Annotated in this window: 50 protein-coding genes, 1 tRNA gene, 1 pseudogene and 1 riboswitch (1 of these 53 running past the window's edge); of the genes and pseudogenes, 47 read left to right on the top strand and 5 right to left on the bottom strand. The window is 34.8% G+C overall.

The genetic code is table 11. The features are described 5' to 3' along the window. Nucleotides 1-462: 462 nt before the first annotated feature. From tnpA to UGRO018_RS03615, 28 genes and pseudogenes are all read left to right on the top strand, one after another. Nucleotides 463-865, top strand: a pseudogene (gene tnpA / locus UGRO018_RS03480) (IS200/IS605 family transposase). Next, nucleotides 862-1,956 (top strand): IS200/IS605 family element RNA-guided endonuclease TnpB, encoded by a 1,095-nt coding sequence (tnpB, locus tag UGRO018_RS03485; protein ID WP_416325065.1) that lies wholly within the window; start codon nt 862-864, stop codon nt 1,954-1,956. Before tnpA ends, tnpB begins: the two are co-directional and overlap by 4 nt. A 597-nt stretch (nt 1,957-2,553) precedes the next feature. After that, nucleotides 2,554-3,060 (top strand): hypothetical protein, encoded by a 507-nt coding sequence (locus tag UGRO018_RS03490; RefSeq protein ID WP_416325066.1) that lies wholly within the window; start codon nt 2,554-2,556, stop codon nt 3,058-3,060. A gap of 242 nt (nt 3,061-3,302) precedes the next feature. Further along, a complete protein-coding gene (locus UGRO018_RS03495; protein ID WP_416325067.1) occupies nt 3,303-10,079 on the top strand; it encodes a discoidin domain-containing protein in 6,777 nt (2,258 codons plus the stop codon). Between the two features lie 95 nt (nt 10,080-10,174). Further along, the gene (locus UGRO018_RS03500; protein ID WP_416325068.1) at nt 10,175-16,279 is read left to right on the top strand and encodes a discoidin domain-containing protein; all 6,105 of its coding nucleotides are present in this window, start codon (nt 10,175-10,177) and stop codon (nt 16,277-16,279) included. Between the two features lie 136 nt (nt 16,280-16,415). Continuing rightward, entirely contained in the window at nt 16,416-16,577 is a 162-nt protein-coding gene (locus UGRO018_RS03505; RefSeq protein ID WP_416325069.1) for a hypothetical protein, read from the top strand. 178 nt (nt 16,578-16,755) lie between these two features. Continuing rightward, nucleotides 16,756-18,672 (top strand): BglG family transcription antiterminator, encoded by a 1,917-nt coding sequence (locus tag UGRO018_RS03510; protein ID WP_416325070.1) that lies wholly within the window; start codon nt 16,756-16,758, stop codon nt 18,670-18,672. Between the two features lie 11 nt (nt 18,673-18,683). Then, nucleotides 18,684-19,307 carry an RDD family protein gene (locus UGRO018_RS03515; protein ID WP_416325071.1) on the top strand — a complete coding sequence of 208 codons (624 nt, stop codon included), beginning with the start codon at nt 18,684-18,686 and terminating at the stop codon, nt 19,305-19,307. 136 nt (nt 19,308-19,443) lie between these two features. Continuing rightward, nucleotides 19,444-19,773, top strand: a complete 330-nt coding sequence (locus UGRO018_RS03520; RefSeq protein ID WP_416325072.1) for a PTS lactose/cellobiose transporter subunit IIA — start codon at nt 19,444-19,446, stop codon at nt 19,771-19,773. 87 nt (nt 19,774-19,860) lie between these two features. After that, the gene (locus UGRO018_RS03525; protein WP_416325073.1) at nt 19,861-20,184 is read left to right on the top strand and encodes a PTS sugar transporter subunit IIB; all 324 of its coding nucleotides are present in this window, start codon (nt 19,861-19,863) and stop codon (nt 20,182-20,184) included. 61 nt (nt 20,185-20,245) lie between these two features. Continuing rightward, nucleotides 20,246-21,655, top strand: a complete 1,410-nt coding sequence (locus tag UGRO018_RS03530; protein WP_416325074.1) for a PTS sugar transporter subunit IIC — start codon at nt 20,246-20,248, stop codon at nt 21,653-21,655. 35 nt (nt 21,656-21,690) lie between these two features. Next, the gene (locus tag UGRO018_RS03535; protein WP_416325075.1) at nt 21,691-22,212 is read left to right on the top strand and encodes a GrdB-related putative oxidoreductase; all 522 of its coding nucleotides are present in this window, start codon (nt 21,691-21,693) and stop codon (nt 22,210-22,212) included. A 168-nt stretch (nt 22,213-22,380) separates the two neighbouring features. After that, complete coding sequence (locus UGRO018_RS03540) at nt 22,381-23,820, top strand: murein hydrolase activator EnvC family protein (RefSeq protein ID WP_416325076.1); 1,440 nt, start codon at nt 22,381-22,383, stop codon at nt 23,818-23,820. 610 nt (nt 23,821-24,430) lie between these two features. Then, nucleotides 24,431-25,525, top strand: coding sequence for a DUF871 domain-containing protein (locus UGRO018_RS03545; protein ID WP_416325077.1), 1,095 nt, complete (start codon nt 24,431-24,433; stop codon nt 25,523-25,525). Between the two features lie 156 nt (nt 25,526-25,681). Next, nucleotides 25,682-25,861 carry a hypothetical protein gene (locus UGRO018_RS03550; protein WP_416325078.1) on the top strand — a complete coding sequence of 60 codons (180 nt, stop codon included), beginning with the start codon at nt 25,682-25,684 and terminating at the stop codon, nt 25,859-25,861. Between the two features lie 159 nt (nt 25,862-26,020). Further along, nucleotides 26,021-26,980: a N(4)-(beta-N-acetylglucosaminyl)-L-asparaginase gene (locus tag UGRO018_RS03555; protein WP_416325079.1), complete on the top strand. Its 960-nt coding sequence runs from the start codon at nt 26,021-26,023 to the stop codon at nt 26,978-26,980. Next, nucleotides 26,980-28,086 (top strand): Sapep family Mn(2+)-dependent dipeptidase, encoded by a 1,107-nt coding sequence (locus tag UGRO018_RS03560; RefSeq protein WP_416325080.1) that lies wholly within the window; start codon nt 26,980-26,982, stop codon nt 28,084-28,086. The genes UGRO018_RS03555 and UGRO018_RS03560 overlap by 1 nt, the downstream gene beginning before the upstream one ends. A gap of 13 nt (nt 28,087-28,099) precedes the next feature. Continuing rightward, nucleotides 28,100-28,840 (top strand): copper homeostasis protein CutC, encoded by a 741-nt coding sequence (locus UGRO018_RS03565; protein ID WP_416325081.1) that lies wholly within the window; start codon nt 28,100-28,102, stop codon nt 28,838-28,840. 136 nt (nt 28,841-28,976) lie between these two features. Continuing rightward, nucleotides 28,977-29,192 (top strand): hypothetical protein, encoded by a 216-nt coding sequence (locus UGRO018_RS03570; protein ID WP_416325082.1) that lies wholly within the window; start codon nt 28,977-28,979, stop codon nt 29,190-29,192. Further along, entirely contained in the window at nt 29,189-29,851 is a 663-nt protein-coding gene (locus UGRO018_RS03575; RefSeq protein ID WP_416325083.1) for a hypothetical protein, read from the top strand. Before UGRO018_RS03570 ends, UGRO018_RS03575 begins: the two co-directional genes overlap by 4 nt. A gap of 200 nt (nt 29,852-30,051) precedes the next feature. Then, nucleotides 30,052-30,882 carry a PRD domain-containing protein gene (locus tag UGRO018_RS03580; protein ID WP_416325084.1) on the top strand — a complete coding sequence of 277 codons (831 nt, stop codon included), beginning with the start codon at nt 30,052-30,054 and terminating at the stop codon, nt 30,880-30,882. A 63-nt stretch (nt 30,883-30,945) separates the two neighbouring features. Then, entirely contained in the window at nt 30,946-32,340 is a 1,395-nt protein-coding gene (locus UGRO018_RS03585; RefSeq protein WP_416325085.1) for a PTS transporter subunit EIIC, read from the top strand. A gap of 12 nt (nt 32,341-32,352) precedes the next feature. Next, nucleotides 32,353-33,801, top strand: coding sequence for a glycoside hydrolase family 1 protein (locus UGRO018_RS03590; RefSeq protein WP_416325086.1), 1,449 nt, complete (start codon nt 32,353-32,355; stop codon nt 33,799-33,801). 169 nt (nt 33,802-33,970) lie between these two features. After that, nucleotides 33,971-34,228 carry a hypothetical protein gene (locus UGRO018_RS03595; RefSeq protein WP_416325087.1) on the top strand — a complete coding sequence of 86 codons (258 nt, stop codon included), beginning with the start codon at nt 33,971-33,973 and terminating at the stop codon, nt 34,226-34,228. Nucleotides 34,229-34,373: 145 nt separating this feature from the next. After that, nucleotides 34,374-36,023, top strand: coding sequence for a glycoside hydrolase family 13 protein (locus UGRO018_RS03600; protein WP_416325088.1), 1,650 nt, complete (start codon nt 34,374-34,376; stop codon nt 36,021-36,023). Between the two features lie 19 nt (nt 36,024-36,042). After that, entirely contained in the window at nt 36,043-36,966 is a 924-nt protein-coding gene (locus tag UGRO018_RS03605; protein ID WP_416325089.1) for an AAA family ATPase, read from the top strand. Next, nucleotides 36,938-37,981 carry a DUF58 domain-containing protein gene (locus UGRO018_RS03610; RefSeq protein ID WP_416325090.1) on the top strand — a complete coding sequence of 348 codons (1,044 nt, stop codon included), beginning with the start codon at nt 36,938-36,940 and terminating at the stop codon, nt 37,979-37,981. Before UGRO018_RS03605 ends, UGRO018_RS03610 begins: the two co-directional genes overlap by 29 nt. Continuing rightward, nucleotides 37,959-40,067: a transglutaminase domain-containing protein gene (locus tag UGRO018_RS03615; RefSeq protein WP_416325091.1), complete on the top strand. Its 2,109-nt coding sequence runs from the start codon at nt 37,959-37,961 to the stop codon at nt 40,065-40,067. The genes UGRO018_RS03610 and UGRO018_RS03615 overlap by 23 nt, the downstream gene beginning before the upstream one ends. 45 nt (nt 40,068-40,112) lie before the next feature. Here UGRO018_RS03615 and UGRO018_RS03620 read toward each other — a convergent pair whose 3' ends face one another. Next, nucleotides 40,113-40,508 (bottom strand): thioesterase family protein, encoded by a 396-nt coding sequence (locus UGRO018_RS03620; RefSeq protein ID WP_416325092.1) that lies wholly within the window; start codon nt 40,506-40,508, stop codon nt 40,113-40,115. A gap of 114 nt (nt 40,509-40,622) precedes the next feature. Here UGRO018_RS03620 and UGRO018_RS03625 point away from each other — a divergent pair, with 114 nt between their 5' ends. The 9 genes from UGRO018_RS03625 (at nt 40,623) to UGRO018_RS03665 (ending at nt 47,108) form a co-directional block, all read left to right on the top strand. Then, entirely contained in the window at nt 40,623-41,285 is a 663-nt protein-coding gene (locus UGRO018_RS03625) for a manganese catalase family protein (RefSeq protein WP_416325093.1), read from the top strand. A gap of 137 nt (nt 41,286-41,422) precedes the next feature. Further along, nucleotides 41,423-42,445, top strand: a complete 1,023-nt coding sequence (locus UGRO018_RS03630) for a hypothetical protein (protein WP_416325094.1) — start codon at nt 41,423-41,425, stop codon at nt 42,443-42,445. A 73-nt stretch (nt 42,446-42,518) separates the two neighbouring features. Beyond that, complete coding sequence (gene deoC / locus UGRO018_RS03635; RefSeq protein WP_416325095.1) at nt 42,519-43,181, top strand: deoxyribose-phosphate aldolase; 663 nt, start codon at nt 42,519-42,521, stop codon at nt 43,179-43,181. Between the two features lie 100 nt (nt 43,182-43,281). Next, nucleotides 43,282-43,749 (top strand): hypothetical protein, encoded by a 468-nt coding sequence (locus tag UGRO018_RS03640; RefSeq protein WP_416325096.1) that lies wholly within the window; start codon nt 43,282-43,284, stop codon nt 43,747-43,749. Between the two features lie 124 nt (nt 43,750-43,873). Further along, on the top strand, nt 43,874-45,223 hold the full coding sequence (locus tag UGRO018_RS03645) for a hemolysin family protein (RefSeq protein ID WP_416325097.1): 1,350 nt from the start codon (nt 43,874-43,876) through the stop codon (nt 45,221-45,223). Nucleotides 45,224-45,379: 156 nt separating this feature from the next. Then, the gene (locus UGRO018_RS03650) at nt 45,380-45,706 is read left to right on the top strand and encodes a helix-turn-helix domain-containing protein (RefSeq protein WP_416325098.1); all 327 of its coding nucleotides are present in this window, start codon (nt 45,380-45,382) and stop codon (nt 45,704-45,706) included. 117 nt (nt 45,707-45,823) lie between these two features. After that, a complete protein-coding gene (locus tag UGRO018_RS03655; RefSeq protein WP_416325099.1) occupies nt 45,824-46,153 on the top strand; it encodes a helix-turn-helix domain-containing protein in 330 nt (109 codons plus the stop codon). A 179-nt stretch (nt 46,154-46,332) separates the two neighbouring features. Then, nucleotides 46,333-46,944: a hypothetical protein gene (locus UGRO018_RS03660; protein WP_416325100.1), complete on the top strand. Its 612-nt coding sequence runs from the start codon at nt 46,333-46,335 to the stop codon at nt 46,942-46,944. Nucleotides 46,945-46,955: 11 nt separating this feature from the next. Next, nucleotides 46,956-47,108: a hypothetical protein gene (locus tag UGRO018_RS03665; protein ID WP_416325101.1), complete on the top strand. Its 153-nt coding sequence runs from the start codon at nt 46,956-46,958 to the stop codon at nt 47,106-47,108. 64 nt (nt 47,109-47,172) lie between these two features. Here UGRO018_RS03665 and UGRO018_RS03670 read toward each other — a convergent pair whose 3' ends face one another. The 4 genes from UGRO018_RS03670 to UGRO018_RS03685 form a co-directional block, all read right to left on the bottom strand. Further along, the gene (locus UGRO018_RS03670; protein WP_416325102.1) at nt 47,173-47,502 is read right to left on the bottom strand and encodes a helix-turn-helix transcriptional regulator; all 330 of its coding nucleotides are present in this window, start codon (nt 47,500-47,502) and stop codon (nt 47,173-47,175) included. A 133-nt stretch (nt 47,503-47,635) separates the two neighbouring features. Further along, entirely contained in the window at nt 47,636-47,917 is a 282-nt protein-coding gene (locus UGRO018_RS03675) for a hypothetical protein (protein ID WP_416325103.1), read from the bottom strand. A 228-nt stretch (nt 47,918-48,145) separates the two neighbouring features. Continuing rightward, nucleotides 48,146-48,221 (bottom strand) — tRNA-Asn (locus UGRO018_RS03680). Nucleotides 48,222-48,308: 87 nt separating this feature from the next. Then, nucleotides 48,309-48,623 carry an ArsR/SmtB family transcription factor gene (locus UGRO018_RS03685; RefSeq protein ID WP_416325104.1) on the bottom strand — a complete coding sequence of 105 codons (315 nt, stop codon included), beginning with the start codon at nt 48,621-48,623 and terminating at the stop codon, nt 48,309-48,311. Nucleotides 48,624-48,748: 125 nt separating this feature from the next. Continuing rightward, nucleotides 48,749-48,929: riboswitch (cobalamin riboswitch) on the top strand. 119 nt (nt 48,930-49,048) lie between these two features. Between UGRO018_RS03685 and UGRO018_RS03690 the strand changes: the two genes are divergently transcribed. The 10 genes from UGRO018_RS03690 to UGRO018_RS03735 all read left to right on the top strand — a co-directional run. Further along, complete coding sequence (locus UGRO018_RS03690; RefSeq protein WP_416325105.1) at nt 49,049-50,254, top strand: prenyltransferase/squalene oxidase repeat-containing protein; 1,206 nt, start codon at nt 49,049-49,051, stop codon at nt 50,252-50,254. 18 nt (nt 50,255-50,272) lie between these two features. Continuing rightward, on the top strand, nt 50,273-50,968 hold the full coding sequence (locus UGRO018_RS03695) for a DUF4430 domain-containing protein (protein ID WP_416325106.1): 696 nt from the start codon (nt 50,273-50,275) through the stop codon (nt 50,966-50,968). Continuing rightward, on the top strand, nt 50,968-51,837 hold the full coding sequence (locus tag UGRO018_RS03700) for an energy-coupling factor transporter transmembrane component T family protein (RefSeq protein ID WP_416325107.1): 870 nt from the start codon (nt 50,968-50,970) through the stop codon (nt 51,835-51,837). Before UGRO018_RS03695 ends, UGRO018_RS03700 begins: the two co-directional genes overlap by 1 nt. Continuing rightward, nucleotides 51,804-53,366, top strand: coding sequence for an ABC transporter ATP-binding protein (locus UGRO018_RS03705; RefSeq protein WP_416325108.1), 1,563 nt, complete (start codon nt 51,804-51,806; stop codon nt 53,364-53,366). The genes UGRO018_RS03700 and UGRO018_RS03705 overlap by 34 nt, the downstream gene beginning before the upstream one ends. Beyond that, complete coding sequence (locus tag UGRO018_RS03710; protein ID WP_416325109.1) at nt 53,363-54,031, top strand: ECF transporter S component; 669 nt, start codon at nt 53,363-53,365, stop codon at nt 54,029-54,031. Before UGRO018_RS03705 ends, UGRO018_RS03710 begins: the two co-directional genes overlap by 4 nt. Nucleotides 54,032-54,113: 82 nt before the next feature. Beyond that, nucleotides 54,114-54,530 (top strand): GntR family transcriptional regulator, encoded by a 417-nt coding sequence (locus UGRO018_RS03715; protein WP_463667548.1) that lies wholly within the window; start codon nt 54,114-54,116, stop codon nt 54,528-54,530. Beyond that, complete coding sequence (locus UGRO018_RS03720; RefSeq protein WP_416325110.1) at nt 54,523-55,413, top strand: ABC transporter ATP-binding protein; 891 nt, start codon at nt 54,523-54,525, stop codon at nt 55,411-55,413. The genes UGRO018_RS03715 and UGRO018_RS03720 overlap by 8 nt, the downstream gene beginning before the upstream one ends. Next, the gene (locus tag UGRO018_RS03725) at nt 55,406-55,738 is read left to right on the top strand and encodes a hypothetical protein (RefSeq protein ID WP_416325111.1); all 333 of its coding nucleotides are present in this window, start codon (nt 55,406-55,408) and stop codon (nt 55,736-55,738) included. Before UGRO018_RS03720 ends, UGRO018_RS03725 begins: the two co-directional genes overlap by 8 nt. Before the next feature lie 9 nt (nt 55,739-55,747). After that, the gene (locus UGRO018_RS03730; RefSeq protein WP_416325112.1) at nt 55,748-56,866 is read left to right on the top strand and encodes a hypothetical protein; all 1,119 of its coding nucleotides are present in this window, start codon (nt 55,748-55,750) and stop codon (nt 56,864-56,866) included. 455 nt (nt 56,867-57,321) lie between these two features. Then, nucleotides 57,322-57,671, top strand: the start of a protein-coding gene (locus UGRO018_RS03735) for a discoidin domain-containing protein (protein ID WP_416325113.1). The gene runs 5,842 nt beyond the window's last position; only the first 350 of its 6,192 coding nucleotides appear in the window; it begins with the start codon at nt 57,322-57,324; the stop codon falls past the right edge of the window.

Below are 57,671 nucleotides of genomic sequence, written 5' to 3' on the forward strand. Positions count from 1 at the left end.
AATCACAGGAATTATGGAATGTGCAAAAAATATGATAAAGAAAAATCATATGGAAGTGAATGAAACATTAGAAATGCTTGGAGTAGATGAAACGCTCAGACCTAAGATTCTAGAAATCTTAAAAAAGGAAGGAATTAAGTAAGATTAGTTTGATAATCATTATTCTTGTACTAAGCTTTTTTGGAATGTGCAAGGTTTATACAAAGAAGAAAGATGCAAAGGATTTCTTGATAGAGAAATTGAAACCTACACAGAAAGTTTTAAAATTTTATGAAAAAAATAACATGATGTATTACATGCGATAGATGACAATTTCAAAAACCAGTAAGCGATATTTAACCTTTCTCAGCAAGAAGTTCCCCACTTCTAAAGTGGGAGATGAATTGTTTTCCACCCACTCTTGATATGCACCGAGCAATGTGTTATGATGTAATCAGTCGAAACAGGAAAGGATGATTATACGTGGAATTAGACAACAATGCACATTCAGTGTTTTTGCTGAATTATCATCTTGTACTTGTTGTGAAATATCGTCGAAAAGTATCCGATGACAGCGTTTCTGCACGTGCAAAAGAAATTTTTGAGTACATTGCACCGAATTACAACATTACATTACAGGAATGAAAATCATGATAAAGACCATATTCACATTCTTTTCAAGGCACAACCGAAATCGGAAATCAGCAAATTCATAAACGCCTATAAAAGTGCAAGTAGTAGACTTCTGAAAAAAGAGTTTCCACAAATTAAATCAAAGTTATGGAAAGAATATTTTTGGAGTCAGAGTTTTTGCTTACTTACAACAGGCAGTGCGCCTATTGAAGTAATCAAAAAATATATAGAAAGCCAAGGTGAAAAGCATTGAACAAAGCTTATAAATTCAGAATATATCCAAATGCAGCGCAACGTACAATGTTTGCCAAAACCTTTGGTTGCGTCAGATTTATCTACAATCGTATGTTATCCGATAAAATCAAATACTATGAGGAAACCAAGCAAAATCTGAAGAATACTCCTGCAAAGTATAAAAAAGAATTTGACTGGCTGAAAGAGGTTGACAGTTTAGCCCTTGCGAATGCTCAGATAAATTTACAGACATCGTACAACAACTTTTTCAGAAGTCCTAAAATAGGCTTTCCGAAATTCAAATCCAAGAAATCTAACCATAGGAGTTACACAACAAACTGTGTAAATGGCAATATTGTTATTGCTGAGGGATATATCAAACTTCCAAAAGTAGGCTTGGTTAAGTTGAAGCAACATAGAAATGTCCCATCAGATTATAAGTTGAAATCCGTGACGATAAGCCTTACTCCAAGCGGAAAGTATAATGCAAGTGTTCTATTTGAGTATGAAAACCAAGTACAACAAGCAGAAGCGACAACTTTCTTAGGACTTGACTTTTCTATGCACGAATTATACAAGGATAGTAACGGAAATGAACCAAGGTATCCAAGATATTATCGGCAAGCTGAAAAGAAGCTTGCAAGAGAACAACGTAAGTTATCAAAAATGCAAAAAGGTTCAAATAACCGTAACAAACAGCGTATCAAAGTAGCCGAGTTGCACGAAGAGATTGCAAATCAACGCAAGGATTTTCTGCATAAACAATCAAGGCAGATAACCAATGCAAACGATTGTGTATGTATAGAAAATCTTGATATGAAAACGATGTCGCAAGCCATGAATTTTGGAAAATCCGTATCCGATAATGGATGGGGAATGTTTGTTATGTTCCTGCAATACAAACTTGTTGAAAAAGGGAAACAGCTTGTCAAGGTGGATAAATACTTTGCAAGTTCTCAAATCTGTAATGTCTGTGGTTACAAAAATCCCGAAACGAAAAACCTTAGGATACGTGCGTGGGACTGTCCCGAATGCGGTACACATCACGACAGAGACATAAACGCTGCAATGAACATTAGAAACGAGGGTATGCGATTAGTTTCTGCATAACTCAAAACATAAAACCGTGGGACACACGGGGTTAGCTTGTATATGCTTACAGCAGTAGCTGTATCGAGCAAGAAGCTCTCACCTCTAAGCATTAGCGTAGGTGATGAGAGTATGTCACAAATACTATTATGTTAATTAATAATACCTATAATACTCATCAAATGACATGCTTATTTATAATGATTTAGCTTTTTAGAATAATTGTTACTTATTTTAGATAAGTTGTTTTTGTTTTGCTTTACTTTGTATAATTTAGAGTTACTAAAAAGTATAAAAATCATGACGAAAAATGCAAACCGAAAGGGTTTACATTAGCGACTATAGGGATTAAAATGACAATGTCAGAAGGGAAAGATGAAATTTCTGATGTAGTGAGAGGTTTATTGCTTTATTGAAACAGGACAGTTTAGTTGCCGCAAGTATCAAATCCTATACTAATCGAGATAAACTAGAAAAAGCTTAAAACCCTTCTTTTTCTAGCAAATTTCATCCAAAACACAAAAAAAAACTGATTTTTTACCCGAAATCAGCTGTTTAAAAAGGTATAGGTTTCTGAACATGTTTCAAAAAAAAGCAGAAGCAAAGTGAGGTGGAGAATTGAAAAAATCACGAAAAGTGTTCTTGACAGTTTTTTGCATATTCACTATTTGTGGCTGTAGCTCTAAAGCAGATACAAATGAAGAATTAACACCTGTTGTAAATAAAACAGCAACAGGTGAAATTATTCCATCCTATACAAGAGATATAACACCTGGGAAAAAGATAGAAATATCAGCTAGCAGGTTAATTGAAAAAATGGACTCTAAAGATGAATTTGTAGTTGTCTTTACACTTACTAACTGTAGCAAATGTCAACTTTTTAAAGAGATGTTTGAGAACTACAAAATGATTCATCATGTAGAATTATTTGATGTAGTTTTAGACAAAGAAGAAGATGCAACTGCAGCCACAGAAAAAATACAAAAGTATTTTACAGATTTTGAAGATACACCATCCATTTTTTATGTAAAGAATGGCATGGTGATACAAGGAAATAGTTCTTCTTTTAGTGAAGATGGCTTTGATGAATGGATACAGATTAATCAATTGGATAAAGCTGATTAATATGATTTGCGTTAGGTTAAAGTGATTTTCAATTATGTTCACAAAAAGGGCATTATATAGAAATTAGTAAGTTGGAATACTATACAGCTATATATTGAAAAATGTCAAGTATATTTGTGAATCTTATAACTAGATGACTTGGTTATAAGACTATGGTTTATTTATGACTATATGGTAATAAAAAAGGCGAAAGGTTTTAATAAGTGTTTTTTGATTTAAAGCAATAAGATGAGGAGGAACAAATGAATAATATATTAAAAAGAGTTGGTGTTGTTGGATTAGCAATGTCAATGACGTTTACTATGGCTTATTCAAATTCTGCATTTTTCATTTCTGCCAAAGCGGAAGAGGGTAGTGATCAAAACCTTGAAAATACGATAGGTGCAGTAAGCGGAGAAGCTCAAAAAACGAAAAATGTTGTTGATATCAAACTTGAAACTGGTACATTACGTGCAACCTTTTTAAAGGATAATGTATTTAGATTAAACTTTGAAAAAGATGGAAATGATTTCTTAGTAAATGCTAAGCCATATGTAAGCAGTAGCTATAATAAAGTTTTTATTCTTGATAAACACGATAGTGATTATGAAGGAGTAGAACCAAATGTTTCAGATGATGGAAAAACTATTACATTATCTACAAGTGCTTTAAGTTTAACAATAAATAAAGAAAATTCTTTGATGAAATTATCCAATAGTAATGGGAAAACCCTTTGGGAAGAAGCTAAACCTATTACGATTGAGAAAAAGAAAACTACGCAGACTCTAAAAACAGATCCTGATGAATATTTCTACGGAGGAGGTACTCAAAATGGTTACTTCTCCCATAAGAATACAAAACTTCAAATAAGAACTGGTGGCGGCTGGGAAGATGGTGGACGTAGTAACCCTGTTCCTTTCTATATGTCAACAAAGGGGTATGGTGTGATGCGTCATACCTTTACTCCAGGTGATTATGATTTTTCAGAAACTGCAACGTTCTCACATGAAGAAGAGCGCTTTGATGCTTACTATTATGTGGAACCAGCAACAGATTTAAAAGCGTTGTTAAATGATTTTACGGAAATGACAGGACGTCCTGTATTCTGGCCACGTTGGGGTCAATATATTGGACATGCAGATTGTTATAATTATAATGCTAATACAGGTGAGAGAGATTTAAATACTCATGGTACAACAGTTTTAAATAACTATGTTAAAAATCATGAAATTCCATTAGGATGGATGTTACCTCAAGATGGTTATGGATGTCATTATGGAAAGACTGGAACTGTAGATGGCAATATTGAAAATTTACAAAAATTTGTATCTTCAGCAAATGATTTGGGTGTTCAAGTTGGAATGTGGACACAAAGTGATTTGTATAATGAAAGTGAAAAGGTTTTACGTAATGTAGACAAAGAAGTTATGACTGCAGGAACACGTGGAATTAAAACTGACGTTGCTTGGGTAGGAAATGGATACGATATGCAGATGAACTCTGTATCTACTGGATATGAAGCTATTGCACAATCTGGTGATCGTCCATTTATCTTCTCATTATATGGTTGGGCTGGTTCCCAAAGATATAACGGTATTTGGACAGGCGATCAATCTGGTGGTCGTTGGGAATATATACGATTTATGATTCCTTCTTATATTGGATCAGGATTATCTGCACAACCTAATGTAGGCTCAGACATTGACTCTATTTATAAAGGTAATCGTGTTATCGCAACTCGTGATGTTGAATGGAAATCCTTTACACCAATGTTATACAACATGGGTGGATGGGATGGCTCAAAAGCCGATGATTTGGATGGAAAGACACCTTGGGAATATAGTTCACAAGATGGTGGAGAGTCTGAAGCAATCCAACGTTTATATTTAAAGACTAGATCTGAACTAACTCCATATAACTACACATTGGCTAAGGAAGCAAATACAAATGGTACACCATTACTTCGTGCTATGGTATTGGAATATCCTAATGATCCAGTTACATATGGTAAAGATACACAGTATCAATATATGTGGGGACCAAACTTATTGGTAGCACCTGTATATGAAGGACCTAGTAATAATACCGATGCAGGTAAACGTGATAATATTTACCTTCCTGATGAGAATCAGACATGGATTGATTTCTTTACTGGTGAACAATACAATGGTGGGCAGACATTATATAACTTTGATGCACCACTATGGAAACTGCCAGTATTTATAAAGAGTGGAGCAATTATTCCTTATACAGAAGATAATAACGCTTCTGGAGAGATTACAGATGCATTTGATCGTATCTTCGATGTTTATCCTGATGGTGATACTTCATTCACAATGTATGAAGATGATGGTAAATCAATTGATAGTGGATCTGCTAATACAACTATAACATCAAGTGCTCCTAAGATGACAAAGGGAAGCGCTGAAGATGGAACAGCTACAATAACGATTGATAAACGTTTGATTAATGGAAACTATGCTTCTGAAAATAAATCAACAGTGTTGAAAGTGAATACTCACAAGGAACCATCAAAGGTTACTTTGGAATTTAATGGAACAACACAGGAATTAACAAAAGTTACTAAAGCTGAGTATGAAAAAGCAGTTGCTGATGATGATTATTCCAAAAATATTTACTATTATGATACAGAAGTAAATCTTAATAAATATGAACAAGGAGAAAAAATCAATAATGGTAAGATCATTACCAGCCCTAAGCTATTTGTTAGAACAGTTAAAACAAATGTAAATGATACAAAAATGGTTTTAAAAGTTGAAGAATTTAACAATTCTAATAAAGCAAAAGCTGAAGGGGAACTCGCTACTATCCCTACATTCCAAAACGTAGACGATGCAGATATTACTCCCACAAGCATTACTTTAAAATGGGATGAAGTTGAAAAAGCAACATCTTATGATTTGCTTGTAAATGGAAAGAAAATTCTTTCTAATGTAACTTCTCCATGTATGATTAAAGATCTTCCTAATGCTACGAAATATGACTTTCAAATTCGCTCAGTTAACAAAGCTGGTGCTTCTGAATGGAGTACACCTGCAGTTTCTGTTACCACAAAAGATGATCCGTTCAAAATGGTGCCAGAAACTATAACAGCTAACTGGAATGGTACGAGTGGAAATTATGAAGGCACAGTTTCTAGCGCAGTAGATAAAGATTTGAAAACACAGTGGCATTCTAATTCAGGTTCTGTAGGAACCCAAGCAGTTCTTGATATGAAATATGTTTATGATATAGAAAGCATCATGTATGTACCACGTCAGGATTTAGGTAATGGTACACCAAATACTCTTGATGTGGAAGTTAGTAAAGATGGCATCCATTGGCTTACTTTAAAAACTAATTATAAAACAACATGGAAAGAACAAGATTCCATAAATTTCATGAAAGGTGACAATATCACTTTTGATAAGAGTGTATATGCAAGGTATATTCGTCTTACAAATAAAGGCTCAGCTGGCGATTTCTTTACTGCAATTGAATTGATGCCAATGATAAAGGAAGGAACTGTTCCTACAACTCCTGGTGCATCTAACGTACGTTTACATACGGATGAATTATCTGCACAGGATTTAGTGCCATTAAAGAATTATAATGGTTTTGAGGATCCAGATACTAACTTTGTAGAACAGGTATCTAGAGCTGACATGAATTTTGATGGTGTTATTGATGCATTTGATATTTCTTATGTTGCATCTCAATTAGATGGGGGAATCCTACCTGAAGAAAAAGATGAAATTCAAGGTAACATTGTATTGAAGAGCGATGTAAAAACAGTGAAAAAGGGTGATCAATTCACATTGACACTTGAAGGCGTTGGATTTACTGATGTAAATGCAATCTCTGCTAAGATTCCATTTGATTCCTCTAAATTCAAACTTGTTGGAAATGTCGAGGCTGCTTATGCTACATATAACATGGAAAACTATTCTGTTATAAGAACCCATGATGATAAATCTGAAAATCTGTACATAGCCTTTGCAAACATTGGTAATAAAGATAGAATCAATGGTAATAAGCTATTAGCAACAATCACAGTAGAAGCTTTGGCAGATGGCAATAATGAATTTGCATTAGAATCTGCAAACGTTATAAATTCTAATATGACTATAAAGGATGCTATGCTAACAGAAGCAGGAGATGATGTTACTAAACCATCTACTACAGGAAAAGTGCAGATTTCTAATAAAGTTATCAAAGCAACGACAAAACAATCAGAAAAATATCAACCTGGTGCAGGCGTAGATAAAATGATTGATGGAGATACAACTAAATTAGCTGAACTTCTTTGGAATGAAAAAGCAGAGTTACCATTAGATGCTACCTTTACATTTGATACACCACAGGACATTAATTTAATGACTGTTTATCAACGCTCAGGTGGAGGTAATGGTGAAATTAAAGAATTTGAAGCCACTGTAGTGTATGAAGATGATAGTACTGCCAATCTTGGGAAAATCACCATGGTTAAAGCAAAAACTGCAGAGTATAAAAACGTAGATATTGTTGCGGATAAAAAAGTGAAATCAGTTACTTTGAATTTTACAGATTCTCATAGTGGAAAGAAAATGCTTTCAGTTGGAGAGGTCACTTTCTCAAACAGCCAACCAGTTAATCCTGCCTCTATAGAATTTGACAAAGATTCCTATAAAGTGAATGAAACAGGAAGAATTGCTGTTACTGCAGCTGTAAAACCAGATAATGTAAATAATGGTAACTACACAATTGCTAGTGCAAATGAGGAAATCGCTAAAGTAACAAAAGTTGCAAATGGTGATGATAATTACTACTATATCGTTGAAGGTATTAAAGAAGGCACTACTAGTTTAATTGCTACGTCTACAGCAGATGATAAAATTACAAAAGAAGTAAATATTACTGTTATAAAGAACGAAGTTGATCGTAGTGTATTATCTGAATTAATTGATAATTGTGATGCATTGATTAAAGAAGTTTATACTGAAGAAACATGGACAAGCTTTAGCGCAGAATTAGAAAATGCTAAAACTGTAGTTACTACAGCTAAAACATTATCTGAAATTGAGGCAGAAGCAATTAAATTGTCTATTGCTAAAAACGCTCTTGTAGAAATCCCTACAGATCCAAACAAGATTATTGTAAATGGTGTTGCAGAAGTAAATGCTCTATATAGTGAATCCAATGAAGGTAAGAACATGTTTGATGGTGATGTTAATACCTATTGGGAATCTCCATATAGTGGAGATTCTGCAAAATTGCCTCAAGAAGTTATCGTAAAACTGGAAGATACTTATATTTTGAATCAGATTGATTTGATTTCACATACTGCTAAAAATGGAGGTGTGACAAAATATGAAGTTTCTACTAGTACAAACGGAACTGATTGGACACCAGCCGTCAATGGTAGAGTAAATCCTAGTGTTTATGAGCAAAACCAAAATTATACAAAAGAAATTAAGTTTAAACCAGTTGTAGCAAGTTATGTAAAAGTAGTAGTAACAGGTGCAGTTGGTAGAATACCAGAAGAAAATGATGTATATGCACGTGTTGCAGAAATGACAGTTTATGGTACAACTGTTCATAGTGTTTCTCTTGATAAAGAAGAAATTAAAGCTGAAGAAACTGTTCAAGCAAAAGCAGATACTTTACCAATTAATTTAGATGTTGTTTGGTCAAGTTCAGATGAAACTGTGGCTACAGTTGATGCTAATGGCGTAGTTACAGGTGTTAAGAATGGGACTGCAGAGATTATTGCTACATATGGCGATATTCAAGCTTCTACAACTATCAAGGTTAATAAATTCATGACATTCACACCTGTATTGGAAGATGCTAATAAGTGGATGGATGAACATAAAGACGATGCTTTAAGTTACACACCTTCTACATGGGAAGCTTTTACAAAAGCATTAGAAGATGCTAATAAAGTTACTGAAAGCAATACACAAAAAGAGATTGATAGTGCTGAAGCTACTTTAGTACAAGCAAAATCTGATCTTACAGAATTCGTTGAATTAGAAGATTTAAAAGCTGCAATTGTTGAGGCAAAAGCAATGACAAATGGAGAAAATGGTCCAGAAGTTGATGCTACTTATACAAAAGAAAGCTTTGCTAAATTCCAAGAATCTATCGTTGCTGCAGAAACTGCTGTAGTAACACCAACTGAAATTGGTGTAGCAAATGCTAATAAAGCATTGATTGATGCAAAAAATGCTTTAGTTAAAATTGATGAACTAAGAAATGCTGTTAAAGAAATTATAGCAGTAGATGATGGTTACACATTGGCTAGCAAAACTGCTTATGAAACAGTAAGTAGTAATGCAAAAGCTATCTTGGTAAAAGATGATAGTACAAAAGATGAAGTTACAAAAGCTATCAATGATTTAGTTTCTGCTAAAGAAAATCTAGTTTCAATTGTTGATTTGAAAGATGAAATCAATAAAGCGAAAGATTATGTAGAAGCAAACAAAGACAAATTTACTCCAGCTTATGCAGAAAAATTAAATGCAGCAATAGAAACAGCTGAAACTATTCTAGTAAAAGAAACTGCTAGCAAAAATGAAGTTGAACAACAAGTTGCAATCTTAAAAACATTGATGAATAGCACAGTGTTTAAAGCAGATAAAACAGCATTGGCTGAAGCTATCAAAGATGCTGAAAAAGCATTGGAAGATGCCGATATTTATACTGCAAGTAGTGTTGATGCAGCCAAATCTGCTTTAGAATCTGCTAACAAAGTAATGAAAGATGATAATGCAACTCAAGAAAATGTAGCTGCTACAACAGATACATTGAAAGCTGCAATTAAGGGATTAACTGAAATTACTTCAGATCCTACACCAGAACCAGGCACACCTGGAGGTACAACAACACCTGGTGGAACAACTCCAGGAAACACAACAACACCAAATGGAAACAATGGTGCTGACACAGGAGATACAACAAATGCAACAGCATTGGCAGGAACTATGTTACTTGCTGGTGCAGGAGTAGTAGCATTACTTCTGAAGAAGAAAAAAGAAACTGACAACAGTGCGAAATAACGCATAATGACGTATTAATATGGGCTGACATAGAAATCTATGTCAACCCATGTTTTGAAAAAAAAGAGAGTTAATTATTTAGAAAGGAGTACACTATGAAACTTACTAAGTTTTTAAGTGGAAGTTTATCAATCGCAGTAGCATTGACAGCAATCATGCCATCTATTCAGGTAAAAGCAGCAGGATCAGTTCATGCAAATGCAAATGATGATACAATCAGTTTGGGTAATGATTATATCAGTAGAGAATACACAATAAAAGACAGTCATGTGTTAACATCTTTATTAGAAAATAAAAGAGCAAACACAACGTTAGCACCACAAGCAGGATCAGAAGATTTTATTATCAATCTATTAGCTGATGCTGATACACCAGATACAAAACCTGAAATAGAAAACAAACAGGAATATGTATATACAGGACTTGATAGTAAACTTGCCATGGATTCATGGAATGCTACTTTAAAAAATAGTAACGGAGATGCATTTGATGATGCCAACGTGAAAAAACTATTTGATAATGATACAAATACTAATGTAGACAATTATCAAATTAGTGGGATGCCATTTACTTTAGAAATTGACTTTGGAGAAAAGAAAACAATTTCTAGCATGTCAGTAAACAAACGTCCAGGTTATCCTGACGAACTATATGGTATTAATGGTACCATGGGTGGTTATGAAATATGGGTAAAAGCAGATGATAGTGCTGAGTACACTAAAGTTAAAGAAGGAGCTTTCTCTGCAGAAGACTATAATCTTCACAAAGAAGGAACGTTATTTAATGTAGGCGATATGGTTTATGTTAACCTTGATCAGCCTGTTGAAGCACAACAAGTCAAAGTGGTACAGACATCTGTTGCTTTTGGAGCTGCAGAGGAATTTTCATCATCTGAGGTTAATTTCTATACAGATAAAATAGAAAAAGCTTTAAAGATTGTTGAGCCTAAAACAGCACTTGAGCGTAGTGCTTGGAATGTTTCTATTCAAAACAAGGATGGGGCTAAATTTGATGAAACAAATACTGCAAAAGTAATTGACGGTGATTTAAACACATATCCTGATGAATATACAAAACCAGGTAATCCAATTACTGTAGAAATTGATTTAGGATCCGTTCAAACAGTAAGTTCTTTATCTATCGATAAACGCCCAGGTTATCCTGATAAAAATCTTGGTACAAATGGTACCATGGGTGAATTTGAAGTATATGTAAGTAATGATAAAGTGGATTGGACAATTGCAGGAGCTGGTAACTTTACAGAAGAAGCATACAATCTTCATCAAGTAGACAACCTATATAATGTAGGCGATCGTGTTTATTTAAACCTTTTGAAAGCTTACGATACACAATATGTTCGTTTAGTTCAAAAATCATGTTCTATAGGATCTACTGCAGAATTTACAAGTGCAGAATTGAATCTATATTCTGATGCTTATCAAGGTTATGATTGGAGCGAAGAAGTGCATGGTCAAGCAATTTCTTCAGCAATCCAATCAAGTAAGTTGATTTATAAAGATACTGTAATTTCTGATACTGAAGCAGGTGGAAAAAAAGTAGTGATTTCTTATGAACCAGTAGAAAAAGCAGGTGTTACCTATACGATTGATCAGGTAGCTGTATTGGAATCAGAAGATCACTATATGCACTCTTTCATTGAAATTAAAGCAAGTGACAATGCTAAAGCTCAAATCGATTATATCGATCAAGATCATTTTGTTTTACCAGCAGATGCAAAAGATGTATGGAGTCATCCAGAAGATAGCAAGATTTCATCTATGTGGATTAAACAGCATGAATTAATGCTTGGACAACCTATTTATGCTAATGGCTTCTTCATGGGTTCAGAATTCCCTGCTACAGACACCATTGTTAAAAACAATGAAACTCAGATTCGTTATTACTCTGGAAAAACATTTGAAAAAATGGCAGCTGATGGACAATTAACAACAGATGGAAAATTTGTTTCTTGGCAAAATGTTATTGGCGCTGCTCGTGATACATCAGAATCAGTTGTACAAACAGATTTCTTTGATTATATTGAAGATATCGCAACACCAACTGATTTCCGTAAACAGTATAACTCTTGGTATGACAACATGATGTCTATCACAGATGAAAGTATTGCTAGTTCTTTCAATGGAGCAGAAGCAGGCTTATCAGCTGAAGGCGTAGAACCTCTTGAATCTTATGTTGTTGATGATGGATGGAATAACTACTATGATGGAAAATATACAGGAGCTAGTACAGATGCAGGAAGTGGAACACCAAATCAGACAGGATTCTGGGAGTTTAACAGCAAATTCCCTAATGAACTATATACTTCTAGTGCATTATCTGATAAATTCCAATCATCCTTTGGTTTATGGGTAGGTCCACAAGGTGGATACAATTATTTTGGTACATTTGCCAAATTCCTTGAGGAAAGTGGAACAGGTTATGCTCAAAAAGATTATTGGGAAAATGTGTGTGTTGGATCTAAAAAATATGTAAATAATCTTCAGACAATGTTCGTTGATTATCAAAAACGTTTTAATATTGATTATTGGAAATGGGATGGTTTTGCTGTTAGACCATGTACAAATGCATCACACGATCATATGACTGGTGGAGAGAACAATATGTACTATACCAGTGATCTTTGGGAAAAATGGACAGATTTATTTGATACTGTTCGTGCTGAAAGAGCAAAAGAAGGTAAAGGTCTATGGATCAACGCTACATGTTATGTTAACTTAAGTCCATGGTTATTACAGTGGGTTAACACAATTTGGGTACAAGATTCAGGTGATACAGGAGTGTTAGGCACTGGAGAACGTCACGAACAGAAGATCTATTACCGTGATCAAGTATATTATCAGCTTTACAAACAGAATCAGATTCAGTTCCCAATGAAAAACATCTATAACCATGATCCAATTTATGGTGTATCTGATGGAAGTAATGCTACTACGGATGTATTCAGAGAATACTTGATGGCAAATGCAGTACGTGGTACCGCATTCTGGGAATTATATTATTCACCATCTTTGATGGATGAAGCAAAATGGAAAGTAAGTGCTGATGTGCTTGACTTTGCGCAAAGTAATCATGAAATTTTAAAGAACGCTAAATTATTTGGTAATCAGCCAAGTGAAGGTGTGTATGGATATTCTAGTTGGAATGGTACACAAGGTATTGTTTCCTTTACCAATCCATTAGATACTCAACAAGAGTATTCTTTAACAATCGATAGTGAAGTTGGAGCTGTTTCAGATTTAAGTAATTCATCTGTTGTTCAGGTAGAACCATATACAACAGGAATGATGGCTGATAAAGTATCTTATGGTGATAGCTTTAACGTTACACTTGCTCCACATGAAACTAAAATTTTCCAATTTGGAAAAGTAGATAGTGATGCTCCTGAAGTTGTTTCTGCTAAAGTAACAGGTGATAAAGAAGTAAGTGTTAAATTCTCTGAACGTGTTTCTAATGAGGCAGAATACAGTGTAAATGGTAAAGCAGCAACTGCTGAATTAAAAGAAGATTATAGAACTGTTGTATTAACTGCAGATTCAGCATTTGATAAAGATGCTAAAGTAACGATTACATCTGATGAAGTTAAGGATATCTATGGTAACCGTGTTTCAGTTAATGAAACTACAACTGCTTATGAAGATGGTGTAGTTGCATCTGTTGAAGGAGACAAAATGGATCCTACTACAGGTGAATACTATACTGAAATAACTGGTGAAAAAGAAATTTCTAAAGTAGGTATTAGTGGTACAAACGATTTTGGTATTAGCTTTAATATCAAAACAACAGATACTAATAAAGCGGTATTAACTCAAGGTAATGATATCAAAGTATCTATTGATGAAGATGGCTATTTGGTAGCTAAGATTGGTTCTCAAAGCGTAACTTCAAAAGAAACAGTTACAACAGTAAAAGAAAAAGCACATGGCTTATTCAATACAGATGCATATGTTCCAACAACTACTGAAAATACAGATCAAGGTAAAGTTGCTGATGGTGAAATGCATTCTATTGTAATTACTCGTGAAGCTAATGGAATGATTAAACTATATGAGAATGGTGCGTTAAGAACTTCTGCATACGATGATGGCAAAAAAGATGATATCAAAGATGCAAAAATTGTATTAGGTTCTAATAGTTTTAATGCAATACTTGGCGATGTTCAGGTTGTTAATGAAGCTATTGATTATGATGTAGCAAAAGCTAATGCGGATAAAGTCGGTACCGTGGATGAAATGAGAGCATTGGATCGTGAAGGCTGGACTGCAACTGCTTGTAGTGAAATGGAAGCCACAACAGGTGATGCTAATGCTATGGCAGCAATTGATGGTGATTTGAACTCTTGGTGGCATTCTAATTATCTTGGAGAAGATAAGCATGAAGGAAGCAATCACTGGATTGCAATTGATTTTGGTAAAGAAAAAACATTCTCTGCCTTTGAATTAACAGGACGTGGTGGATCAAATGGTGATGTTTCTCAATATAACCTATACGCTAAACAGAATGGTGAATGGGTAAAAATTGTAGATAATGGAGAATTTAGTGCTTCTTCTGTAGTCAATACAGTCACATTTGATGAAATTACTGCAACTGGTGTAAAATTAGAGTATGTTAAATCTAATGGTAATTTTGCTGCAGCAAAAGAAATTAATGTTTTAGCTAAAGCAAGCCTAGTAAATCACGAAGCTGTTGTAAAAGTAGCAGAAGATGTGAAAAAAGTAGAAGAAGGAACTTATAGTAAAGCTTCTTATAAAGCTTACTTAAGCGCATTTAATAAACTTCAAGATTTAGTTGAAGCTACAAAAGATGCAGATACTACAAATTTCGTATTACAAAATATTTTAAATGAAATCGAATCAGCACAAGCTTCTCTTGTTGATACAGCTCCTTTACAGGTTGCAATTGATAAGTTAAAAGAGGAAGTAAAGAAAACCGATATTTATTCAGCTGATTCTATTGATGAAGCAAATAAGTTGATTGCTAGCGTTGAAGGACTTGTTGAAGATGGAAGTAAAACTGAAATTGAGGAAGCTTTAGCTGAACTTAATGATTTCAAACTTACTGTAAAAGGTGATGTTACATCATTAAAAGCACTTATTGTAGATTGTGAATCTAAGAATGCATCGGATTATACAGAAAAAACATGGAATGATTTAAAAGATGTTTTAACAGAAGCTTCAAAAATAGTAGATGATAAGAATGTAACTGATGCAATGATTGAAACAGCGATTGCAAGTATCAATGAAAGCAAAGATGCTTTGGCAGCTGTTAAACCAATTGATGATGCTGTAAAAGCATATGAAGCTAAACTAAGTGATGATAGCTTTACACCTGCTTCTATTACTGCAGCAAAAGAAGTCTTCAATAAATTGGCGATTGCTGATGTGAAAAAGAATGGTACAAAAGATGATGTTGCATCTATTGTAAATGAAATTAATAGTATTGCATTTACTGAAAAAGCAAATAAAGATGCATTAAATGCTACGATTGCTGATGCACAGAAGAAAATAGACTCTGAAAATTATACAGAGGCTAGTAAAGCAGAATTGTCAGAAGCTATCAAAGCAGTTGCTAATCTTGTAAAAGATGATAACGCAACTCAAAAAGATGTTGATCAAGCAGTAGCTGATTTGAATAAAGTTACCTTGGTTGATATTACTGATTTGAAAGCAGAAATGGAAAAATTCAATACCAAGATGGGTAGTGATGCATTGCTTCCAGATAGCCAAAAAGTAGCACAGAAAGTATATGATAATGCCAAAGCATTACAGAAAGATGGTAATGCTCAAGACATTCAAAAAGCCATAGATGCGATGAAGAATTTCAAATTCGAGTATAAGAGTGATAAGTCTACGCTTGAAACTACAATCAATGCAGGATCTTCTTTGAAGAAAGATGATTATACAAAGGAAAGCTGGGATACTTACCAGAAAGCTTTGGATAATGCAAATAAAGTATTAAAGAATGAGAATGCTACTTCAGATGAAGTTGTTAAAGCATTAGATCAATTACTAAGTGCTCGTGGTGATTTGAAAAAAGTAGAACCAGTACAGAAACCAAGCAATACAACGAAACCTGATACTGGCGATCATACCAACACAGGCATTCTGTTTGGTGGATTATTGATGGGTGGAGCTGCGCTTGCTATCCTTTTGAAAAAAAGAAAAGATGCAGCTGTAAAATAAAGAAACTCATGGGGTCTTAAGATTTTGAAGAAAAGAAAAAAGAAGTAGTACACTAGTAGAAATCAAAAGATCCTGTGTGTTTCACTTAAGGTTATAGAATAGTGAAATAATACACAAAAAGAAGGGATGAAGGATTATGATATGGTTGATATTCGCTGTTGTTGCATTGATTTGCTTGATATTAGCAATCTTTCTTGTTCGATATTACCATCTTTCTCAATTAAAAAAAAGAAAGAAATTATCTAAATCAGGAATGTACTCCTTAATTCAAGAAGATCAGATAGATATAGAGGATTAAACTGATTCGACATCCATTCATTTATGCAGATAGATATAGAAATATATGTATCTGCTTTTTTTGTTTTCTACAGGGAAAAAACGGGGGTTTTATGTAAATTTCCTAGCTGTTAGGAAATTTTATCTTTTCAAAGTATACTATAATCGTTTATAATGAAAGAAGTGGAGGTGTGAAAACTATGGCATTAAACAAAAGGCAGGAAAAAATCATTGCGATGATGAATGATATGAATGATTGGATCACTGGAAAAGAATTAAGTAAGCTATTAAATGTAAGTGATCGTACCATTCGTTCAGATATTGATGTGATCAATCGAACTTATGAAAATGAATTGATTGAAAGTAATTTAAGATATGGATATCATTTAAATCAAGACGTTTTTCGTACGTTGGATATTGAAATCGAAGAAAGCATTCCACAAACACCACAGGAAAGATGCGTCTATATCATCCAAGAATTGTTATTTCAAAGAACAGAATTGAATATTATAGATTTACAGAATCTTGTCTATGTGAGTGGATATTCCATCGATAATGATATCAAGCGCATTAAGAAAATGGTGGAGCCTTATGAAGACCTGAAGTTGGTTCGTTCCAAGAGCTGTATTCATTTAGAGGGAAGCGAATCCAGTAAACGTAAGCTTTACAAAGAATTGCTTGCGGCAGAAACTAAGGGAAATTTCTTGAATATGAATAAATTAGCATCCTTATATAAAGATTTTAATCTTTTAGAAGTGAAAGCGTTGTTGGATGAAACCATTCGTAAATATGATTTTCATATCAGAGAAATGGCGATGCCGATCCTCATGATGCATGTTGGAGTATCGATGGAACGTATCATACATCATAATTTTATTGAAACAGATCGTAAAAATCCAGAGCTAGCGAAAAGTGTGGAATATCAAATCGCAAAGGAGTTTTTCCACAAAGTAGCGGGTAGGATTCGTATTGAAGTTGTAGAAGATGAAATCGTATTGTTGGCACTTTTATTGCTTGGAAAGCGAAGTAGTGAATATACGGGAGATAAAATAAAAATAGAGGATAAGGATTATAATGTAAAAGATTTGGTAAAACAATTACTGGATGATATTTATCAAACGTTCGATATTGATTTCCGTAAGGATGTTGATTTACAAGTAGGTTTACAGATGCATATGCAATCTATGATCGAACGACAATTAAAACAAGTAGAAGTAGATAATGTTTATCTACAAGAAATCAAAAAGAAATATCCTTTGGTTTTTGAAATGGGAGTACGTGCAGGAAAGTTTTTGGAAGAGAAAACCAATTTGGATATCAATGAAAATGAGTTAGGATTTATTGCATTACATTTAGGTAGTGCATATGATCGAAGCAGCGCCTCAGGAAAATATCGTGTCTTAATGATCTATCCGGATGATCAAGCATTAAGTAAATTATGTGCGCAAAAAGTAGAAACAAGATTTGGGGAACGAATGGAAATCGTAGAGCATATGAGCTTATTTGAAGAAGCTGCCGTCAATGATATCCAACCGGATATGATATTGACAACATTGCCTTTATTACATAGCCTGGATATCTTAACCGTACAGATTACTTTATTTGTGAACTATGAAGATGAAAGTCGTATTTTTCAAGCATTGAATCAATTAGATAAGGTGAAGAGCAGAAAAGAGTTTCAAGAGATGATCGTACATTTGATCAAACCTCAATTTTTCTATACGGATTTGGATGTGATGACACCCGAGGAAATGATATCTTATATGTGTGATCAATTGATCAAAGAGGGTTATGCACCTGATGGTTTTAAGGCAAGCGTATTACAGCGAGAAAGTATGTCTTCTACATCTTTTACCTATGGCTTTGCGATACCGCATACCTTTAATGTCATGGCGAATCAGTCTTGTTTATCTGTAGCAATCTTGAAAAATCCGATTACATGGGGTGATTTTGAAGTACAACTGGTAATACTTCTTGCGATCAAAAATGAAGACAGAAAGCTATTACGAGTCTTCTTTGATTGGTTAAGCAGTGTGGTATCTAATTCCAGTAAATTTGCCAGTCTGTTGGAAACAACGAATCATAAAGAATTTATCTATCAGATCTTACAATCCTAAGGAGGAAAATTATGAACCCATTTATGAAATTATATTTGATGTTAGATCAAAGCCAGTGTACTGTTACATCAGGAAAACGATTCTTTGCGTATGTCATTGATTGGTTTTTAGGAAGCTTATGTACCATGCTACCCATGTGCTTGATGTGGATGATGATGACCCATGATCTAGAAACCATGTCCAGTGTGAATGTGTTTATCCTTGCGTCAAAGTTTGGTTATACACAAGCGTATCTTGGAGGGGCATTGAGCATCGTATTTGCTTTGTTTTATTATGTGATCGTACCTTGGAAAATTTATCCGGGTCAAACTGTGGGAAAGAGAACCATGGGCTTTAAAGTTGTGAAATTGGATGGAAGCGATGTAGATTTAAAAACATTGATCATTCGTGAAATATTGGGTATTATGATCATTGAGGGTGCATTGTATAATGTGTCTGGTATCATACATTCCATGATTTCTTTAATGTTAAATCTTTATTTGGTTCAATGGTTATTGTATATTGGATTGGCAATTAGTGTAGTGAGTGCTTTTCTTGCATTAAAAATGAGCAGTCAAAGAATGATCCATGATTATCTGGCAAAAACGAAAGTCATTGAATATACAGATCAAAATGCTGTAGATCAAAGAATTTAAATATAGATGTCTATTCCTTATGTGAATAGGCATTTTTTACATTTAGTATCTTTTTTCCTAGTTCTAGGTAACGAATTGTAAGTTTCAAAACATTTGACAAGCTATAATAAGCATGTAAATGAAAAGGAGGCGACTTATGGAAGGATTAGAATTGACTTGTTTTCAGATCATTTCATCCGTAGGTATGGCAAGAAGTAGCTATATTGAAGCAATTTCAGAAGCAAGAAACGGTAATTTTGAAAGAGCGAGAGAAATGATCAAGGAAGGTGAGGAGATGTTCGTTCAAGGACATAGTGCCCACGCACAATTGATTCAACAGGAAGCAGGTGGAAATCCTGTGTCACCAACTCTGTTGCTGTTGCATGCAGAAGATCAGTTAATGAGCGCAGAGGGATTTAAGATCATTGCAGAAGAAATGATTGCTAATTATAAGAAAATAGCAGAATTGGAAGCAAAGATCAAATAACATTTCCTAAAATTAGGAAAACGCTTCATGAAAACTTATGCTGAAAGCGGTTATAATTTGCGAGGATAATAGGAAGGAGATGCTGTTATGAAAAAAGTTTATTTATTTTGTAGTGCCGGCATGTCAACCAGTATGCTTGCAAGCAGTATGCAGGATGCCGCAGATGCACATTTTCTCCCCATCGAAGTTCAAGCATTCGCTTTGAATCAGATGGAGGATATTCTGACATTTGATCAGCCCGATTGTATTTTGTTAGGACCACAAGCAAAATTTATGTATCAGGAAACCTTAAACCGTTTTGGTGATCGTGATATTCCGATTGCAGTTATTGATGATGTTGCTTATGGTATGATGAATGGAGAAAAGGTTTTAAAAACAGCTATCAAATTAATTAAAAAACTTCCTGCATAAAAAAACATGATGCTTGAGGGAGCAAATCATGTGATTCCAATAGAAAAGAGGAGAAAAGAACATGTTACAAAAACTAGAAAAAGTTTTAATGCCACTTGCGGAAGCAATTGGTAGAAACAAGTATCTGATCGCAATTCGTGATGGTTTCCTTGTTTCAACACCTTTATTGATCGTAGGTTCTATCTTTTTGCTGATTGCTAACTTCCCGATCCCTGCATGGACAGATTGGATTGAAAGTTTTATGATTGGTGGACAATCATTCGCTGCTTTGTTAGGAAAACAATCTGATGCAACATTCACGATCATGGCAATCTTTGCTACGATGGGTATTGGTTATTCTTTCGCTAAAGAAATGAAAACAACACCAATCTTCGGTGCTGCTGTATCATTAATGGCTTGGTTCATTTTAATGCCTTATTCCTTAACTGGATCCATCAAGGCTTTATTTGATGCAAGCGGTGCAGCTATGGATGTAGCTGAAGGCGTTAAGGGTACTGTTACTGGTATTGATCTTGGCTGGTTAGGTGCCAAAGGTATCTTCATGGGTATCATTTGTGCATTGGTCGGTGTTCATATTTATGCATGGGTAGAACGTAAAGGTTGGATTATTAAGATGCCAGCAGGTGTTCCACCTACAGTTGTTCAATCATTTGCTGCCTTGATTCCAGCAGGTATCGTTATGACTACATTCTTCATCTTCAATATGATCTTTGTTGCATGTGGTACGGATGCGTTTACCTTTATCTTCACTTTCTTACAGACTCCATTACTTGGTCTGGGTGATACATTAGGCGCTATGATCATCGCTTATATCTTCTTACACTTATTCTGGTTCTTCGGTGTCAATGGTGGTTCTGTTGTTGGTGCAGTATTTAATCCAATTCTTCAGACTCTTGCATTGGACAACTTGAATTTGTTTAAAGAAGTAGGACAAGCAGGATTCACAGTTGGTAATGGTGCTCACATTATTTCTCAACAGTTCCAAGATTTGTTCGCAACTTTTGGAGGATGTGGATCTACATTATCTTTATTGATCGCAATGTTGTTATTCTGTAAATCAAAACGTATTACAGAATTAGGTAAATTGGCTTTGGTGCCAGGAATCTTTGGTATCAATGAGCCAATCGTATTTGGTTTACCAATTGTATTAAACCCTACCATCGTCATTCCATTCATTTTGGTACCAACCATCAACATTGTATTATCATATTTTGCCATGAATATGGGATTGTTCCCACCATGTAATGGTGTTAATATTCCATGGACCACTCCGGTTATTATCTCAGGTTTCTTAGCTACCAACTGGGTAGGTGCTGTATTCCAAGGTCTATTATTGATCTTAGGTGTATTCATCTATATGCCATTCATCAAAACAATGGACAAACAATATCTAGAAGATGAAGCAAATGCAGTAGCAGAAGCAGAAGAAGATGATTTGAGTTTAGATGACTTAAGTTTCGATGATCTTTAAGATGTGATATAATAGTTGAAAGAGGTGAAGCGCAAATGAAAGTAATTATGATTTATGATCAGATTCAAGCTGGCGCAGGAACAAAGGATGACAAAATGGTTCCTCTTGCGGCAAAGAAAGAAGCTGTAGGACCGGCTGTTATGATGGAACCATTCCTAAAACAAGTAGATGGCAAGGTATTAGCTTGTCTATATTGTGGAAATGGTTATTATCTGGAAAACAAAGAAGAAGTAACTAGAAAACTTGTGGCTATGGTCAATAAGCTACAGCCTGATGTTGTTATGTGTGGACCGGCTTTCAACTATGTTGATTATGCAGGCATGGCAGCTCATGTTGCTACTGAAATCAATGCCAAAACAAATGTTCCTGCATTCGCAGCAATGTCTGTGGAAAATGAAGCTACCATTGCAGAATTTAAGGATAAAGTCATGATCGTTAAAACACCGAAAAAAGGTGGAACCGGTTTGAATGATGCATTGAAAAATATGTGTACCTTAGCAAAAGCGATGAGCGAAAAACAGGATACATCAGAATTAAAAGAAACCATTTGTTTCTAATAAAACGTAAGTTTATGCAGCACGAAAAAAATTGTGCTGCTTTTTTTCATATATATATTTACAGAAAATGTAATGAATAAGGCTGTTTCTCTTGAAGATGATTATAAAAAGTATATAATGATATATAGGTTATAGACAGAAATAGGCGCAAAGTGGAGGGAAAAGAAAATGAATTTGTACATAGCTGATAATGGGAGAAAAAGGAAGATTCTTTCTTTATTAATTTTAATGATTACCATAATGTTTTGTTTGTATCATAATGATGAAATCAAGGCAAATGATTTTAGTGATGTAGATGAATGGATGGAAAAGTGTTCACTTCCTCAAGATGATGAACAAAGTGCACAAGCTTGTAAATCATTTAAGCAGTATTATGAAGGATTACAAAAAGATACAGAAAACAAAATCAGTGACTTAGTTAAACAAAGTGATGAAGTTAAAAACAATATAGATGCTCTTTCCAAAATGGTAAATGAACAAAGTGAAATGATCAAAGATATTAATAATAAAATTGAGGAAAATAATAAAAATTTAAGTGCAATGAAAGCGCAAGGTGTAAAACTTGAATTAGATATCAATATGAAAACGAAGGATATTGAAAAAAGAAATCAACAAATAATGGAAAGAATGTTAAATGATCAAGCTAGTATTACAACCAATGAAAATATAGAAATATTAATGGGATCAACAGATTTACTTGATTTGATCAGACGTACTGAGGGGATCCAAAAAATTACTCAATACGATAAAGAAGAGATAAAAAAGTTTGAGAAAGAAAAGGCAAAATTAGATTTATTAAAATCTGAATTGGATAGATTAAAACAAGTTGAAATCGATAAAAAAGCAGAAAATGAAAAAGCAAAAAAGGATGCGGAAAAGCTTCAAAAGGAAAGAGAAAAGCTTTTAAATGTTTATCGTGGACAAGAATCTGAATTAAATGAGAAAATGCGTAGTGCAAAGGCAGATATGAGTCAAATTCAGAATAATATGATCCATATCAATACCTCAGTTGCGGGTAAATTAGACTATAACAAAAGTGAGAATAATACATCTATGATGAGCCCGATATCTCCTGTGGCTTATTCAACTGGTACTTGGCATTATCCTGAATCTTTTGGCGGAGGTGCACATTTAGGGGCTGATTTTGCTGTTGGTGTAGGAACCCCTATTGTTGCTCCTGCTGATGGAATCATATTGTATGCAGCAAACCCTTTCGGTACCTATGATGGATATTTATATCATTGGATAGGATGGCCATTAGGTGGCGGGAACACGCTTATGTTTCTAACTCAAGTAAATGGGACGACATATGCAGTAAGCTTTGCTCATATGGCGCATGAAAATTTTTATGTACATGCAGGTGATCAGGTGAAAAAAGGACAGCAGTTAGGATGTACTGGAGCTTCTGGTAATGTTACAGGTCCTCATGCACATGTGGAATTATTCAATTTAGGTTCTATGAGCATGGAAGAGGCGATTACATATTTTAATCAAGGCGCAGACTTTGCATGGGGTTGTGGTTGGAGCAATACGACCGGATTAAGTAATATTTGTTCAGTTAGTGGAAGAACGCCATGTAGGGAAAGACCAGAGGATTTTTGGAATTAACGATACTTGAAAGAATGATGATTTCATTCTTTTTTATTACTTTGCATAGCATCATTTGAAAATGAATGTAAAAGAGGATGATCCATATGAATATGATTCTATTTTTTCATAATAAATATTAGATAAATTAAGATGAGTTTTACTTTTTTCTGTCGCAATCATAAATTGATTCCAGGATCAAAAATGAAAGGAAATTTGAAGAATTTGGCCAAAAAATATAAGTTTTTTTAATAATTGATACAAATGCAAAGTTTTGTGCTATCATATCTACCATAAAATTTCGAAAGGGGGTTTTGTGGTGATGGTCATAGTATTTCATAGTGATTAAAGAGTAATGATAGTACTCTGTTTTGATCAGAAAATCGGATTGGTGTTTGATGAATGAGAGTGAAAAGAAAAAAATGAGTATCGATGATGCTCTAAATTTTCTAGATGTAGAAGAAAGTATGAGACCTCAGATATTAAAGTTACTTGGAGAAGAAGATAATTAGATAAAGCACTCATTCAAATTGCTTTTTGTTTCCTAGGGATTAGGAAATATCGTACAAGAAAACGTGAAAAAGAATTGTTTATAATATAAATGGAAATGTATATACGAGGAGGATACAATATGCATAGATTAGGAATCAGTATTTACCCAGAACATTCTACACAGGAAAAAGATTTTGCTTATATGGAACTAGCAGCGAAATATGGTTTTACTCGTATTTTTACCTGCCTTTTATCAGTAGATAAAGAAAAAGAAGAAGTTGTCAAAGAGTTTAAAACATTTATGGATAAAGCGCATGAACTTGGTTTTATAGTGAGTGTCGATACGAATCCACAAGTATTTGAACATTTAGGAGCATCACCAAGAGATATTTCTGTATTTCATGAAATCGGTGTTGATATCATTCGTTTAGATGGACATTTTGATGATTTTATGGATGCTTTATTAACTCATAATCCATATCAAATTAAGATTGAATTTAATGGAAGCAGTGATGCTAGTGTTGATCACTTGTTACGTCATGGTGCAGATAAACATAATATGACGATTTGTCATAATTTTTATCCAGAACGCTATAGTGGGTTAGGGTGGAATGTGTTTATGAACTTTAATCAAAAATGGACAAGTCTTGGGTTACCAATAGCTGCCTTTGTTTCCAGTAATAATACCAATACTTTTGGACCTTGGCCGGTATATAAGGGACTTCCAACAGTAGAATTACATCGTGGTAAACCAATCGATCTTCAAGTAAGACACTTTCTTTCTTGTGAAGTAATTGATGATATTCTTATTGGTAATGCTTATGCGACAGAGGAAGAGTTGAATGCTATGGCAGAAGTTGATTTCACAAAGACTACCATTCGCATCGATACAGTCGAAGGATTATCTGAGCTAGAAGAAAAAATCTTGTTTGATATGCCTCATGCGGGAAGAAGCGATGCCAGTGATTATTATATTAGAAGTAGCTTGCCACGCTTTTTATGCAAAGGAAAAAGCATTCCAGCTAGAGAATATAAGGAACCTATGTTTCATAGAGGGGATGTTGTGATGGTAAATGACCATCTCAAACATTATTTAGGAGAAGTGGAAATTATACTACAGGATATAGAAAATGATGGGGAAAGAAATCTGGTTGGTCGTATTCCTACAGATGAAATGATGATTTTAGAACAGATGGAGCTTCACCCTGATCATATCTTTGGTTTTTTGAAATAGAAGAAAAAACAGCATGAGAAATCGTGCTGTTTTACAATATAAATGGATAAGCAAATATAAGAATGATTGTTTTATTCCCTTGTTCTATATATAATATATATAGGATACATATTATATATGTCGTCATATTCATTCATGTATGAGGAAGGAGAACTTATGAAAAAATTAAAGAAGTTAGGGGAATTAATGTTTGGACCGAGTTTTATTAGTATGGTAATTGCTTATGGTTTTACCTGTATGTATGGTGCAAATTCTCGTTATTTAAATCAACTTATCATGATATGCTTTGTATTGACCATTGTTAGTGCATTCCTTGCGTTAAAAGATGTAGAATGAGAAAGTCCTTTGGGCTTTCTTTTCTTCCATATAAGTGCAAGCATATCTACTCATTTCCTAGTCTTAGGAAATGGTTTTCAACAGGCAGAATTCAAAAAGCGTTATAATGTAAATGTAAGGTCAGGATAAGGTCCTGAATAAGAAAGGTAGGTAGATAGTATGTGGGGTATGATCGCAACTTGGAGAATGGCTTTGGAAGGAGTAAGCAAAGGGTGTGAATTGTTGAAAGAGAATGGTGATGCAGGTGATGCCATCGAAACAGCAATCAAAGAAGTGGAGGATTTCCCATTTTATAAATCTGTAGGATATGGTGGACTTCCAAATGAAGAAATGGAAGTAGAGCTAGATGCAGCTTATATGGATGGTACTACATTTGACCTTGGTGCAGTTGCTGCAGTAAAGGATTTTGCAAATCCTATCAGCATCGCACGCCGTTTAAGTAAAGAAAAGGTAAACAATTTACTAGTAGGTGAAGGTGCAGAAAAATTTGCGCATAAAGAAGGTTTTGAACGTAAAAATATGTTAACCGACAGAGCTAAGATCCATTACAAAAATCGTGTAAAAGAAGTTACTGAACAAGAAATCAAACCATATAGTGGACATGATACAGTAGGTATGGTATGTTTAGACCAAAAACAGCATATGACAGCCGCAACAAGCACATCTGGTTTATTCATGAAGAAAAAAGGTAGAGTAGGAGATTCTCCTATCAGTGGATCTGGTTTCTATGTGGATAGTGAAGTAGGTGGAGCTAGTGCTACAGGTTTAGGTGAAGATCTGATGAAGGGTTGTATCTCTTATGAAATCGTTCGTCTAATGAAAGAGGGAATGCATCCTCAAGAAGCTTGTGAAACAGCAGTAAACAAATTAGACAAAGAATTGATTCGTCGTCGTGGAAAAGCAGGAGATTTATCTTTAATTGCATTAAACAACAAGGGTGAATGGGGATGTGCAACAAATATTGAAGGTTTCTCTATTGCTGTATGTACAGAAAAAGAAGAACCAACGGTATATTTGGTAACACGTGATGCAGAAGGAAAGAACCATTTTGAAGTTGCAAGTAAAGAATGGATGGATAATTATATGGCAACACGTACTGCACCATTGGTGGAAAAATAATGGAAAAACAAATCATTGCCCAAGTAGAATCTAATAAAGATGCTATGATAGAAGATATTTTGAAGGTCGTTCGTATTGATAGTGTGGAATCAGTTAGCTTACCCGGCAAGCCATTTGGTGAAGGAGTGGCTGCAGCTTTGGATATGGCGTTATCAATTGCGAAGGAATTAGGCTTTCAAACCAAAAATATCGATGGATATATGGGATATGCACAATATGGGGAAGGGGAAGACTATATTGGTATCATTGGACATCTAGATGTCGTACCTGTCGGGGATGGTTGGAATCAACCACCTTTCAGCGGTTATGTTGATGAGAACGGCCGCATCTTTTCAAGAGGAATCCTTGACAATAAAGGCCCTGTCATGAGCTGCTTATATGCGTTATATGCAATCAAGCAGTTAAAAATCAAATTATCAAAACCAGTTAGAATTCTGTTTGGCACAAATGAAGAAACAGGATTCAAAGATTTAGAATATTATTTAACAAAAGAAAAGCCTCCGATCATGGGATGGACACCGGATTGTAAATATCCTGTTGTTTATGGAGAACGAGGAAGAGCAACCGTAATGATTCATACAAACCAAGCTCATACATGTGAATTCTTTGATTTCGTGAATACTTATTTCCTTCAAAGTAAAGATAATGGAGATCGTTTGGGTATCAACTATGAGGATAAAGAATTTGGTGTCATGCAGATGAGAGGTTATCGTTTGCATAAAGAAGAAGACCGTGTTTGTTTTGATGTTACATTAAGTTATCCGGCAGTGACTACGATAGATGAAATCGTAGCACAGATACAAAGGAAAGCTGGAAATTTAGAGGTTAGCTTATCAAGTAACCTAAACCCTGTACGTTTTGAAAAGGATTGTTTTATGGTAAAATGTTTACAGGATGCTTATGAAGAGGTCACTGGAATGGATGGAACACCAGTTACCACAACCGGTGGAACCTATGCGAAAATGATGCCGAATATAGTTCCATTTGGACCAAGCTTCCCAGGACAAAAGGGGATCGGACATAATCCGAATGAATGGATGGATATCGAAGATTTGATGACGAATGCAAAAATATATGCATTGGGCATCTATAAGCTTGCGAAATAGTGAGGTAAGGTACATGGAAAAAATGATAGAAATTTGCTGTGGTAGCTACTATGATGCGTTACAAGCATATCTTGGAGGCGCAAAACGTGTAGAATTGAATAGTGCATTACATTTAGGGGGCTTGACTCCTAGTGTAGGTGCATTGAGATTAACGAAACAGCATACTGATCTAAAAGTAATTACGATGGTAAGACCAAGAGGTGCAGGCTTTTGTTACAACAAAGAAGATTTTGAGGCAATGGTATTGGATACTCAATTGATGATGGAAAACGGTGCGGATGGTATCGCTTTTGGATGTTTGGATGAAAAAGGAAACATTCATGTTGAACAGACGAAAACTATCATTGATATCATAAAAAAAGCAGGTGGTGAAGTCGTGTTCCACCGTGCATTTGATTGTACAAGTGATCCTTTTAAAGCAATGGATCTATTGATTGAATTAGGAGTAGATCGTGTATTGACAAGTGGATTAAAACCAAAGGCAATGCAAGGAAAAGATTTGATCAAGGAACTGCAACAAACCTATGGAGATCGTATTGAGTTATTGGCCGGAAGTGGTATGAATGCCGGTAATGCCAAAGAAATGATGGATTATGCAGGTATTCATCAGGTGCATTCTTCTTGTAAGGATTGGTTAGCTGATCCTACGACATCACTTGGTGAAGTTAGCTATTCTTATGGAGAAGGCGAACACATCAATGATTATGATGTGGTAAGTAAAGAACTTGTTGAGAAGCTTGTAAAGAGCATATAAAAAAATCGCATGATATATGGTTATCAAACCGATATCATGCTTTTTATTCGATCCTATGCGAAATTTTTTATTTTTTCATGGGAATATGATATACTCTTATCGGTATGTAAAAGAAGGGAGTCAGAATCAAAGGTATATGAGTTTATTTAAGAAAAAGGAAAAAGCAACGCAAGGGAGATATGGAGAGAAAATAGTTGTAAAGAATGGAAAAGATGATTGGAGAAGTTATCCTAAGCCAGGTAGTCTGTTTCATATAGAAATCACAAGGGATGATACTACGAAGGTACAGGAAAAAGATGACTCCATAGAAGAGCTTCAATGTAATCGAAATGAAAGTATGGTGATACGATGAAATATGTAAATGCAAATGAATTATTGATGTTTTTAAAACCACCGATTACAAGATTATCTGTATTTGTAGCTGAAACAGTGGATGCCGCTTTGATGATGTGTGCAGAAGCTTTTCCTAGATTGGAAGAGGAATATCAAACAACGATTGATTTTCCGACGTTTAAGTTTCAATTATTGAAAACGATGAGTGAATTTATAGAAACGTGTAGAATACAAAATGAGGAAAGCTTAAAAAACCCTAGAGGACACATTGATCCACAACGTTATGTGAATGCTCATATCAATGTGTCGATATGGCCAAAACATCTTCAAAAAACAAATGGGGAAAACTTTTTTGTGATTGCCTATTGTACAGCGTATGGGGATATCTTATTCCGTTATCTTTTGGATAGTGGATTAAAACAAGAGATTGCACAGCAACTAGCATCTCAATCTTTATTAAGCTTGGCAAAATGGATTGACGCAAACTGTATCAAAAAATGTAATTATGAATGTATTCGCAGAAATGAATCCAATGGTTATTGTGCGCTATGTACCTTTATGATCCAGCCACTTCCTTGTCCTAAGAAAAAAGAAATTTCTTATGAGCGATGTGGATTAAGCGTAGAAGAAATTAATTGTAGAAGAGAAGAAACAGTAATTGATAAGGTCATGAACTGATCTTCTTTTTTTTAGAAATTTTAAAAATACCATTGACAAGTGAAATGGCTTACATTATAATGAAAATACATTTAAGGTTTGTTACTCAAAGGTTCTTTGAGGCTTGTCCTAAAATCATGTACGAAAATTCGTTGTGGTTTTGGTTTGCCCAAAGAACCTTTTATCTGTTTATCAGATAAAGAAGAAAGGATGGCTGTAATATGAAGGTAATCAAAAATATTAATAACAATGTATCCCTTTGTAGAGACAGCAAAGGCAGGGAGGTCATTGCATTTGGAAAGGGAATTGGTTTTATCAAACCACCTTATGATGTACCATTAAGCAAAATTGATCGAACCTTTTACAATATAAGTGATTTGAATTATGAGGGAATTAAAGATATCCCGATTCCTATATTGCATGCGGCCATTCGTATTATTGATGAAGCTGAAAGAAGCTTAAATGTTACACTTATGTCTTCAGCAGCGCTTGCATTGGCAGATCATATTAATTTTGCGATTCAGCGTTTGAATGATCATATTTTATTGGAAATGCCATTGAGAGAAGATATTAAGCAATTGTATCCTGAAGAGATGAAGGCAGCATATCAAGCACTTACTATCATTAAGGAAGAGACAGGAGTTACTTTAGATCATAATGAAGCAGGAACGATTGCATTGCATTTTATCAATAATCAAATAACTAGTAATGATCAAAGTCAAAAGATAGGGAAACAGATGATTGAAGAAAGTGTTGCTTTGATTGAAAAAGAGTTTGCGATCAGCATCAACAAAGATAGCTTTCATTATTCTCGTTTTATCACCCATGTGGATTATTTATTGAGAAGATCATTGAAAAATACACAGATCGAAAGCGTAAATCAATCTATGTTTCAATCGTTAAAAGAACAATATCCCATCACATATCGTTGTGCTGTACATATCAAAGATTTATTCAAAAAAAAGTTAGATATCGATTTGAGTGAAGAAGAACAATTATATTTAATGCTTCATATCAATCGTTTGTGTAGTCGAGAAAAGGTAACGCAATAAGGGAATTCGTATCTTAGGTGGCCAATAGGATACTATCCATATAGAAATTAGGAGGAAATAAAAATGGCAAAGAATTATGAAGTTCTTGCGAAGCAAATATTAGAACATGTCGGTGGTAGCGACAATGTTGTCAATGCGATGCATTGCTATACTAGATTAAGAATTAATTTTAAGGATGTAGGTTTAGTGGAATTAGAGGAATTAGAAAAACTAAACGTCATAGGTGCACAGTTTGCAGGGGAACAATTGCAAATCATCATCGGCAATGAAGTAAATGAAGTTTACGAGGCTTTTATTCAATTGACTGGATCAAAAAGAGAGGATGCAATTGAGGAAAAGCTTGATAAAAATTTACCAAAAAAGAAACGTACGTTCAAAAGTATCGGTGCATCTATTGTAGATGGCATCGTCGGTTGTATGGTACCGATCCTACCTATGTTGGTTGCTTCCGGTATCTTAAAAGCAGTTGTATTGATTTTACAGCAATTAGGAATTGTTGGTGCGGATTCAGCAACTTGTACGACATTATCTTTTGTAGCGGATGCGGCATTCTATTTTATGCCTGTCATTCTTGGTGTGTTTGCGGCTAAGAAATTCGGTGCGAACATAGCTTTAGGGGCAATGTTGGGAGCTGCTTTGATTCATCCATCTTTTGTGACGATGGTAAATGAGGGAGTTTCTCAGAGTGTGTTTGGTATTCCAATTTATTCCGCAAGCTATAACAGTACAGTGGTTCCTATTATTTTATCTGTTTGGATCATGAGCTATGTGGAAAAATTCATCTCAAAGCATTCTCCTAAAAATCTGCGTTCATTGATAGAACCGGTACTTACGATATTGATCATGACACCAATGACCCTATGTTTATTAGCACCTCTTGGCGCTATGTTCTCAACCGGTTTTGCGAATGTCTTGACTTCTTTCTATAACACCTTTGGCTTTATCGCTGTAGCGGTATTCTGTGCTATCATCCCATGGGTCGTCATGGTTGGTATGCATGTAGGAACAGTGCCTATTTCAATTGCAACAATTGCGGCAACCGGTATGGATAAACTAATGATGCCTGCATTTTTGATTTCAAACTTTACACAAGGAGCAGCTTGTTTGGCAGTAGGAATCAAAACAAAATCTATTGATTTAAAATCATTTGCTTTCTCTAGTGCGTTCTCTAATATTGTGCCTGGTATCTCAGAACCTGGTATGTATGGAATAACATTACGATATAAAACACCGATGTGGGGTGCCATGATCGGCGCTGGTATCGGAGGTATGTATTTTGGCATTATGGGTGTAGGAGCACTATCCTTTCTTCCCCCTAATATCTTTGCTTTAGCAGGTTATGTGGGTTCAGGAGCAACAGCAAACAATTTACTCAACACGATCATAGGAATAGGCTTAGGTATGGTCGTATCATTCATCGCAACGATGATATTATATAAACCAAAGGATGAAAAATAGGAGGACATGACAATGACAGAATTTCCAAAAGGTTTTTTATGGGGTGGTGCTACTTCAGCATCTCAATATGAAGGTGGGTATCAAGAAGGTGGCAGAGGTTTGTCACACATGGATTATATCCGAAGAGTGAAAAAAGCAGATGATGAAAAGGTTTTCCCAATCAATGTGACAGAAGCAATGTTTGAAGACCACAAGCAACATGAAAGTGAATACAATTTTGCGTTTCGTAGAGGATCAGATTTCTATCATCACTATAAAGAAGACATTGCATTACTTGGCGAAATGGGATTTAAAACATTCCGTATGAGTATTTGTTGGAGCAGACTGTTTCCTACAGGTACAGAGAAAACACCATGTGAAGAAGGCGTTGCCTTTTATCATAACGTATTTCAAGAATGTAAAAAATATGGAATCGCTCCATTGGTGACAATGATTCATTATGATATTCCCGTTTATCTAACTGAAACATTAAATGGATGGGAAAGTCCGAAGATGATTGATTATTTCTTAAACTATACAAAATTTTTGATCGATGAATATCAAGATGAAGTTGCATATTGGATCACATTTAATGAAATCAATATGATTATGAATTCCTCTTATCTTGGTGGAGGATTGTTCGTGGAAAGATCAAAATTGCCAAAAGAAACATGTATTCATCAGGCATTACATCATCAGCTGATTGCCAGTGCTCTCACTGTAAAGTATTTCCGTGAACATGCGAAGTCAGGTATGATAGGTAATATGATTGCACGTTTACAGAATTATCCACTAACATGTAATGCCGCTGATGTGTTGGCAACTCAGCAACAAAATCAATTCAATTATTTTCCAACGGATATTCAGGTGAAGGGTGCATATCCGACATCTATCTTGAATTATTATCGCAGAAATCATATTGAGATTGCATGGTATCCTAATTATGAAACAATCTTAAAAGAGGGTGTTGTTGATTTTGCTTCTATCAGTTATTATCATACCTCTGTTATCAGTGCGGAACCAGAAAAAGCAGAACCAATCGGTGCGTTTGTCCGTAATCTGAAAAATCCTTATAATAAATATAGTGATTGGGGTTGGGGAATTGATCCTACAGGGTTAAGAATTACATTGAATGATATGCAAGATCGATATGGTGTTCCTATCTTTATCGTTGAAAATGGATTAGGGGCACATGATGAATTAACGAAAGAAGGAAAGGTTCATGACGATTATCGCATTGCATATTTGAAAGCACATATCGAAACGATCAAAGATGCGATTGAAGATGGCTGTAATGTAATGGGGTATACTCCTTGGGGATGTATCGATCTTGTTAGTTGTGGAGATTGCCAGATGACCAAACGTTATGGTTTTGTTTACGTAGATGCAGATGATGAAGGAAACGGAACTTATCAACGTTATCGTAAAGACAGCTTTTATTGGTATCAAAAAGTGATCGAAAGTAATGGCAGAGAATTATAATCAATATAGATGGCACTAAAGTGAGAGAAAATAGTCAAAAATAACGGTCATGTTCAAACTGATAAAACATTTACATAAGGGAAGAGAATAACCCAAATAGGCTTTTTATTTTCACATACCTTATACTGAGATATGAAAAAGTTATCTCAGAAAGATGAGGAAAACGAATATGTGTAATCAATGTAACGAATGTAATCATGTTTATTTAAACAACAGATCAAGAAGAGGCAATAGCTGTGGTTGTGGTTGTGGCAACAACTGGGATTATGATAATAACTGGAACAATGATTTTAACGGTGTCTATGATGATCGAGCATTTGCGGAAGCAAATCGTATCTTAAGACGAGTTGATTGTCGTCGTGAAAAAGAAAACCGTTGTGCACGTCAGTTTGTATGCTGCATGAGAAATATCAACAACTGGGATTAAACGTAAGAACTAGGCGCAGAACATGCGCCTTTTTCTTTGCGGATATCCCATGATTTATTAAGAAAAAATTTAGGAGCGATTGTAGTCATTATCGATAAGAACATGATACAATAGATATAACTAATCAAAATAAGGAGGGACGATCATGAAAAAGTGGTGGCAAAAAGAAGTTGTATATCAAATTTACCCTAAAAGTTTTTATGATGCAAATCATGATGGGATCGGTGATATCAAAGGAATTATTTCTAAATTAGATTATTTGAAAGAATTGGGAGTCAGTATGTTATGGATTTGTCCTATTTATGCATCTCCTATGGATGATAATGGATATGACATTAGTGACTATTATGCCATTCATCCTCAGTTTGGAACGATGGAAGATGTAGAAGAGCTGTTGTTACAGGCAAACCATAGAGGTATTAAGATCATGATGGATCTTGTGATCAATCATACGAGCGATGAACATGCATGGTTTCAACAGGCATTAGCAGACCCTAATAGCAAGTATCGTGATTATTATATTTTCAAGAAAGGCAAACAAGGGCATGCACCAACGAATTGGAGAAGTGTATTCGGTGGAAGTGTTTGGGAAAAGGTTCCAGGGGAAGAATCCATGTATTATCTTCATTCCTTTCAGAAAAAACAACCGGATCTAAATTGGGAAAATCCGAAGATGAGAGCAGAGCTTTACGAAATGATACGATGGTGGTTATCAAAAGGAATTGCCGGTTTTCGAGTAGATGCAATCAATTTTATTAAGAAGAATCAAGCATATCCCGATGGCTTCGCAGATGGTGGTGATGGATTATGCAGTTGTTTGGATTTCTGTCGTAATCAGCCCGGTATAGAGGTGTTTTTTAAAGAATTAAGGGAACAATGCTTTGATCGATTCGATTGTATGAGTGTCGCAGAGGCATGTGGTGTCGCATATGATCAGCTTGCGCCTTTTATTGATGAGACACAAGGGTGTTTTTCTATGATGTTTGACTTTAGCTATTGTGATTTTGATATCGGGGATCATGAGGAATGGTTTATCCGAAAGGATTGGACAGTGTCACAATATCGTTCCATGTTATTTCATAGTCAACAGAAAATCAATGAGGTTGGAATTGTTGCGAGTTTCTTAGAAAATCACGATCAACCAAGAAGTGTCAATAAATTGATCGTAAGAGTCGAAGATAGAAATTATTACAGTAAAACGATGTTGGGAATGATGTATTTCTTTCTAAAAGGTGTACCATTCCTTTATCAAGGTCAAGAAATCGGTATGGATAATGCACTTCGTACCAGTATAGAAGAATTTGATGATTGCAGTAGTCATAATCAATATGAACGAGCGATACAAGAGGGTTTCAATGAAGCACAAGCACTAGACTTTGTGAATCAAAGAAGTCGAGACAATGCAAGAACCCCAATGCAATGGGATGATGGGATGTATGCGGGATTTTCTAGTGTGGAACCATGGTTGAAGCTGAATGAGCATTATCGAGAGATCAATGTGAAAAAGGATCAAGCGGAAAAAAATAGCATCTTTCGGTTTTATCAGAAGATGATCTCACTTAGACAAAAGAGTGAAGTATCAGATATTTTGACGTATGGTACTTTTATCCCGATAGAAAGTGAAGAAGAATTGATCGTATATCAACGCTGTTATGAAGGGAAAACGGTGATCGTTATTTGTAATTTTTCAAATCAGATCCATCCATGTGATTGGAAAGGGTGTATACTGTTAGATAATTATGAATCGTATAAGGTAACTTCTTTACAGCCATATGAATGTCGTATGATCAAATAAAGAAAGGGAAGAGGAAACAATGAAAAAAACAGAAATGATTCTACAAGAGGTTCAAAAAGCTGTTGTAGGAAAAGAAGAGATACTGAAAAAAGTTTTGATGGTCATGTTGGCAAAGGGACATATCCTATTAGAAGATATACCCGGTGTCGGGAAAACGACCATTGCAGTTGCTTTTTCTAAGGCAATGTCCTTACATACCAGAAGAATTCAATTTACCGTAGATGTCTTACCAAGCGATGTAGTCGGATTTACTTCATTGGATCATGAAACAGGAAAGCTACGTCTACATGAAGGAGCTATCTTCTGTAATATTTTTTTGGCAGATGAAATCAATCGTACTTCAAGTAAGACACAGGCTGCATTGTTAGAAGTCATGGAAGAAGGCAATATTACTGTGGATGGTTTTACACAGAAAGCGTTGGCTCCTTTTTGTGTCATAGCGACGCAAAATCCATTTGGTTCTGCAGGTACTCAGCTTTTGCCTGAAAGTCAGATGGATCGTTTTATGGTTCGTATGAGCATTGGTTATCCAAGTCCACAGGATGAAATAGATATTTTAAAAAGAAAGAGTGATCATGATCCTATGCAGGATGTGATGGCAGTTGTGAGCGTAGATGATATTTTGATGATGCAAAAGGAAGTTGAAAAGGTATATGTACACGATGCTTTGTTGGATTATATGGTATCTTTGGTAAATGCAACCAGGAATCATCCACAGATCTTACAAGGAGCAAGTCCCAGAGCGAGCATCTCTTTATTACAGCTTGCCAAAGCAAACGCCTATGTTCACGATCGTGACTATGTGATTCCTCGTGATATCCAAAGCATATTATTTGATGTACTCGGACATAGGATCATCATGCAAAATGACAATGATCGCAGCCATGTAGAAGCTGTTTTAACACAAATACGAAATGAAACACCGGTTCCTAAAGGGGAATAAATCAGGGGTATTGCTTGCCAGGATCCGATATGGCTGCATCTGGATTGCGGTTTGCATCTTTTATTTATTTTATCAAAGCTATTTGACCTTTTATTTGTTTGTATTAACGACATGTCTTCCATGGCTAAGTTTAGGAATGATGAAAGCACAAAGAAAAAAATTACGATTAACGCTGAGTTTTTCTGCGAAAGATACGACAAAGGGAAAGAAAGAAGCCATAGTGATTCAGACGATGGGAGGGTTCTTTCCGATAGCAATCATGAAATTGGAATGTCAGATAGAAAATTTATTTTATGAAGAAAAGGAAGTTTATCAGTTTGCATGTTTATCAGGTAAACATGTGCAACAAAAGGAAATGGTGGATTGTAAGGTATGTGGAAGATTACAAGCCATGATTTCTTCCTATGAACTTATTGATTTATTGGGATTGTGGAAAAAGCGCTATCCATGTAAAGCTGATGCACAAATGCTTGTGATGCCTCCTTATATGCAATCCTCAACGATTGAAGAACTTGGAAAACATGGGATGGAAAAGGAAAAAGAAATCGCTAGAAGAACTGGTTTTCAATCAGATGATAGCTATGAAATCAAAGAGTATCAAGAGGGTGATTCCTTAAAACGTATCCATCATAAAATGACATATAAGTTACAGAAGCCGATGGTTCGCCAATATGCCAATTTAGAACAAGCACAAATTGTTCTACAGCTTGATATGCGAGGAAATCAAGAAATAGTAGAACGTACATTGACCACGTTTCATACCACTGCTCGCATCTTTTTAACACAAGGCTTACAATTGAAATGCGCTTATTTCTTTCAGCATCAACCTCATACCGTGGAAATGACGCAGCTTTCCACCATTCGTCAAGTATTATCTGATATTCTGAGTGTACCAAGGGATGAAAGCATCATAGAAAAGAAGGTTGATGATATTCAATATCGTATTCATGGATATGAATTGATGAAGTTACAAGATAAGGAGGGACCATACAATGGAAAAACGTCTTCCTTATGATCATTTTTTGATTTTTTTAGGTACCTTTAGTGTCTTTGCATGTTTCATGGCAGCTTTTCCCACAGCTTTCTCTTTTCCTTTATTCTTGTTATTGGCAATGCCTTTGTATTGTTTCATACAATGGATCGTTATGAAGCGTAATGGGACCTTGTTGCTTGTATTCTTTGCGATGTTTTTTATCATCCTGTTTCTGTTTCGTTCTTCCCTTATTGATGGATTTCAATATCTTTATAATCAAATGGTAGAGGTTTACACAAACAATGATCATTATGTCTTCAATGTGTATGAGCTAACGGAAGATGGAAACCATTTATTTTATGCGACATTTTGTATATTGGCTGTATTTATATGCTATGTGCTTGTATTAAGTGTAACCATTCAAAATCATGCATGGTATGGATTAGATTTTATCTTAAGCCTTTCATTGTTTGTACCGACGATCATGTATCGTATCCCACAACTTTTTTTGCTTGATGCAATGCTGTTCAGCTTTTGGATATTGCTGTTTATTTCAGGAACACTCATAAAACATGATGTATTATCTAAGATGAATAAACAAAGCTTTCAAAGAATGACAGGGCTTGTTTTTGCGATAAGCTTTGCGCTTCTTTGTATATTTCCACAGTTTCTATATAAAGAGAATCAATGGGTAGAACATGCACGATTACAAGTACAAAAGCTATATCAAAATATCACACACCATATGATAGCGCAAATGGAAGGTGAAGTTGATTTAAGAAATGCACAAGATCGATATTATTTAAATATCGAACAAATGAAGGTAAAAGCATCTTCTATCAAAGAATACTATATCAAGACCTTTACAGGGGCGGTTTATGAGGATCAAAAATGGAAAATGCTAGGGAACAATTATTATGAGGGTCAGGAAATTGATTGGGAAAACAGCTTTCTTTGGTATAAGAACACACATGAAATCAATCATAATGCCTCAAGAGAAACAATGGAAATAGAGGATGAACGATCAGATGATCGTTATGCATTGCTTCCTTATGATTTGGCACAAATACCTAAAGACTATGAATTACAATATGATGCTTTTGCGACAACCAAACGTCATACGATAACATATGAACTTTTGGATATGGAAAATCTAAAAGATCAAAAACAAAACAAATTCGACCGTAACTATGATTATTTTGTGAAAACCAGATATCTGAATGTTCCCAGCCAAATTTCTTCTCTGTTTCATCGTTTGAGGTTCGCTTATCCTTCTAAGAAATATACTGTAGATGAAGCTGCTTCTGTCATCAAATCTTATTTAGATCATGAAACAAGCTATACCTTGAAACCGGGAGCTACACCGACAGATCAAGATTTTATCACCTATTTTTTGACGGAAAATAAAAAGGGCTATTGTGTACATTATGCATCAACGGCTACCTTAATGTTTCGATATCTTGGGCTACCTGCTCGATATGTGGAAGGATATCATGTTTCTAAAAGCTCCTTTCAAGACCAAGGAACAGCAAGTGTATTAGATAAAGATGCACATGCGTGGGTAGAAGTATTTGATGAAGAACAAGGTTGGTTACCAATCGAAGTAACACCATCCTCAACTTCTGCTTCAACTTCGACAACACAAAACAATCCCAATCAAGAAAATCCAAATGAGGGTACTGTGAACAACAAACCTCAAGAGCAACAACAATCACAAAATCAAGAAGGTAGTAATCAAACAACAGAACCAAAGGAAACAAAGACAGAACAATTTGATCTTCCTGTTGAGTTTCTGATTCCAATAGCTATCCCGATTGTAGCATTATTCTTCATGTTTTGGATCCATAAACGTCGCTATCAAAAATGGATGCACAACATGACGCAAAAAGATCGTAAACAGGCATTAAAAGAATGCAGTTCCTATCTAACCCAATGGTCGTTATATGGTGTAGATATCGATGAATCAGATCATCGTATTTTAGATAAAGCGATATATTCTCAACATACGATGGATGAAGCAGAATATCAACAAGTTTATACCCATCTTATCCAACAGATACAGACCTGTTATCAACAGCTTTCTATCAAAGAGAAACTTTATGTTGTCTTTTGGAAGGCAATAAAATAAAGAAAACTGTGACATAGATCAATGTGTCACAGTTTTTTCAATTCCTTATTTTTGTAGTTTTGCTTTTGCTTTTGTTTCAAAGGCATCTTTCTTTACAATAAATCGATCATGCGTTGCTGTTGCGATTACATCGACTTCATCTCTTGCCGTTATGTTAAAACTTACCTTTTTTCGATCAACAGCACTGATTTCAGCATGAACAAATACCTTCATACCTGCAGGTGTTGCAGCATCATGCGTTGTATTCATCATGACACCTACGCTTGTTTCTCCCTCATCTAAAAAAGGATTCAGACATTCACAGGCAGTTTGTTCCATTAACGCAATCATCATAGGAGTTGCATATACCTCAACGATGCCACTACCTACTTTGCAAGCAAGTTGATTTTCTTGTACGGTAAGTTCTTTATCTAAAGCTGTATTAAGTACGATTTCTTTCATGTTTTTAAGCCTCCATTCAATGAATTTATTATAGCATATTCTATACAAATTTTTGAAAAAAGATATAGAATCCAAAGGACATGCACATACTACTAAGGTAACGGAGGTAATGATATGTTTATATATGATACAAAGTTGCCTATCGAAATCAAGATAGACAGACCTGATCCGGAAAGCTATTTTTTATTAGATTCGATTCTGCATGGAACAAGCGCCGGATTAAAACAAGCGATGGTGTATGTACGCCAAGCATTTATGATTCATAACGAAACCTTTCAACAGATCTTTATGCGTTTAGGCGCAAAGCAGATGAGTGATATGGAAATTTTAGCAGTATTGATTCATTTAGAACATGGCGAAGATGATCGCTATTATGATGAATCTAATGATGATACTCCTGTATTTGAATATATTATGAGTGATGAGGAAAAGGAAAAGATTCTAAAAGAACATGAAGAAATTCATCATGTCAATAACGATCTTAGTGCCGCAATCATGCGTGATTTAGAATTTGAATATACAAGAAAAGAATTGTATGAAGAATTACAGAAAAAGCTAAAAGATCAAGAGGCTTCAAAGGTATTTACCTATTTGATAGAAAGTACTTGTAAATCCATTGATGTGTTGAAAAACACGTTGCATATTTTAACGACTCATACCGAAATGAAGGAGTTTGGTGAGGGTGATACGCATGAATCATGGGATTTAGATACAAGTAATTATTTTGATAAGCCAAACCCATATTTTTTAACACCCAAAGATACAAAAGAAAGGTAACGAAGCAGGATAGAAATATTCTGCTTTTATTATTTGAAATATTACCCGGGAAAAGATGGTTTATATAAACATGCAAGTAAGTTTTCATGTATAATAAAGACATGAGAAAAAAGATAACCAAAGAGAACTATGCATCTATGAGAAGAAAAGGGAAGCAGAATGTAAGGGTCATGCTGATACTTTTTTATATGTTCTTACTTTGTTATGCAGTGTTGGGATATTTCATTGTTGATATGTTATTTATGAAAGCATATCCTGATGCTATCTTTATTTATCTTGTAAAAACGATCAGCATGCTGATGATTTGGCTTTTTCTGATTAGGATGATGTGGCGATTTCGAAAGATCGGAAGAACTTTATTTTCCATAGGAGCAATTTGTTCTCTGTATTCTCTTTATGATATGAAACTCATGTTGGATGTATCTCTTCCTATACAAAGTGATCAAGTATTAAATTATTTATATGCGGCTCTCATTGGGTGTAAGACGATCATCGTACTATCCTGTATGTTAAAGATGCGTTGTGATCCATTCATGCGATGCATTTGGAGTGCCTATATTATTTATGAAGATGCTTTGGATGAAGAAGAGGATGAAGAGGAGGAAGAGGATGAGGAAGAAGAACCGCTACAAGAGCTACCTTTCCAACATCATGATGCTATCCCTTTGATATTACGTCTCCCTCAAACAAGTCCATTGGTGTTAAAAGCGAAAAAACATATACGAATCAATGCTTTCCTATTCAGCACTTTGACATTTGGAGGATTCTTATTCTTTTATGTTTTCATGATATTTATGCAAATGAATGATCGTCATGATATCGGAATCGCTTATGTACAAAGACAGGTCATTTTATCCACATTATTCTCTATCTTGATATGGATGTTTCCCATCATTATGATGTTTTTCTATCATCGTTTTACGAAAGTGCTATTGTTTCTTGCGTGGCTATGTGAAGCAATCAGGCAAACTATGACAATACCGATGATCATAGAAACTTTTATGAGTCAACATTATACATGGAAAGCAGCAATGATTCTCATCGGTATAGAACTATGTAGATATCTATGTTTCTATAAGTTGACATTAAGAGTAGTACGAGATCCGTTTATACATACTTATTGGTCAAAACAATTTCGTACAAAGGAGCCTTATGAATAAAGGAATTCAAGTGAATTGCTTTTATCCATCCTTGCTTCATGGTATACTAAAAGTATAGAAGGAGGTCGTTCAAATGAAATTGAATAAGTATATTGATCATACGTTATTAAAAGCAGATGCAACCATTGATAAAATCAAAACGCTTTGTGAGGAAGCAAAAGAATATGATTTTGCGAGTGTCTGTGTAAATGGGTATTGGGTACCAACTTGTAAGGAGTTATTGGCAGGTAGTGATGTGATGGTTTGTACTGTCATTGGATTCCCTTTAGGCGCAATGAGTACAGATGCAAAAGCATTTGAAACAAGAGATGCAATCAACAATGGTGCGAATGAAGTTGATATGGTTTTAAATATCGGTGAAATGAAGGCAGGGCATTATGATGCTGTCAAAGCAGATATCGAAGCAGTTGTTGAAGCTGCACAAGGACATTGTGTGAAAGTGATTTTGGAAACCTGTTTATTAACAAAGGAAGAAATCGTAAAAGCATGTGAGTTATGTATGGAAGCGAAAGCGACCTTTGTGAAAACATCTACTGGCTTTTCTACTCGTGGGGCAACGGTAGAAGATGTAAAGTTGATGAAGGAAACCGTTCAAGATGTTTGTAAAGTAAAAGCTGCAGGTGGTGTAAGAACCTATGAAGATATGGAAACCATGATTGCTGCCGGTGCGGATCGTATTGGAACAAGTGCCGGAGTAACTCTTATGCAAAGAAAAACAAGCGAAGGCGGATATTAAAAGCAGGAATAGACAGTAAGCGTAATATAGTTCGCTTACTGTTTTTTTTCTTGATTAAAGAGTTGTTGATGTCATAATAAAAGGGAAGGAGATGATATATATGGAATGCAAAGAATGTTATAGTACGTATCGAAGGATCACCCCGCTTTTGAAACCAGAGGAATGTTTAAAGCAACATACACAATATATATGTGGAACATGTGGAAGATGTATTTGCATTGAAAAGGATAAGCAAAGAGGTTTACAGCGATGGAATTTCCCTTTTCAATCTCTTGAAAAAGCGATCCTATATCTCAGAACAGCAGACGTTACTACAAAATGTTGTTGTGGAATCTATGAATTACAAGATGCTTCTGGAAGATTATCTTATAAGATTTTCAAGGATGAAAAGGAATTGGCTTCTTATTTGAAGAAGCATCAAACAAAACATTGTTTAACGAAAAAGCCCCTATATCAAAGATCACAATATGAGGAATTTGAAGAAACTCAGATCAGAATATTAACCCTAGAAGAACAAAGAGAATATCGAAAACAACAAATAGAAGAAAAGAAGTTACGCAAAAGGTGAATCTTTCTTTAAGTAAGAGCTAAGAAAGTTAACGATCTATTTTCATAGGAAATAGATGCCCTACTTTACATTTATAGTAAAATTTGTTAAAATGCTATCAAATTATAAAAAGGAGAGATGATTTATGGATGACCCCCAAGCGTCATCGATGATGCTGCAATTACTGCTGATCGTAATACTGACGCTGATCAATGCTTACTTTGCTGCCAGCGAAATGGCCATAGTCTCAGTAAGTAAAACAAAGATCCACCGTTTGGTGGAAGAAGGAAATAAGAAAGCAAAGCTTGTAGAACAGCTTCTACAAGAGCCTACTGCATTCTTATCTACCATTCAAGTAGCAATCACATTGGCTGGATTCTTTAATTCCGCAAGTGCGGCTACCGGTATTTCCCTTCGTTTGGCTACAGTATTAAAACAATGGCAGATTCCTTATGGAGAAACCATTGCAATGGTTGTAATTACGATTTTATTATCCTTTGTGACGCTGATTTTTGGTGAATTGGTTCCAAAACGTATTGCTTTGCAAAACGCAGAGAAATTTTCCATGTTTTGTGCCAAACCAATTGTGGTGATTTCTAAAATTGCTTCACCGTTTATCAAAATTTTATCCTGGTCTACAAAATTTGTATTGCGTATCTTTGGCATGCATGATGAAAATGTAGAAGAATCTTTATCAAGAGAAGAAATACGTTCTATGGTGGAAAGCGGACAGGAAAATGGTGTGTTCAATGAAACAGAAACCGAGATGATCAATAGTATCTTTGAGTTTGATGATATTCAAGCTGAAGATGTTATGACACCTAGAACAGAGGTATTCTGTATTGATATCAATGATCCTATGGAGTCCTACTTAGATGATTTGATGGAGTTACATTATACAAGAATTCCTGTATATGATGATACCGTAGATGACATTATCGGTATTCTTCATATCAAAGATTTTATGATCGAAGCTCATAAATATCATTATGATTTTGCGAAAATCGATATCAAAAAACTATTAAGAAAACCTTATTTTGTATTAGAAACAAAAAATATTGATGAATTATTTAAAGAAATGCAGAAAAAACGTCAACATATGGCAATTTTAGTAGATGAATATGGTGGATTTTCAGGTATCGCAACCATTGAGGATTTGGTAGAAGAAATCATGGGTGATATCGAAGATGAATATGATGAAATCGAAGAACCGGAACTAAAAAAGCTAGATGATCATACTTATTTGATCGATGGTTTTATGAACGTAGATGATTTAAATGAAGAATTATCTTTGGAAATAGAAAGTGATGATCATGATACCATATCAGGATTTCTACTTGGCTTATTGGGAAAAATACTAGAAGACGGATCAAAAACAAGTATTAACTATAAAAATCTACATTTTGATATTCTTGAAGTGGAAGATAAACACATAGAGAAAATAAAATTAACAATAGAAAATGAAACAAAACAAGAAGATGAAACAACAGCATAAAAGACCGATGAGGTCTTTTTCTTATCTAAATGGTATCTATCTATGTATGATTGGTTCAAGAGAAGAAGCATTTATTGAGATTGGATCTTTACTTTTAAAAAGTTTATTATTGCATTTTTCAAGCTTTATGTTATCCTTAGAAAAAAGGAGGTAGCTATGAATCATAAAGCAGAAGTGAAAGAATGGGCTACTGCTTTGATACTGAAGCGACTGAGAAATAGTAAAGCAGGATCAAAACAGTATGAGCTTGCGAATGAACTGCATATGAGCAGACAATATTATGGAAAATTAGAAAATGCTAGAGCAATCATAACGAAAGCGGATAAAGAGGCTATCTGTTCTTACTATGGGATGAGCTTAAGAGCATTTAACAGAATGGTTCAAAAGGAAATGCGGATATTAACGGGAGAAGAAAAAGAAGAATACGCAACAGAAAAAGTTGACTATGTGAGGATTCGTGATGAGAAATTCCATAACGAATAATTTTTTTGACTTTACAATAAAGGGATACTTAATTTATACATAAAATATATATTATCACTTAATATGTATATCTAAAAAAGTATGATAACTCTATAATTTATTCAAACGAGGTAAATTATGGAGAATATAAATTTTGGTAAACTGATCAAGCAGAGATTAAAAGAATTAAATATGACACAGGGTAAACTTGCGAATAAATTAGGTGTCACTGCCAGTCAGGTTTCTCATTATCTAACTGGAAAAAATGAAATACCATATCAAAATATGGTGAAAATTTGTAAGATATTAGATTTAAACTTGAATAGGTTTTATCATATTTATGATGGAGCTATCACAGAGGAAGAAATGAAATTGATAGAGACCTATCGTCTTTTAGATGCAACTCAGCAAACTGAATTATCTCATTATATGAATTATTTATTATATCAACAGCATCACACAGATTAGGTCAGTTGATTTTTTAAGATGCTGTTTTTTCTATTTATATAAGAATTGGCTTTTATCCGTCTTAACTATTATAACATAAATGTTTATATAATTAAATCCTTGAATATATATTTTTTTTGTAGTAGTATAACTATGTAAAGGAAGGTAGCATACAATATGCTACCTATAGGGACATGGGTATGAGAAAAGTTAAAATTTTGCTATCATTAGTTATTTGTTCGTTTTTGTTATTACCATTATCAATTCAAGCCAAAGGAGAGAGAGAAATAAGAAAAAAAGATGAAATTGTTATAAATCAACAAAACGACAGTTTCACGGAATTAACTAGAGAGGAGTTTATAGAACATATAGCAAGAAATAATGGTATTTCTTATGAACAAGCGGAGATTGAAGTCACGCAAAAGGATTTTAATTGTTTTAAAGAAAGATCACTTAATGGTGAAATACAGCCACGATCAATGATACTTCATTATGGTTATTTTGAATCTTATTTCTATACACCAACAGATGAATATAATGATCCACGACGAAGTACATGTGCAAAGTTTGGAGTTTATGCTTCATATTATTATCCTGATGCTGATACATCTTGGGCTTCAAGAAGATTCAATGCTGTACATGATACTTATCTTTATGCAGCTAACGATTTTACAAGTGTCATTTTACGAAGTAAATATGCATACGTAAGTGGTTCTTATTCAATAAATTTTGATGCAAGATTTGAAATGAAAAGAGATGCACCATTTATGTATTATGTAGAATATACAATGTCTCATAAATTTTACATTTAGGTACATTATTTATGCAAAATACAATCACGAAGATTATATGGATATCCTTTAGTTTGATGGTGTATGGTGGACTAAGAGATTTTGAATATATTGCAGATTTTGCTATGGTTGTATTCATTCTTTCAATCATAGCATATCCATTAACAAATAAAAAAGAAGAGTAAACAAAAAGGAAGCCTAAGTCTAAATCGCTTCCTTTTTTTAAACATTTTAACGAACCAGTAATCTTTATTCGTCTTTAGTAGAATACATGAGATTTATCATACTTCGAGCAACAATTCTTTTGTTCTTAGCCGGGATTTTTCGAAAATGATTCAAAAGTTCCTCTTCAATTTCATCTAGAATGATTTTGGAGGTATCAATATCATAAATATGGTTTAGATCAATATGTAATTCTTTTGCGATAGCAATCCCGATAGATAATGGCATTTGTGTTCTACCATTAAGATAATAGCTCATAGAGCTACGGCTACAACCAACTTTTTCTGCCAATTCATTTTGACTGATTCGTTTTCGATTTAAAATTCTTTTAATTGTTTCAATAAATGGATCGTTCATGTTTATTTCACACCCTTTACTTTGATTATAGTGTGTGAAATGTCCTGTATTCTATACAGTATACATAATAATGGATAAAATGATGATAAAGTGAGATGTTGTTCATGATTATGAACAGTCTTGCCAAAAAAAATTACTCCTCAGAGTTGCCAAATAAAGCGTAGGTTTTTTGAAATGCATTATCTAAACCAATGCGTTTGATCCAATCAGCTATTTGCTGAAATTCATTTTCATCAAATAATCGATGAAGGTAATCTAATTTTTGTTGCTCATCCCATTGTTCCTTGAGGGCATAAGACTCTTCTTTCATTTGTTCAAGCTCGTTCTCATAATCGATATTTTCTTGTATTTCTTCTTCACTTAGAGCTCTAGGATAAGCATAGGGGAATAATGAAATCTTCTTCTCTTTTTTCATAATTAAAATCTCCTTCCTACTTTATAGTAAAATAAATGTAAGAAATATTCAATAAAAAGCATGACGATTTTAAATTATCTAAGGATATTCACTTGTAAATCAAGCCAATGATATGGTGTTCCTTTTTTTATCATTGATAACATAGGATTGATATAGGAATTGAATCATATGGTAGAATTTGTTGATAATACAAAAAAACTCTGATCATATCAGAGTTTCAACGTTACATGGCGCCTTAGACAAGACTCGAACTTGTGACCTGCCGGTTAACAGCCGGATGCTCTACCGACTGAGCTACTAAGGCACTTTTTTAACGCTTTGATATAATATCATATTCTATTGCTTTTGACAATATCATTTAGAGAATTTCTTGAAATTTTTATGATTTTTTCTAAATTCTTTGTTTGATACAAGATGGAATTCTAGTTTGTGTTTCTTTATAGTAGTTTATGATATCAATTGCCTTTTCACATCCATTTGGGTCTATGTGATAATGGATCCATTTGCCATCTTTTTTTGCTTTGACAATTCCACTGTCAATTAAGATTTTCATATGATGGGATAAAGTGGATTGTCCTATTTGCAATTGATCTAAAAGCTCACATGCACAATGCTCTCCGGATTTTAAAATTTCAAGAATTTCAATTCTGTTTTCATCACAAAATGCTTTGAATATCATTGCTGTTTTTCTACTGCTCAATTCCATAAGAACACCCCTATCTTTAGTTGCTTTTTATAATAAAAGAGATTTCGATGTTTGTCAACTTAAAATTACTTAAGATTGACGTAGCGGTTTATAGAAAAGCATGTTACAATAGCTATGTTCATTTGAAAAATGATAAGGATAAAGGTTCATAAAGCGATTTATGATGAAAAAGGAAGCAGGTGAAATTCCTGCGTGGTCCCGCCGCCGTAACAGGGAGTCTGTTTCATAAGGTCACTGTGTTTCATGGGAAGACGAAACAAGACGAAGAACTGAAACCGGAATACTTGCCTTTATCTATATGGATGTGATTAACGAGCGATTGAGCACACCATGATTGAGAAAGATAAAGTACTCTTTTCATCATGGGAAGAGTTTTTTTATTGAGTATCCTTATCTTTTTCTTTTGTTAGAAAAGGAGAGAACGTATGAAGAAATTATTAAGTTTAGTTTTTGCATGTGCTTTGGCATTTGGCACAGTGGTACCGATTTATGCTAGTGAAAATGTAGCTAGTGTTACGAGTGAGGAGCTAACCACCATCAAAAACGGTAGTATGGCATCTTTAAAGGGAAGTGAGAATACTTTTTATGCACTTTCTGTATTGGCTGATGGGGCTGATGAAGCATCAATGAAACAAATGGAAACAACGACGTTAAAAGCTCAGGAAGCATTGGCAACATCATCTAGAGCTTCAGCTCAAGAAGTGGAAAAGCTTATTCTTTTATCTGAAGGATTGGGATTTGATAGCACACATTATGTGCTAAATGGAGAAACCGTTAATTTGTTTACGGTCCTTGAAGGAAAAACGATCACATTGGTAAATGATTATACATTTGCTTTAGAGGCTCTGTATAGTGCAGGTTATACACCGGCAAAAGAAAGTAACTTAAATAAGGATGCATTGATTCAAACATTATTGAAGCTACGAAATCCGATCGATCAAGCATGGAATTATAATGCGGATTATTCAGGTTCCTATGGAAGCAGTGATCCAGATACCACAGCTATGGTGTTATCTGCATTAGCACCATATGCAAACCAAGATGCGAAGACCATGGGGATAAGTGATGATACCAAAGCAGCAGTTGATGCGGCTGTGATAGCTGGGTTTCAGTATTTATCTTCAATGCAAGGTGTAAGTGGTGCTATGGATAATGGATATGGTGAGAATGCAAGTACAACGGCTTTGACCATTTTAGCAATGACAGCTTATGGAAAAGATGTACTTACAGATCATCAATTTATTCAGAATGGAAAATCTTTGTTGGATGGTTTGATGAACTATAAGAATGCTGAGAATCTTGGATTTGAAGTTGCGAATTGGCAAACCGGTGAAATGGAATTAAATTTGGAATTCAGTACAGAACAGGGATTGCGTGCGCTTGTTGCATTACAAAACAGTAAAGTGAATACACCATATTATTTATATCAAGCAGGAGCATTTGCAAATGAGAATCGTAAACAACAACCGATTATAGAACCGGAAGAAAAACCTGTTGTGACCCCACAGGAACAAGAGAAAAAAGAAGAGCCGATCATCAAAGATACCGCAAAACAAAACAAGGAGCATGGAGCAATCTGCTTATTGTTACTTGTTGGCGCAGGTGTTTTCGCAATTCGTAAATACGCTTAATGATAAGGAGGAAAGGATATGCATAAGAATCATAAGAAAAGGCTTCAATTAGCTATACTTGCTATGATCATCATCGTATCCTTTTCTTTTCTGTTTGTATATGCAAATTCATCTAAGAAAACAGAAGAACAAAGAATCGCTATATCATCTATTGATCATTTGAAACAACTCATACAGATAGATGAGCAGACAGAAAAGAAAACAGATCAAGATACAAAAAAAGAAGAACCAGAAACAACAAAAAAGGAAACAGAAGCTGAAGTACAGACTTCTGATTCATCAAATAAAACACCTTCTACACCACCCAATGAAAAACATAATGAAGAAATAGAACAACCAGAGGCAAAAAAATATGCAACGATTTCTATCGATATGCGAAATATTTTGACTCATGTTGAAGAGGTAGGGGAACCATATCGTGCTTTTATCCCAACAGATGGGGTATTATTGGCTTCCACAAAAGTGGAAATCGAAGATTCTGATACAGCATACTCGCTTTTGGATAAGGTATGTAAGGCAAATGGAATCTCGTTGGATGCCAATCAGGGATATGTGAAATATATCAACCAAATAGGGGAATTCGATGCCGGGACAAGTTCCGGATGGTTATATAAGGTAAATGGTACGATGCCCAATGTGGGAAGTAACGCTTATCATATCAAGGAGAATGATGTGATTGAATGGCGCTATAGCGTAAAAGCGGGTGATATCTGATGCAAGAGCTGAAACGATATCATCCTTTTGTCATTAGTGTTTATGTGTTTACCTTTCTGATGTGGAATACGTTGATTTCTCATCCCTTCATTCATGTAATGATCTTATTGCTATCTTGGATGTTGTTGTTAGAGTTTGATGTATCCATGCGTTCTACTTTACGAAATAATCTATTGTTTATCTTATTGACAACACTAAGCAATCCTATTGTTCAACATCGAGGAGTTTACGTATTATTTACGATATGGAATACTCCGATCACCTTGGAATCCTTAGCTTATGGTGCTGATTTGGGCTGTATGTTAAGTGGTATCATCAATCTATTTCGTATCTATTCTCATATGATTCAAACTGATCAAATTTTATATATGATGACAAGGATATCACCTAATGTTGCAACCGTGTGTTCACTTAGTATGATTCAATTATCAAGGCTACAAAAACAATATCATGATCTTAGTTTCGCAAGGAGTCTTATGGTTCATCATAACAGTTTTTTCGCTAAGATCAAAGAAAATATATGGATCGTATCAAGTTTGATTACTTGGTTGATGGAAACAAGTGTGGAAACATCGTTATCCATGCGTTCCAGAGGTTATGGAATACAAAAACGTAGCTGTTATCAAAAGTACAAAATGGAACGAAGAGATCGTTTGCTTTTGGGATATGAAGTCATTACCATTGGTTTATCTGTTTATGCATCTATGGGACTTAAGTTTTGGTGGTATCCAACCTTTTATGCTCATATCGAGATAGGATCTGCCATTCTTCTTTGTGTTTTGATACTGTTGTATTGTGCATTACCCTTTGTGTTCACAAGAAAGGAGACAGCGCTATGGGAAGATATCGAATCGACATCCGTAAATTAGCTTATCAACGCTCTTCCTCTTTTGCTTTACATGGGATACATATAGAAATTCCTCATGATCAAATCACTTTGATTGCCGGAGAGAGTGGATGTGGGAAAACAACATTGTTACGTATGTTGAAAAAACAGCTTCATCCCAAGATGATCTTAGAGGGAACTATTTTATGGGAAAGTGAAACAAGCGTATCTGTTGAGGAATTATCCGATAGAGAGAGTGCTTTTCAAATAGGCTATGTTTCTCAGCAACCGGAAATGCAATTGGTATCAGATCAGGTTTGGCATGAGCTTGCTTTTGGTTTAGAAAACATGGGAATGGATCAAAAAACTATGCAACGAAGACTCGCAGAGACAGTTTCTTTTCTAGGTCTTGAAGAACTGTATCATACTCCATTAAAAGAGTTGAGTGGGGGACAAAAGCAGATGCTCAATTTAGCAAGCATTTTGATCATGCGTCCTAAGGTCATTTTATTAGATGAACCAACCAGTCAATTAGATCCTGTCGCAAGACAGAAATTTTATGATTTGCTATTACAAATTCATCAAAGCTTTGATATCGGAATGGTAATGGTAGAGCATTCGTTAGAACCATTACTGCCTTATTGTGATCAAATCATATATTTGGAAAAAGGAAGTGTTGCTTATCAAGGAAAGCCGGAATACTTGTATCAATGTTCCTTAGAACATAGTGCTTTGTTACCATTTCCTGCAAGATATATGCAAGAGAATAAACGGATAGAAGAGAAAAATGCAATCAGTGATCATGAGATGCGTATGATGATGAAAGATCAAGTGATACATGAATGGAAACCTAGCAAGGTGGAGGGTCAACCTGTTTTGACTTGTGAGCATATGTATATTCGTTATCATCCAAATCAAAAAGATATTCTCAGAGATTTATCGTTGCAGTTGAAGGAACATGAGATCCTTTGTTTATTCGGTGGAAATGGTAGTGGAAAAACAACATTTTTAAAGGTGTTGAACAGTAAGCAGCGCAAACGATTTGGAAAAGTTGATATCAAGCGAGAACTTCGATATTTACCACAGGATCCTCGATGTTTATTTGTAAAAGATAGCTTGTTGCAGGAATATTTACAATATGCCAACATAGAACAGATAGAAGAAATAGTGAAAACTTTAAAATTAGAAGGCTTATTGAATCAACATCCTTATGATATCTCAGGTGGAGAATTACAGCGTGCGGCACTTGGTTTATTGCTGTTGCAGGTGGAAAAAGATGTGATTTTCCTTTTGGATGAGCCTAGTAAGGGTTTGGATATGTATCATCGTGAACAGTTGGCTAAGCTTTTGAGAAAACTATCTTGCCATCATACGATCTTAATGGTTTCTCATGATGTAGAATTTGCGGCATTGTGTGCAGATCGATGTGGATTTTTATTTGATGGAGCCATTACTTCTTTACAAGATACCAGAAGTTTTTTCCTTGATAATGCGTTTTATACAACCTATTGGCGTAAATGTACAAGAGATCATGACCCATGTGCCATTACTTATCAAGAGGTGATTCCATGAGCAATCTTTGGAAGCGAAGAATCAGTTTGATTGCTTTGTGGGGCGTGTTTCTATTATTTCTTATGAATGGCTTTCAAGAACATTTTCTTTTTTATGCTAATGTAGGTGCTATCTGTATTTTGTCTTTGTGTTGGTATCAATATGATAAAAAAAATCCTAGGTTAAGCGAGCTTGTGTTATGTGCTTGTATGATTACTTTAGCAGTTGCCGGAAGGGTATTCTTCTTATGGGCTCCCGGGTTTAAACCGGTCACGGGGATCGTTATCATTGCAGGCGCAGCACTAGGTGGTTGGAATGGGTTTCTGTGTGGTAGTTTATCTGCATTATTATCGGATATGTTTTTCGGACAGGGACCTTGGACTTTTTTTCAAATGTTAGCATGGGGATGTATTGGGTTAGGGGCAGGATGTTTTCGCCAATGGTTTTCTTCACGTATCGTGCGTATCCTTTATGCGATCGGTGCAGGAGTTTTCTTTAGTGTATTCATGGATGTATATTCTACAATGGCTGCAGGTAGCTTTCTTTGGTCACGTTATATAGCGATTTTATTGACCTCTTTGCCATTTACGATCATGTATATGATTTCCAATATGATATTTGTAGAATTACTATACCCATCATTGATCAAGAAGCTTGATAGAATACGTGATAAATATGATCTTTGATGAATGTCAAAGTACGATGCGATCAAACAAATGATGTTTGATCTTTTTTTTCATTGACAATGAAGGAAATGCATGTTACTGTATGAGTGTACCAATTACACTAGTACAGTTGGAGGTGATGGTATTGTTTATCATTGATACTCGAAGCAGTGTGCCGATCTTTGAACAAATCAAAAAACAAATTCTAGAATTTATTTCCATTGGCATTTTATCCGCAAATGATAAATTACCTTCTGTTAGATCTCTTGCATCTGATCTAGGCATCAATCCTAATACAGTTGCCAAGGCATATCAAGAGTTAGAGGACCATGGATATCTTTATTCAATCAAAGGCAAGGGATGCTTTATCGCAGATAATGAATCAGAGAAACTCATCAAAGTTGAAAAGCTGAAGGAATTCAAAAAGATGGTACAGGATATGAAACAGCATCATATCGAACAAGAACAATTGCTCGTTATCATTCATTCCATTTATGAGGAGGGGAAACCGCATGCTTAATCTCAATTATGTAACAAAAAAGTTTCAAGATACACCTGTTCTTGAACATGTGAATTTAGATATTCCAGAGGGTAGTGTATTTGGCTTAATCGGTCCCAATGGTTCCGGTAAAACAACCTTATTGAAAGTCATTGCCGGTATTATCAAACCTGATTTAGGTAGCGCTAGCATCGATCATGTCAATATATTTGATAATCCCGAAGGTAAGCGACAAATTTTATTGATCAGTGATGATCCATTCTATTTCTTTCAATCAACATTAAAAGAAATGAAGGAATTTTACAAGCTATGGTATCCAGGCTTAGATGAAGCTGTTTACCAAAAATATCTGGCGATATTCCAGCTAGATGAAAAGAAAATGATCAAAGATTTTTCCAAGGGAATGAAGCGACAAGCTTTCATTATTTTGGCACTTGCGATTGCACCTAAATATTTATTATTGGATGAAGCCTTTGATGGGTTGGATCCGGTGATGCGATTAACGTTTAAACGAGCAATCTCTAAAATGATCGAAGAAAAAGATATGACCATTATCATATCTAGCCATAATCTAAGAGAGCTAGAAGATATTTGTGATACCTTTGGTATCTTAGAAGAACATACCATCTCTACTCATGGTAATATCGACGATGCAAGAGAACAGATTCATAAACTTCAATTAGCGTTCTCAGAAACGAAAACATTAGAGGACTTTAAGGAACTGGATATCATGTCCGCAAAGATCCAGTCACGAGTGGTAACACTGGTGGTAAAAGGTGACTTAGAACAGATAGAAGCATATGTCAAAGCCATGGAACCATTGATGATAGAAGTACTCCCTGTCAATTTAGAAGAAGTCTTCCTTTATGAAATGGAAAGAAAGGGGTATGGTGTACATGAATAGCGAATTTAAATCTCATTTACTTTATGAATTAAAAAAGAATCGACGCTCCTTGATCATGATCAACGCATTACTGTTTTTGTTGATACCATTTTACGTCTATATGTCGATTTCAACGGTACGTTATCAACATGGAACCATAGATGAGGTTTTATTTCAAACCTTGATTGAGCAATGTGCAAGTTGTGGTTTTGTGATTGCGTTTATCGCTTCTATCTTTCAATTTCGTTTTCTCTATGATAAACGAATGAATGATACTTATTTTTCTTTACCGATCAAACGTTCTCATCTGTTTTGTGAACAATATGTCATTGGTTTGATTCTTTGATTTATTCCATTGATCATACAATTTCTGCTTGGCTATCTGGTCGCTTATCTTAATCGAGATATGCCGACAATTGAAGGTCCGACACTTTTGATTGGTCTGATTCTTTTGATTGTTTTGATTGTTCAATATACCATTGTGACCTTTTTCAATATCAAGTGTCATCGTATCTTAGATGCGGTCTTTGTGAATGTAGCCTACTTGATACTGCCAGATTTTGTGATTGCGGTGATTGCGACCTTTGTGAATCATCAAACGGAAGTCTTGTTTCAGATACCCGGCAATGTAACGTTTGGCTTTCAAAATATAATTACGCTTTGTTTATCCTTACCGATGTATTTTTACAAATCTATTGTTGCGGGCATCCAGGTAACGATGGGCATGATAGAGCCTGTTGTTATTCCGAACCAATATGATTTTGTATTATCAACAGAAACGAAAATGATCTTGATCTATTGGATCGTTTTGGCCTTGATCGTTTTTCATTTCGCAAAGAAAAGCTTTATTGCCTGTAAAGCAGAATGTTGTGAACAACAGACAACTTCAAAGCTAACCTATCCTTTTATCATAAGATTTATCACGTTGCTAATGATCGTATTTACTTTGAATACAAATCAACAAAACTTATTGATTCCATTCATCATAAGCCTTGGCTTCTACTTTGGAACTTTGTTCTTTGCGCAAAGATGCATTCGTATCAAACGAAAGGATATCTTGTTGTTGATGGGAATCTGCGTGTTTGCCTATGGCATAGGGTGGGGATATCAGATAACAAATGGTTTCGGTATCACACCTCTATATCCTTCATCAGAAAAAGTGGCAAATGCAACTTTCGTTTTATCTGGAGATATTGATTCTATCTATGGAGAAGAGCATGATGAAAATGATCCTAGACGTGGACAGTATACAACAGAGGCATTGGATAAAATTGAAAGTATCATCCATCTACAAGAAAATTTAAAACATGATAATGAGCACGCATTTCAAAATGATGTTATCGCAATGTTCAGTTATGAATTAAAAGATGGAGGATCAATGTCAAGATATTATACCCTTGACTTAAATGAACAACAGAAATCCTTGCTCCTAGATTTCATAAACACATATGAAGTAGAGCAATCAGTAGAATGAAAGAAGCATTCTTCCATGAGAGGAATGCTCTTTTTCATTATCATATGATGATAAAAATACTAAAAAGTATAAAAATCAAAGTGAAAAATACAAAACGAAAGGGTTTACATTCGTAAGCGTAGGGATTAGAATATCTGTATCAGATGGGAAATTGTTAAGATTCTGATGTGAAAACGTTCTTGTTTTATGAAATACAAAACAAGCGATTGTCTTAAAACCTATACTTTTATATACAGCTGATTTTAGGGTAAAAAGTCAGTTTTTTTTTGCGTAATCGAGTAAATTCCACTAGAAAAAGAAGGGTTTTATACTATTTCTAGTATCTCTCATATCGTATAGGTTACGAAACGTATTTTATGAAACAAGAAGAGAGGGAGGTGTTTCATACTTTTTATATGATAAAAATGGTTTGAATGAATGATGGTAATGATATAACTTAACAGGAGGCTATATTAATGAAAAAAAAGCACGCTGTAAACGCTCCAAAGAAAGTCATGACATTGACAGTAGCAGCAACCATGGCTTTGTCATCTACTTCTCCTTTCTTGTTTCGTACGATCAAAGCAGCTACTTCTACTTATGCTAAAGTAGAAGGGAATAAAGTAGTGATCGGAAACGACTATATGACAAGAACATTGTCTATCGCAGATGGAAAAGTGAAAACAGTCAGCATTGACAATAAAAGAGCAAATAAAGAATTTACTCCGGCAGATGGTTCAGAAGATTTCCAAATCAATACCATTGATAATGGAGAAAAAGACGATACACCAAAAGAAGAAATCATTGCGCCTACAAAGGCATTGAA

Origin of the sequence: Hoskinsella mucinilytica (assembly GCF_045223415.1) — a bacterium.
Classification (GTDB): domain Bacteria; phylum Bacillota_I; class Bacilli_A; order Erysipelotrichales; family Erysipelotrichaceae; genus Hoskinsella; species Hoskinsella mucinilytica.

What these genes read in the sequence shown, in the direction of transcription:
- UGRO018_RS03495 (WP_416325067.1), top strand. Translation starts at nt 3,303, where the DNA reads ATGAATAATATATTAAAAAGAGTTGGTGTTGTTGGATTAGCAATGTCA.
- UGRO018_RS03500 (WP_416325068.1), top strand. Translation starts at nt 10,175, where the DNA reads ATGAAACTTACTAAGTTTTTAAGTGGAAGTTTATCAATCGCAGTAGCA.
- UGRO018_RS03505 (WP_416325069.1), top strand. Translation starts at nt 16,416, where the DNA reads ATGATATGGTTGATATTCGCTGTTGTTGCATTGATTTGCTTGATATTA.
- UGRO018_RS03510 (WP_416325070.1), top strand. Translation starts at nt 16,756, where the DNA reads ATGGCATTAAACAAAAGGCAGGAAAAAATCATTGCGATGATGAATGAT.
- UGRO018_RS03515 (WP_416325071.1), top strand. Translation starts at nt 18,684, where the DNA reads ATGAACCCATTTATGAAATTATATTTGATGTTAGATCAAAGCCAGTGT.
- UGRO018_RS03520 (WP_416325072.1), top strand. Translation starts at nt 19,444, where the DNA reads ATGGAAGGATTAGAATTGACTTGTTTTCAGATCATTTCATCCGTAGGT.
- UGRO018_RS03525 (WP_416325073.1), top strand. Translation starts at nt 19,861, where the DNA reads ATGAAAAAAGTTTATTTATTTTGTAGTGCCGGCATGTCAACCAGTATG.
- UGRO018_RS03530 (WP_416325074.1), top strand. Translation starts at nt 20,246, where the DNA reads ATGTTACAAAAACTAGAAAAAGTTTTAATGCCACTTGCGGAAGCAATT.
- UGRO018_RS03535 (WP_416325075.1), top strand. Translation starts at nt 21,691, where the DNA reads ATGAAAGTAATTATGATTTATGATCAGATTCAAGCTGGCGCAGGAACA.
- UGRO018_RS03540 (WP_416325076.1), top strand. Translation starts at nt 22,381, where the DNA reads ATGAATTTGTACATAGCTGATAATGGGAGAAAAAGGAAGATTCTTTCT.
- UGRO018_RS03545 (WP_416325077.1), top strand. Translation starts at nt 24,431, where the DNA reads ATGCATAGATTAGGAATCAGTATTTACCCAGAACATTCTACACAGGAA.
- UGRO018_RS03550 (WP_416325078.1), top strand. Translation starts at nt 25,682, where the DNA reads ATGAAAAAATTAAAGAAGTTAGGGGAATTAATGTTTGGACCGAGTTTT.
- UGRO018_RS03555 (WP_416325079.1), top strand. Translation starts at nt 26,021, where the DNA reads ATGTGGGGTATGATCGCAACTTGGAGAATGGCTTTGGAAGGAGTAAGC.
- UGRO018_RS03560 (WP_416325080.1), top strand. Translation starts at nt 26,980, where the DNA reads ATGGAAAAACAAATCATTGCCCAAGTAGAATCTAATAAAGATGCTATG.
- UGRO018_RS03565 (WP_416325081.1), top strand. Translation starts at nt 28,100, where the DNA reads ATGGAAAAAATGATAGAAATTTGCTGTGGTAGCTACTATGATGCGTTA.
- UGRO018_RS03570 (WP_416325082.1), top strand. Translation starts at nt 28,977, where the DNA reads ATGAGTTTATTTAAGAAAAAGGAAAAAGCAACGCAAGGGAGATATGGA.
- UGRO018_RS03575 (WP_416325083.1), top strand. Translation starts at nt 29,189, where the DNA reads ATGAAATATGTAAATGCAAATGAATTATTGATGTTTTTAAAACCACCG.
- UGRO018_RS03580 (WP_416325084.1), top strand. Translation starts at nt 30,052, where the DNA reads ATGAAGGTAATCAAAAATATTAATAACAATGTATCCCTTTGTAGAGAC.
- UGRO018_RS03585 (WP_416325085.1), top strand. Translation starts at nt 30,946, where the DNA reads ATGGCAAAGAATTATGAAGTTCTTGCGAAGCAAATATTAGAACATGTC.
- UGRO018_RS03590 (WP_416325086.1), top strand. Translation starts at nt 32,353, where the DNA reads ATGACAGAATTTCCAAAAGGTTTTTTATGGGGTGGTGCTACTTCAGCA.
- UGRO018_RS03595 (WP_416325087.1), top strand. Translation starts at nt 33,971, where the DNA reads ATGTGTAATCAATGTAACGAATGTAATCATGTTTATTTAAACAACAGA.
- UGRO018_RS03600 (WP_416325088.1), top strand. Translation starts at nt 34,374, where the DNA reads ATGAAAAAGTGGTGGCAAAAAGAAGTTGTATATCAAATTTACCCTAAA.
- UGRO018_RS03605 (WP_416325089.1), top strand. Translation starts at nt 36,043, where the DNA reads ATGAAAAAAACAGAAATGATTCTACAAGAGGTTCAAAAAGCTGTTGTA.
- UGRO018_RS03610 (WP_416325090.1), top strand. Translation starts at nt 36,938, where the DNA reads ATGAAACACCGGTTCCTAAAGGGGAATAAATCAGGGGTATTGCTTGCC.
- UGRO018_RS03615 (WP_416325091.1), top strand. Translation starts at nt 37,959, where the DNA reads ATGGAAAAACGTCTTCCTTATGATCATTTTTTGATTTTTTTAGGTACC.
- UGRO018_RS03620 (WP_416325092.1), bottom strand. Translation starts at nt 40,508, where the DNA reads ATGAAAGAAATCGTACTTAATACAGCTTTAGATAAAGAACTTACCGTA.
- UGRO018_RS03625 (WP_416325093.1), top strand. Translation starts at nt 40,623, where the DNA reads ATGTTTATATATGATACAAAGTTGCCTATCGAAATCAAGATAGACAGA.
- UGRO018_RS03630 (WP_416325094.1), top strand. Translation starts at nt 41,423, where the DNA reads ATGAGAAGAAAAGGGAAGCAGAATGTAAGGGTCATGCTGATACTTTTT.
- deoC (WP_416325095.1), top strand. Translation starts at nt 42,519, where the DNA reads ATGAAATTGAATAAGTATATTGATCATACGTTATTAAAAGCAGATGCA.
- UGRO018_RS03640 (WP_416325096.1), top strand. Translation starts at nt 43,282, where the DNA reads ATGGAATGCAAAGAATGTTATAGTACGTATCGAAGGATCACCCCGCTT.
- UGRO018_RS03645 (WP_416325097.1), top strand. Translation starts at nt 43,874, where the DNA reads ATGGATGACCCCCAAGCGTCATCGATGATGCTGCAATTACTGCTGATC.
- UGRO018_RS03650 (WP_416325098.1), top strand. Translation starts at nt 45,380, where the DNA reads ATGAATCATAAAGCAGAAGTGAAAGAATGGGCTACTGCTTTGATACTG.
- UGRO018_RS03655 (WP_416325099.1), top strand. Translation starts at nt 45,824, where the DNA reads ATGGAGAATATAAATTTTGGTAAACTGATCAAGCAGAGATTAAAAGAA.
- UGRO018_RS03660 (WP_416325100.1), top strand. Translation starts at nt 46,333, where the DNA reads ATGAGAAAAGTTAAAATTTTGCTATCATTAGTTATTTGTTCGTTTTTG.
- UGRO018_RS03665 (WP_416325101.1), top strand. Translation starts at nt 46,956, where the DNA reads ATGCAAAATACAATCACGAAGATTATATGGATATCCTTTAGTTTGATG.
- UGRO018_RS03670 (WP_416325102.1), bottom strand. Translation starts at nt 47,502, where the DNA reads ATGAACGATCCATTTATTGAAACAATTAAAAGAATTTTAAATCGAAAA.
- UGRO018_RS03675 (WP_416325103.1), bottom strand. Translation starts at nt 47,917, where the DNA reads ATGAAAAAAGAGAAGAAGATTTCATTATTCCCCTATGCTTATCCTAGA.
- UGRO018_RS03685 (WP_416325104.1), bottom strand. Translation starts at nt 48,623, where the DNA reads ATGGAATTGAGCAGTAGAAAAACAGCAATGATATTCAAAGCATTTTGT.
- UGRO018_RS03690 (WP_416325105.1), top strand. Translation starts at nt 49,049, where the DNA reads ATGAAGAAATTATTAAGTTTAGTTTTTGCATGTGCTTTGGCATTTGGC.
- UGRO018_RS03695 (WP_416325106.1), top strand. Translation starts at nt 50,273, where the DNA reads ATGCATAAGAATCATAAGAAAAGGCTTCAATTAGCTATACTTGCTATG.
- UGRO018_RS03700 (WP_416325107.1), top strand. Translation starts at nt 50,968, where the DNA reads ATGCAAGAGCTGAAACGATATCATCCTTTTGTCATTAGTGTTTATGTG.
- UGRO018_RS03705 (WP_416325108.1), top strand. Translation starts at nt 51,804, where the DNA reads ATGGGAAGATATCGAATCGACATCCGTAAATTAGCTTATCAACGCTCT.
- UGRO018_RS03710 (WP_416325109.1), top strand. Translation starts at nt 53,363, where the DNA reads ATGAGCAATCTTTGGAAGCGAAGAATCAGTTTGATTGCTTTGTGGGGC.
- UGRO018_RS03715 (WP_463667548.1), top strand. Translation starts at nt 54,114, where the DNA reads ATGAGTGTACCAATTACACTAGTACAGTTGGAGGTGATGGTATTGTTT.
- UGRO018_RS03720 (WP_416325110.1), top strand. Translation starts at nt 54,523, where the DNA reads ATGCTTAATCTCAATTATGTAACAAAAAAGTTTCAAGATACACCTGTT.
- UGRO018_RS03725 (WP_416325111.1), top strand. Translation starts at nt 55,406, where the DNA reads ATGAATAGCGAATTTAAATCTCATTTACTTTATGAATTAAAAAAGAAT.